The following is a 40,924-nucleotide window of genomic DNA, read 5'->3' on the forward strand; positions in this document are numbered from 1 at the left end:
TCGTGGTCTCGCTCGCCGGCGGGTTCGGGCACATCGTGCTGCCGTCGACCGTCTCGGGCAAGAACGTGGCGCCGCGCATCGCCGCCCTGCTCGACGTGATGGTGATCACCGACGTGACCGGCGTGGTCGATGCCGAGACCTTCGAGCGTCCGATCTATGCCGGCAACGCCATCCAGACGGTGAAGAGCGCCGACGCCACCAAGGTGATGACGATTCGCACCGCCGCCTTCGACGCGGCCCCGGCCGGCGGCTCCGCCCCGGTGGAGGCAGCCTCCGCCGCCGCGGACCCGGCCCTCTCCGAATGGGTCGAGGACAAGGTGCAGGCCTCCGACCGGCCCGAGCTCACCTCCGCGAAGATCGTGGTCTCCGGCGGGCGCGGCATCGGCTCGGCCGAGAACTTCTCGATCATCGAGAAGGTGGCCGACAAGCTCGGCGCCGCCGTGGGCGCCTCCCGCGCCGCGGTCGACTCGGGCTATGCCCCGAACGACTGGCAGGTGGGCCAGACCGGCAAGGTCGTCGCACCCGAGCTCTACATCGCCGTGGGCATCTCCGGCGCCATCCAGCACCTCGCCGGCATGAAGGACAGCAAGGTGATCGTGGCGATCAACAAGGACGAGGAAGCCCCGATCTTCCAGATCGCCGACTACGGGCTGGTGGCCGACCTGTTCACCGCCGTCCCGGAGCTCGAAAAAGCCCTCGGCTGACGCCCCGCCCCGGCGGCGGCGGCGGCCCGCCTCAGCCCTCGCGTGCGACGATGATCGGCGCGGGCCGGGGGCGGGAAACCTCCCCCACTTGCTCGAAGTAGCACCCCACCTGCGGGTGGGCCGCCGCCTCCGCCGGAGTGAGCACGGGGCAGACACAAGCATCCACCCCCTCGAAGGCGTCGATCCAGGCCGCGCGGCTGCGGGAGCGGAAACGTTCCGCCAGGAGGCCGATCTGTTCGGGCCAGCTCTCACGCTGCCACTGTTGCGCGAGCAGCTCCGGGCTCAGCTCCAGCGCGGCCAGGGCGGCGCGCCAGAACTGCGGCTCCACCGCCGCCACCGACATCCACCCCCCGTCGGCACAGTCGTAGACCCGGTAGAAGGGCGCGCCGCCGTCCAGCGCGTTGGCCTCGCGCTCCGGGGCCCAGCCGCCTGCCGCGAGGCGGCCGTGCACGAAGGTGGCGAGGTGGTTGGTGCCATGAACCATCGCCGCGTCGATCACCGCACCGCGGCCGGTGGCCCGCGCGCCATGCAGCGCGCAGAGCAGCCCGAAGGCGAGGTACATGCCGCCGCCGCCGAAATCCGACACGAGGTTGAGCGGCGGCGCCGGCGGCCGGTCGCGGTAGCCCATGAGCGAGAGCATGCCGCTCATGGCCAGGAAGTTGAGGTCGTGCCCGGCCAGGCCCGCCATGGGGCCCTCTTGACCCCAGCCGGTCATCCGCCCGTAGACCAGCCGGGGGTTTGCCGCGAAGGCCGCCTCGGGCCCGAGCCCCAGGGCCTCCATCCGCCCGGGGCGGAACCCCTCGATCAAGAGGTCCGCCGTGCCGATCAGCTCCAGCGCGCGCGCCCGCCCCGCGTCGGACTTCAGATCCAGCGCCAGCCGCTCCCGCCCCCGGTCCAGCCAGGGTGAGGGCGGCCCGGGCTGCTCCCGCGCGATCTGGATCACCCGCGCGCCCATGTCCGACAGGCACATGGCCGCGAAGGGCGCCGGGCCCAGGCCACGGAACTCCACGATGGTCACGTCTTGCAGTGGTGCGGGCATCTCGGCCTCCCTATTGATCTAATGGTCAGTCCATTATATTCATTCGACAGATGACGCAAACAATGGATTCGACCTTGGACCGCCCGCTCCCCGTCACCACGCTCGAAACCGAGCCCTTCTGGGAGGGCGCCCGCGCCGGACGCCTGGTGCTGATGCGCTGCGCGGAATGCGGGCGGCTGGCGCCGCCGCTGGCGCCGCGCTGCCCGGCCTGCCTGTCGGCCGCGCGGGCGCCGCAGACCTGTTCGGGCCGGGTGAGCCTGCGCGGGCGCACGGTGCTGCACCTGCCGGCCCTGCCGGGGCATCCGCCGCCGCTGGTGGTGGTGGAATGCGCGGTGGCAGAGGAGCCCGCGGTGATGCTCGTGGCGCTCGACCCCGAGGGCATCAGCGAGAGGCTCCCGCCGGGTGCTGCGCTGCGCCTGGGCTTCGCGACGGAGGCGAACGGCCAGGCCTATGCCGTGGTGGCGGGGGCCGGGGCATGAGCGGCGGCATCGTCATCGCCGGTTTCGGATGCTCCGGGATCACCCGCCGCAGCCGGCGCGGCATCGCCGCCTTCGCGCTCGACGCGGCCCTCGCCGCGCTGCAGGACGCGCGACTGGACCGCGCGGAGATCGACGGCTACGTCGGCGCGCCCTTCGCCACCAACGCCGGCTCCCCCCACGCAGAATGCGGCGACGAGATCTCGCTGAAATCGGTGGCGGGGATGATGGGGCTGCGCCTGGCCTGGGGGGCCGATCTCTACCGCCGCTACCCCACCGACATGGTGGCCGCCGCGGCGCATGCGCTCGCCGCGGGCACCTGCCGCCACGTGCTGGGCCTGCGGGCGATGTACGTGGCGCCGGGGCTCGACTACGCGACCGGCAACGGCGCCGCGCAGGCCTTCGGCGCCGACCAGATGACCAAACCTTATGCCTACACCATCGCCGGCGCGCGCTTCGCCGCCCGGGCCTGGGCCTACATGGCCCGGCACGGCGCGGGGCGCGAGGAGCTCTTCGCCGTGGTCGACCTCGCCCGTCGCAACGCCGCGCGCAACCCCGACGCCATCTGGCGCGACCGCCCGCTGGACCGCGAGAGCTACCTGCAGGCCCGCCCGGTGGCCGAGCCGCACGGGCTGTTCGACTGCGACATGCCGGTTTGCGGCGCGCAGGCCTTCGTGATGTGCCGCGCGGCGGACCTACCGGCCGGGGCCAGCCCGGCCTGGCTCACCGGCTGGAGCGGTTTCGGCCGCCCGGAAGCACTGTGGCAGATGAGCGGCCGCAGCCCGGCCGACCTCGCCTCGGCCCAGCTCTACGACGGGTTTTCCTCGATGGTCTGGGAGTGGCTGGACGGCTTCGGCATCACCCCCCCGGGCGGCGCGCCGGCCTTCATCCGCGACGGCTGCGCCGAGCCGGACGGCCGGCTGCCGCTCAACACCTTCGGCGGCGCGCTGGGGGAGGGGCGGCTGCACGGCATGGGCCACCTGCGCGAAGCCTACCTGCAGGCCACCGGCCGGGCCGGCCCGCGCCAGGTCCGGCCCGGCCCGGCGCTGGTCCAGGTCGGGCCCTACGACGATTCCTCCTTCGTGCTGCTGGAGCCGGACGCGCCTCGCGGCACCGCCCGTCGCACCGCCCGCAGCACCGGATGAGAACGGAGACCGCGATGAACGTCAGAGACTACCTGTCCATCCCCTACATCCTGCAGGCCCGGCCCGTGGAGCGCGACGGCCGCTGGACCCGCCGGCTGCGCTACCCCGAGCTGGGCGCGTTCGCGGCCGAGCACGAGGACGTGGAGCAGGCCCTGCTCGAGCTCGAGCGGCTGCGCATCGGCGAGGTGATGCGCCGGCTGCGCGCCGGCGACCCGCCGCCGGTGCCCCGCCCGCCGCTGGCCACCACCGACCAGGGCTGGTGGGCGCGCCATCTCGGCCTGGGCGCGCTGGTCGAGGGCCAGCTCGACCGCCCGGCGGAGGAGCTCGCGGGAGAGCAGTGAACACTCCGGGCCCCTGGGGGCCCGCCGGGAAAGTTCCGGGCCCCGGGGGCCCGATGGCAGAGTTTTGCGAAGGAGACATGCGATGTTGCCTCAGAAGGACAACGAGACGCTGGTGCGGGTCGGCCCCGGCACCACGATGGGCGGCCTGATGCGCCTGTACTGGATCCCGTTCATGGCCTCGGTGGACCTGGAGAAGGATGGCCAGCCCCAGACCGTGCGCCTGCTGGGCGAGACCCTCATCGCCTTTCGCGACAGCGCGGGGCGGGTCGGGCTGGTCGACCACATCTGCCCGCACCGCGGCGCCCCGCTCGCCTTCGGGCGCAACGAGGATTGCGGGCTGCGCTGCGTCTACCACGGCTGGAAATTCGACGTGGACGGCAACGTGGCCGACATGCCGGCCGAGCCGGTGCGCTCGCGCCTGAAGGACCGGGTCAAGATCAAGTCCTACCCCTGCCAGGAACGCAACGGCGTGGTCTGGACCTACATGGGCGACGCACCGGAGGACAGCCGCCCGCCGCTGCCGAACCTGGAATGGAACCTCGTGCCCGAGGAGAACGTGGTGCTCACCTTCCGGGTGCAGGAATGCAACTGGCTGCAGGCGCTGGAGGGCGAGATCGACAGCGCCCATGCCCCGATCCTGCACGGGCGCATCGATTCCGGCGGCTCGATCGACCAGTGGGTGGCCAAGCGCGACCTGCGCCCGACCTTCGAATGCATGCGCCAGGATTTCGGCATGTCCATCGCCTCGCGCCGGGTGCTGGACGACGACACGCTGTACTGGCGGGTGAACCAGTATGTGATGCCCTTCTACTCGATGGTGCCGCCGCAGTCGAACTACCCGGAGCTCTCGGGCCATGCCTGGGTGCCGATCGACGACGAGAACACCCTGTGCATCATGTTCTCGTACCACCCCTCGGAGCCGATGTACGAGAAGAGCCGCGAGATCTTCCTGAACGGCCACAGGGGCCGCGAGACCGGGCACGCCAGCGTGAACGCCTACGAGGACAAGGGCGCCCTGGTGCCCTACGGCCGCTACATCACCCGCTACCGCCGGGACACCGGCTACCACTTCGACCATGACCTGCAGCAGACCACCTGGTTTTCCGGCCTGCCCGGGCTCTGGGTTCAGGACGCGGCCTGCCAGTCCGGGGTGATGCGGGTCTACGACCGCTCGCGCGAGCACCTGTGCACCTCCGACACCGGCATCGCCATGACCCGGCGCGTGCTGCTGGAAGTGGCGCATGCCTACGAGGAGAGCGGCGTGAAGCCCGAGCGCTTCGCCGACCCCGACCTCTACATGGTCCGCGCCATCTCGATGAAGCTCCCCAGGGAGGAGGCCTGGGCGGATGCCGGCAAGCTGCCGATGACCGCACGGCTGGGCGAAGGCTTCGGGTACGAGCTGTGAGCGCGCAGCCCAGGGCCCTGGAGGGCATCCGCGTGCTGGAGATCTCCGCCCTCGCCGGGGCGGTGGCCGGGCGGGTGCTGGCCGACCTCGGCGCCGAGGTGGTCAAGATCGAGCCGGAGGGCGGCGAGCCCTTCCGCCGCGCCCTTCCGCGCGTGCCCACGCATGACGGGGAGGAGAGCGCCGCCTGGCTCGCCTTCAACCACGGCAAGCGCAGCGTCACGCTCGACCTCGCGCGCCCGGAGGGCCGCGACGGCTTCGCCCGGCTGAGCGCCACCGCCGATATCGTGGTCTGCGACTGGGAGCGGCTCGACCTCGACACGATGGACGCGCTCGCCGGCCTGGCACGCGCCGCGAACCCGGGCCTCGTCTGGACCGAGATCCTGCCCTTCGGGCGCGGCGGCCCCTTCGAGCGCTATGCCGCCACCGACACCACGCTGCAGGCGCTTGGCGGGCATCTCTACCTCAACGGCGACGTGGATCGCGCCCCGGTCCGCATCAGCCTGCCCGTGGGGTTGATCCAGGGCGGGGCGGAGGCGGCCTCGGCCGCGCTGATGGCGCTCTGGCACCGGATGCGCGGCGGCGAGGGCCAGCGCGTGGATGTCTCGGTGCAGGAGTGCATCATCTGGACGCTGCTCAACTCCACCATGGCCTGGCAGATCCTCGGCCTCAACGAGATGCGCGGCGGCGCCATCCGCAAGGAGCGGGCAAACCGCTTCTTCACCCGGCTGGTCTGGGAGACGCGCGACGGCTACATCTTCTTCGGCCCGGTGGGCGGAGGGGGCGGGGCCGCGCGGCTCAAGTCCTACGAGGCCCTGCTCGCCTGGATGGCCGAGGACGGCATCACCGACGACATCCTCACCCGGCACGACTGGAACGGCGACGGCCAGTTCTTCATCCCGCAGGCGGATTACGACACGGTCACCGCCGTCATCATGCGCTTCATCGCAACGAAGAGCACGGAGGCGCTGATGGAGCGCGCGGTGCGCGAGCGCATCCTGCTCGCGCCGATCTCCTCGGTGAGCGGGGTGTTCACGAACCCGCAGTTCCGCGCCCGCGGCCTGTTCGTGCCGCTGCACGACCCCGGGCGCGGGCTGGAGGTGGAGCTGCCCGGCCGCTGGGCGCATCTCTCGGCCACGCCGCTGCGCCGGCCCGCGCCCGCGCCCCGCCCCGGAGCCGACAGCGCCGCCCTCCTCGAACGACTTACCGAAAGGAACACCGCATGAGCCCCGATACGTCGCGGGCCGCGCCTGCCGGCCTTTTCGACGGCCTGAAGGTGGCCGATTTCACCTGGGCGGCCGCCGGCCCGATCGTCACCAAGCAGCTCGCCGACAACGGCGCCACCGTGGTGAAGGTGGAAAGCTTCCGCCACCCGGATTCCATCCGCCTCGGCGGCCCGTTCATCGACGACAAGCCCGGTATCAACCGCTCCGGCTTCTTCGCCGACTTCCACTCCTCCAAGCTCGGCATGGCGGTGGACATGAGCCACCCCGGCGCGCTGGAGATCATCCGGCCGCTCATCGAATGGGCGGATGTGGTGGCCGAGAGCTTCCGCCCCGGCGTGATGGCTAAATGGGGGCTGGACTATGACAGCCTGCGCGCCATCAACCCGGGCATCGTGATGCTCTCCTCCTCGCTCTACGGCGCGGACGGCCCCTGGGCCCGCCACCCCGGCTACGGCGCGCAGGGCCAGGCCCTGGCCGGGCTGCACGCCATGACCGGCTGGCCCGACCGCCCGCCCGCCATGCCCAAGGGCGCCTATTCGGACAGCGTCTCGCCGCGCTACGCGCTCGCCGCGCTGGTCGCGGCGCTGATCCACCGCGAACGCACCGGCGAGGGTCAGCACGTGGAGCTCAGCCAGATCGAAGCCACCACGCAATTGCTCGCCCCCGAACTGCTGCTGTTTCAGGCGACCGGTGAGGAAGCGACGCGCAGCGGCAACCGAAAGCCCGGCACCATCGTTCACGGCGTCTATCCTTGCGCGGGTGAGGAGCGCTGGATCGCGCTTGAAGCGGGATCGGAGGCCGAATGGGACGGGCTGTGCGCCGTGCTGGAGGCGGAAGAGCTGCTCGCTGCCGCCCGCGCCGCCGGCGAAGACGCGCTCGACGCCGCCCTGGCCGGGCTGACCGCCCCGCGCGAGCCCTTCGCCCTGATGACCGCCTGCCGCGCGGCCGGAGTGCCGGCCGGCGTGGCCAACAAGGCCTCCGACCTGCTGGAGGACGACGTTCTGGCCGCACGCGAACATTTCTGGCCACTGCATCACGAGGAGATGGGCACGCTGAGCTACAACGGCCCGGCCTACCGCTTCGAGAAAACACCGAGCCGGCTGCGCACGGCCTCTCCCCGGCTGGGCGAGCACACCGGGCAGGTGATGACCGAAATCCTGGGCTTCGCAGAGGCGGATATTGCCCGCTTCCGCGCGGAGGGGCTGCTGCAATGACCGACACCGAAATTCCCGTGCGCGTGAAGCAGATGCGCCATGAGGCGGACACCGTCGTCTCGGTGGAGTTCGAGACCCTCGACGGCTCCGACCTGCCACAGGCCGCTCCCGGCGCGCACGTCGACGTTGTCCTGAACGACGGCCTGCGCCGCAGCTACAGCCTCACGCGTGAGATCACCGGCGGCGCGCGCTGCACCGTCGCCGTGCACCGCGCGCCCGACAGCAAGGGCGGGTCGGCCCATGTGCACGACATCCTGCGGGTGGGAGACCGGATCGCGTTGTCGCGGCCGCGCAACAACTTCCCCCTCGCCGGGGGGGCCGAAGCCTCGGTCTTCGTGGCCGGCGGCATCGGCATCACCCCGATCCTTGCGATGCTGCGCCATCTCACCCGGAACGGTCGGCCCTGGGAGCTGCATTACGCCGCCCGTCGGCGCGGTGCGGCCGCCTTCCGGGCCGAGATCACCGATCTTGCCGCAGCCGCCGGCGGTAATGCCACCGTCACCTGGCATTTCGACGACGAGCAGGGCGGCGCGCTCATCAACATCCCGGCCATCCTCGCGGCGCATCCGGGGGCGCATGTCTACTGTTGCGGCCCCGAGCCGATGCTGGTCGCGTTCGAGGACGCCACCGCCGGGCTGCCCCGCGACCGGGTGCATGTGGAGCGCTTCTCCGCCGCCGAGGAGGCAGCACGCGACGGCGGGTTCGAGCTGGTGCTGCAGCGCTCCGGCAAGACCCTGCAGGTGGAGCCGGGCCAGACCATCCTCGACGTGCTGATCGCCAACAAGGTGCCGGTGTCCTTCTCCTGCATGGAGGGCGCCTGCGGCACCTGCGAGACCCGGGTCATCGAGGGTCGGCCGGACCACCGCGACGCCATCCTCACCGAGGAGGAGCGTGCCCGCAACGACACCATGATGGTGTGCTGCTCAGGCTCACGCAGCGATCGGCTGGTGCTCGACCTCTGAGCGCGCGGGCCATGCGCGGGCTGTGGCACAGAGTGCATCACATCGGCAGACCAGGCCCGGAGTGCACTGCGGGAAGCCCGTTCGATCGCAGGCTCGCCGGGGCTGCGGCAGAGCGCACCCGGGGGAGCCTCCTTCAAGACCAGGCAAGCTCCCCCTGTCCTGCCGGGTCAGGCACGATCACGGCCCGGAGGCGGGCGGGTGCCTGCCAGCGGCGGGTTCAGGCTCAGGGCCTCGTCCACCGGCAGGCGCGCCGAGCGGCAGAGTTTCAGCCGCTCCGGAAGCCAGCCGAAGCCGATAAGCACGATGACGAGATGCTGGTCTCCCAGCCCGATCTCGGCGCGCAGGGCAGCGTCGGTGCGCCGGTCCACCGACCAGTTCAGCATGCAGGTGCCCAGGCCCTCGGCATGCAGCCCGTGCAGCAGCGACATGGCGAAGAGCCCGCCATCCACCCGGGCCTGCGCGTGCTCGCCGGAATGCTCCCAGTGTCGCAGGTCGCTGGCCACCACCGCGATGCCGGCCAGCTCGTGGCCGAAGGTGCGGTTTCCGGACTGGTGGCGCCGCACCCGGCTCACCATCCCGGGATCGGTCCAGACCAGCGCGCGGCAGGTCTGGCGGTTGCAGCTCGACGGCGCGTGCTGCGCCGCGGCGACCGCGCGGCGGATCACCGCCTCCGGCACCTCTCCCGGCGCAAAGCTGCGCACCGAGCGGCGTGACCGCGCGAAACGCAGGTAATCGATGGCGGACCCCTGCCGGATCGCCTGCCCCGTGGTCTCCTCCACGCCGCCCTCCGCGCCCGGGTCGGGTGAGCCGGCCTCCAGCGCCGCCGACACCTCGCCCGGCAGCGCCGTCGCGGCGTTGAACCCGGCCCAGGCCTGCAGCGTGCGCAGGCCGATGCCGGCCACCTCCGCCGGCGCGTCGCCCGTGCGCAGGTCCTGCGCCAGCCGCGCCGCCCGGGCGATGCCGAAGCCCGGCCGGGCCCGGCTCAGCGCCATGCCGTATTCCAGGAAATGCGCGTCCGCCAGCATGCGTGCCGTGCGGCTCGGGCCGGAGGCGACCCCGTGCATCCAGGCATGGCGGCGGAAGCGCAGCGCATCGTGCAGCACATTGTCCCAGAAGCGGAGCTCCGATGTCAGCCGGCCGGCCAGCCTGCGCAGCGGCCCGGCAGGGCGAGCGACCGCCCGGCCGGCCTCCGCACCCGGGGCCGGCGCGCGCGCCATGCTTCCCCCGCTCATTCCGCGGCCGGGCGCAGGGGTCCGAGCATCTCCGCCGTGGCCTCGCCCAGCTCCGGGATCCGCCGGCGGACATGCGCCGCGGTGAGCGACATGCGAAACGGCGGGTTCGGGGCCTCGAAGCTGCCGGCGGCATCCTCCACCTGCCCCATGATCCCGCGCGCCCGCGCCGCCGGGTCTGCCAGCGCCTCGGCCACGGTGCGGTAGCGCGAGCAGGGCACGCCCGCCTCCAGGAACAGCCGCTCGCACTCCTCCGCGCTGCGCAGCGCGGTCCACTCCTCCATCCGGGCCATGATCTCGGCCCAGTTCGCCTCCCGCCCGGCGGGCGTGCGGAAGCGCGGGTCCGCGCCCCAGTCGGGGGTGCCGAGCAGCGTCACCATCGCGGCGAAGTTCTTCGCCGAGAGCGGCACCACCATCACGAAGCCGTCGGCCGCCCTGAGCGGCGTGTAGACATGCCGCTTGCGGGCCTGGGGGAACTGCGCCTCCTGACATTCGTAGACCATCATCGAGACCAAGCTGTCGACCAGCGCCACGTCCACGAGCTGCCCCCGCCCCTGCCGCTCGCGCTCCAGCAGCGCTGTCTGGATCGCGCCCCAGGCATAGACCCCTGCCAGCACGTCGGCATAGAACATGCCGGTGGGCGCCGGCCTGTCTGCCCCGGGCTGGAAGGCCATCAGCGCCAGGTCCAGCCCGGAGGCTGCGTGGATCATCGGGGCATAGGCCGGGCGCCCGGCCGCCTCCCCCTCCTGGCCGAAGCCGGAGATGGCGCAGTAGATCAGCCGGTCGTTCGCCGCAGAGAGCGCCTCCCAGCCGAGCCCGAGCCGGGCCATCACCCCGGGGCGGAAATTCTCCACCACCACGTCGGCCCGGGCGGCCAGCGCGAAGGCATCGCGCCGGCCGGCCTCGGTCTTGAGGTCCAGCACCACGCTGCGCTTGCCGGCGTTGAGGGTGCCGAAATAGGTGGAGCAACCGTCGCGCAGCGGCGGGCGGCCGCGCATCGCGTCGCCCTCCGGTGCCTCCACCTTGATCACCTCCGCGCCCGTGTCGGCCAGCAGGCGGGTGCAGAACGGCCCCGCCATCACCTGGCTGAAATCGACGACACGGACCGGCGCTTCCCCCGCCCCGGTCATTGCTTCAGCAGGGCCCGGGCGATGATCAGGCGCTGGATCTGGTTGGTGCCCTCGTAGATCTGGCACACTTTCGCGTCGCGCATCATCCGCTCCACCGGGTGGTCCTGCAGGTAGCCCGCGCCGCCGAACACCTGCACCGCGTCCGTGGTCACCTTCATCGCCATGTCGGAGGCGAAGGTCTTGACCATCGAGGCCATGGCCGGCACCCGCGGATCGTCGGGCCGGCTGTCGATGAGGGCGGTCACGTTGTAAAGCAGGGCGCGGGCGGCCTCGATCTGGATCGCCATGTCGGCGAGCATCGCCTGAACGAGCTGGAACTGGCCGATCGGCTTGCCGAACTGGGTGCGCTCCTTCGCATAGGCGAGCGAGGCGTCGAGCGCGCCCTGCGCGAGCCCCACGGAAGCGGCGGCCACGGTGGGGCGGTTCATGTTCAGAACCCCCATGGCATTGCGGAACCCCTGCCCCTCGGCGCCCACCATGTTCCCGGCCGGCACGCGCACGTCCTCGAAGAACAGGTCGCAGTTGCGGATGCCGCGCAGGCCCATCTTCTTCGGGCTGCCGCCGATCTTCAGGCCGGGGCTGTCCATCGGCACGATGAAGGAGGAGATGCCGTCATGGCCCCGGCCCTCCGAGGTGCGGGCGAAGAGCAGGATGTACTTCGCCTGGTCGGCCTTGGTGATGAACACCTTCTGGCCGTTGATCACGTAATCGTCGCCCTCGCGCCGCGCGGAGGTGCGGATGTCGGAGACATCGGAGCCGGTGTGCGGCTCGGTGAGCCCGATGCAGGTCAGCGTGCGGCCCTCGGCGATCTCGGGCAGGTAGCGGGCGCGCTGCTCCTCGGTGCCGTAATGCACCAGCGGCAGCGCCATCGCGATCGAGGTGGCCCCCACGAGATGCGACACCGCAAAGGAGGCGCGCGAGACCTCCTCCTTGGCGATGCAGGCCATGGTCGTGGTGCCGCCCGGCCCGCCATAGGCCTCCGGCACCATGATCTGGATGAGGCCCATGTCGCCGAAAACCGGCACCAGGGAATGGGGCATGTCATCGTCGCGGTCGATCCGGGCCGCGATGGGCGCGACCTCCTTCTCGACCATGCGCCGCACCATGTCCCGGAACATCACGAGATCTTCGTCGACAGTCGCTGCATCGAGCATGTCGGGGTCCTCCCATTTCCATGATTATGGAAATGGTTTATTGGACCTACCATTAAGAGTCAACTGTCGCGATCAGCGCCGCCAGAGGTGCTTGTGCACCCGGCGGAGATGCGCTCCGAGCTCGGCCTTCGCCTCTTCGAAGCGCCCGGCGGCCAAGTGGTCGAGAAACGCCCGGCGCGACTGGAGAAGCTGCTGCGCATCCATGTCCTGCACCCGGTAGCGCAGGAAAGTCTGCACCAGCCCGGTCTGCGCATCGACGGTGAACACCAGCGCGCTGTTGCCGGTGAGCGAGGCGACATCGTGGTAGAACTCCCGCGCCAGCTGCACCCGCCGCGGCGAATCGCCGGAGGTCACGGCAGCCTCCGTCTCGGCCAGGTTGTTGCGCAGCGCGCCGAGATCCGGCGCCGCCGGCAGATCGCGCACCACATCCAGCATCATGCCCAGCATCAGTTCGCGCGCTTTGAGCAGATCATCCAGGCTGATGGCGTTCAGCGTCAGCAGGTCGTTGAAGGCCTGGCTGATCAGCGCCGGGCTACCCTGCTCGATGAAGGCGCCGCCATGCGCGCCCTTGCGGGTGCTCAGCAATCCGGCGTTTTCCAGGATGCGCAACGCCTCGCGCACCACGTTGCGGCTCACGTTCAGGTGCTGGGCGAGGTCACGCTCGGCCGGCAGCTTGTCACCCGGGCCCAGCTCGCCGCTCGCCAGCTTGTCGCGGATCTGCTGCACCACGATCTCGAAGGTGCGCCCGCCGCGCACCGGGGTGAAGGCCACGGCCGGCCGGCCGGGGGATCTCTGTGTCATGACCTTTTCCGTTCCACCCGGTCCGGCCGCACGCCAAGCACACGCGTCATGGACATGATCCGCCGAATGGGTTTTGGTATCACCAATAGATTTTCGGAGGGCATGGCATGCCCCGTGACGGCATCATAGACACCCCGCCCCCGGAGGGCGACCTCCCATCTCGCGCCTCGGCGCTGGCGCTGCTGGGCGGCACGGCGCTGACCGTGATCGACCTGCTCACCGGCGCGCATGCCGCGGCGCTGGCCGCGCTGGGGCTTGTGCTGCTGCACGTGCTGCTGCGCTGGCGGATACTGCGCACGAACGCCCGCAGCATGCTGGGGCTGGCGGCGGTTCTGGCGACCGGCTTTGCCGCCACGGGCGGCACCCGGGAAGAGCTAGCGCTCGCCGCCAGCCGGGCGCTCTACCTGCCGGCCCTGCTGGCGGTGATGACCCTGCTGCGCGTCGCCGCCCGGCGCTCCGCACGCCTCGGCGTGGCGGCACGCTGCGTGACCGACCAGCCGCCGGGCCGCCGCTTCGCGCTGCTGGCGGCAGGGGCTCACCTGTTCGGCATCCTGCTCAACGTGGGCGGCTTCCAGCTCCTGCTGCGGACCGCGCTGGAGCAGCGCGCCGGGGGCGATGGGCCGGCGGCCCGGATCCGCAGCCGGCGGATCACCGCCGCGGTGATGTGCGGCTTCGGCGCTACGCTGATGTGGTCGCCGCTGGGGGTGGCCATGAACCTGCTGATCCCGGTGATGCCGGAACTGGACTGGCTGGACTTCGCGCCTTTCGGCCTGGCGATGGTGGCCGGTTTCGTCGGGCTGGGCTGGCTGTTCGACCGGGCCGGGCCACGGCCGCGCAGCCAGCCGCGGCAGGCACCGCCGCCGGGCGCCGCGGGGGCGCTCCTGTCGCTGGTGCTGCTGCTGCTGGCCATCACCGGCAGCGCTGCGCTGTGCGAGCGGTTGCTGGGCGTGCCCATCCGCGCCGCGGTGCTGCTGGTGATACCGCCCGCCGCCCTCGTTTGGGTGCTGATCACCGAGCCCGGCCCCGGGCGGCGAAACCTCGCCTCGGTGTCAGCCGCGGCCTTCCGGGCGCTGCCCGAGTCGGTCAACGAAATCTGCCTCATCGGCGCCACCGGCTTCCTGGGCCTGATCGTGGCCGCCGCGCTGCCGGCAGACGCGGTGCGGGGGGTGGTGAGCTGGCTCGGCCTCGGGCCCGGCCCGCTCAGCGCCCTGGTGGTGGCCGGCATGGTGCTGGCCTCGCTCGCCGGCCTCTCGCCGATGATCAGCGGCACGGCGCTGGCCGGAGCCATCGTCGGCGCCGGCATCGACATGCCCCAGCCGATGCTCATGGTCGCCACCCTCACCGGCTGGACCGGCGCGATGATGCTCTCCCCCGTAACCGCCACCGTGGCCATCGCCGCCGCGGCCACCGGGCAGAGCGCCGCCACCGTGGGGTTACGATGGAATGGCCGATTCACCTTCACCTATGTTGCGCTGCTGGTGCTGATCCTGCTGGCCTGGGGCACCCTCCTGCCCTGAGCGGGCGGCTGGCCCTCCGACGGAAACGGGCGGCCGCGAGAAATCGGCCGCCCGTCATGTCACGCGTCCGTGCCGCACGGTGTCAGAGATCGACCTTGCTGTAGATCTCCTCCCAGAGCACGCGGGCCAGTGCCTCCGGATCGCCCTTCACCTGTTCCTGCGAAATCACCTGCCAGCGCTTGAGGTTCTCCAGGTACGCCTTTGCGATTGCCTCCGGGTCGGTCGCGTTGCGGGCGGCGGCGGCCTCCACGATGCCGGGCAGCGCCTCGGCATTGATCGTGTCCAGCGCCTCGCGGATCTCGGGCACGGAGTCGTTGAACTTCACCTTGTCCTCGTACTGCGCGCGCACCTCGTTGTCGTCGGCCATGTAGCCCAGAATCGTGGCGCGGGCGACGATGCCCGGCATCTCCTTCAGCACCACCTGGCGGTCCTCCTCCGACAGCCCCTCCCAGGAATCGACGTTCCAGGTAACCAGGCCCAGCCCGCCCAGCACGCCCAGCGGCTCGCCCAGAACCGAGCCGATCACCTCGCCCAGCGAGTACTGGCGCAGCCAGGCAATGGGCCCGACGACGCAGTCGAGCTGCCCGCGCTCGAGCGCCTCGTACATGTCACCCGCGCTCATGTTCACCGGAGTGCCGCCGAGCGCCTCGGCGGTCCGCGCCATCGCGCCCGAGCCGCCGCGCATCCTGAGCCCGCGGAGGTCGGCCATGCTGGTTACGTCGTTGCGGCACAGCAGCCGGTAGGGTGTGGGCACGTGGCCCCCGAGAAACACCAGGTTATTGTCGGTGAAGTCCTTCTGGCACTGGGGGCAGTCCAGCAACTGGGTTTCCAGCGCCGCGCCGGCCACTGCCACCGGGTCGGCCCCGTAGGGCATCATGTCGGAGATCACCACCGAGTTGGGCAGCTCGGAGGGCGCGTAGACCGGGATCACGAAGCCCAGGTCCGCGATGCCGTCGCGCACGCCGGCCAGCATGTCGGCGCCGCCCAGGAGCTGGCCGCCGGCCAGCAGGTTGATCTCCACCTCGCCATCGGTCTCCTCGGCGATGCGATCGAAGGCGGGTTGCAGGGCTATCGTGTTGTTCGCGGCCTGGGGCGGCACGAAGGTGGCGTAATTGTAGCTGTCGGCGAAAGCAGGCAGGGCGCAGGCCAGCGCCCCGAGCAGGCATGTGCCTTTGAGAATGGCTTTCTTCATGGGTTCCTCCTCAGTTTCGGTCTTGTTCTTGCGGCGCCCGCCTCAATGCATGAGGCCGGGCAGGTAGAGCGCGATCTGCGGGAAAATCACCAGCAGCACCACGACAAGCAGCTCGCAGATCAGGAACCAGGTGATGCCGCGAAAGATGGACGTGAGCTGCACCTGGTCTCCCAGCACTGTCTTGATGGTGTAGACGGACAGGCCCACCGGGGGTGTGATGAGGCCGATCTCGACGAACTTGATGGTCAGGATGCCGAACCAGATCAGGTCGAAACCGCTGTGCTGGATCATCGGCAACAGCACCGGCAGCGCGATCAGCATCAGCCCGATCGGGTCCAGGAACATGCCCAGGAACAGGAATATCAGCCCGCAGAACAGCACCACGTAATAGCCTTCCAGCCCGGCGGCGCCGAAATAGTCGACGACGAAGTTCGGCAGACCGGACAGCGCGATGAACCGCGACAGCAGCACCGCCCCGATGGACACGAAGAAGATCACCGCCGTGCCGTGGATGGTGTCGACCAGGCTGTCGACGAACACCCGCCAGTTCAGCCGCCGGGTGAGCGCGGCGATGGCGAGGGCGAAGAAGGCGCCGAGCGCCCCCGCCTCCGTAGCGGTGACCAGCCCGCCGTAGAGCCCGCCGATCACCCCCAGGATCAGCAGCGGCATGGGCCAGACCTCGGCCAGCACCGCGAAGCGCTCGCGCCAGCTCGGGCGGATGTCCACCCGCGGCGCGAGCTCCGGGCTGGCGAGGCAACGCAGCCAGATCATCACCGCGTAGATGCCGGCCGTGAGGATGCCGGGCAGGATGCCGGCGATCATCAGCCGCCCGATGGAGGACTCGGAGAAGGTGCCGTAGAGGATCATCAGGATCGACGGCGGGATCAGCGAGCCCAGGGTGCCGGCGGCAGCCACCACGCCGGTGGCGAGGCCGGGGTCGTAGCGGTAGCGCAACATCTCCGGCACCGCGATCCGCCCCATGGCCGAGGCGGTGGCCACCGACGAGCCGGAGGCGGCGGCGAAGCCCGCGCAGGCGAAGTTCGAGGCGATGGCGAGCCCGCCCGGCAGCCGGCACAACCACAGCCGGGCCGCCGCGTAGAGCGAGCTCACGATGCCGGCGCGAAACGCCACCGCCCCCATCAGCAGGAACATCGGGATGGCGGTAAGCGACCAGTGCGCGGTGAACTGGTAGGGAATGGTGCGCAGCGACCCCAGCGCCGGGCGCTCGCCCAGCAGAGCCCATATCCCCACCACCGAGACGCTGGTGAGCGCGATGGCGATGGGCACCCGGAGCGCGAGCAGCACCAGGATACCGCCGAGGCCGGTCAGGCCGATCGCGACATCAGACATGAGCACCGCCCGCGTCGCCACCCTCGCCCGTGTCGCCCGCCAGGACTCTGCGCAAGGTGACGAAGGCCTGTACGCTGCAGATCAGCGTCATCGTGCCCATGGAAAAAGGCACGAGCCAGCGGGTGGGCCACACCGGGATCATGCCGGTGCCGGCCTCGACCATGGCCATGTTGCGGGTCTGGCGCAGCGCCTCCTCCACCGACACCCAGGTGAACACCACCAGCAGCGCGATGGAGAACAGAAGCACGCCGGTATCGAGAATGCGGCGGCGCCGAGGCGACAGGCCCGCGGTGAACAGTTCCACCTGTATGTGCCCGCCATGCGCCTGCGCCACCGGTATCGCGAGGAACACCGCCGCGACCATATACCAGTAGGAGACGATCTCCAGCGTGCCCGAGAACGGCGCGTGAAACACTTCCCGCATGACGATGTCGGCAACCACGTGCAGCAGCATCGCCAATATGGCGACACCAGAAATGAACATGTTAACCTTCGTCAGGGCGGCAACGACCTGCGTTGGCCCGTCATTGCGCATTTGCACTTCCTCCCCAGCAAAGCGATAGACAGGCCAATTAATGGCCTAACCATTACAATCGCGCAAGGGAGTCTCTGTTCACGGCCCTGTGGTGATGTCCTTTCGGGACAGCATGTAGGCATGCAGCCGGTCCATGTGCGCCACCATCTCGTCGATGGCCGCCACCGCATTGCGCTCACGCAGGTGCCGTACGACCAGGGTGCGGGAGGCGGCCACGTCCCAGCTCCGGTCCACACCGATCTTCTTGATGTAGAAGGCCAGAGGTTCCGTCACCGCGGCCATCAGGATTTCCATGGCCTTGTTCCTCGTGGCCCGGGAAAGCAGCAGGTAGAACTCCACCGTCAACGCTGTGCGGTCCTCGATCTGCTCGGGGTTGGTCATCTGCCGGGTCTGTTCGATATTGGCCTCGAGGGCGGCGAAATCCTCCTCCGTTCCGCGTGCACAGGCGAGTTGGATGACCTCCCGCTGCAGGCAGGTGCGCGCCTCGGTGTAGTCGTCGAGCGACAGGCCGCCGAGCGCGAGCAGGTCGGTGATCGTCTGGGTGATGGGGCGCGTGTCGCCGCGCATCACCACCGCACCGCCTTTCACGCCCTTCTGCAGCGTCAATACCCCACCGATCTCCAGCGTGCGAAAGGCTTCGCGGATCGTGGCCCGGCTCACGCGGAGCTGTTCGGCAAGCTCGCGCTCCGCCGGAAGCTTGTCCCCGGCGGACAGGCGCCCGGAGCGAATCTCTGCCCTGATTTGCTCGCATACCTCCTCGAAGGCCCGTTTCGTCCGCACGGGCTTGAAGCCAAGGCGCGTTTCCATACTGCACTCCAGAAATAGAAAGACCTGACCATTTACCTCGATTGTGAGGAAAAGGCCAAGGCTACGCGGATACGCCGTCCGGCATCTGTCCGCTGGACGCGGGAGGCGAGCTGCTTCACCCCCGAGACCCGGACCGTTTCAAGCAGGACGTTCGGTCACGTTTCCCTGTTTGGCGAGGAGCAGCATCGCACAAAGTCATCGACCGGAGGCGGATCTGAGAAGGCTGCTCACGCGGCACAGCGACGGTGGATTCCCGGGCGCTGAAGTCGGGCTTTTTCCCCCAATTTCCCGGTGGCGAAACCTCAGCTGTGTACGGCGGCAGCGGACCGCGGGCCCTGAAATCCCGAGGCCCCCGGGGTGCGCGGAGGTCTCCCGCGGCCAATCGGGGCATGTCGCTTCAACGCTGGCACCACCCTGCCCCGCTCCGATGGCCTGAACGGCTTCGCCGAAACAACAACAACAACCTCATCTTCAACCCCGGTGCGGGCCCGGATACTGCAGAGCACCGGGGCGCGAATAACCCCCGATGCCAAACCTCCCGGGAAGGACCCGGCGAGATCGGCCAGCCGGTCCCGGGTGTGCCCCGGGCGGGAAAGGGTCCCCCCCTTAAGGGGGAACCCTTTTCCCTCCTGCCGGCCGGGCCAGCATGCACCGGACGTCCCGTGCCGGGACAAGGTGACTTCATTGCGCTTTCCCTGCCGTTCCAACCGTTTACATATGGCCGGGATAAGCGGGACATACCGGGACACGCCCCCCTGCCCCGCCGGTCGGGACAGTCCGGGACATGGCGTGGCACTTGCCCCTGTCCCGCTCCTCACAGCCGCCAGACCGTGGTGTCGCGCACGCGGATCGCCTGCCTGCGCTCCAGTTCTTCGCGGCACCGGTTGAACGCGCGCTTGCGGGTGTCGCGCGTGGAGGAGGCGGACAGCACGCCTTCCTCCATGCAGGCGTCGCGCCAGGGCCCGAGGGCAGCCGCGCCGTCATCCCCGATCAGCCGGTCGAGGAGCGACAGGGCCTTTCGCGCCACTTCGCTCACGCCCGCGTGGCCCGCCTGTGCGGAAGCCACCGGGTCGACCCGGCAGGTTGTGACGACATCGCCGTCCTGGTCACGCCCCAGCTCGACCTGCCGGAGATGATAGCTGAAGCGCAGGCCGGTGGGCCCGTCGCGCTGCTTGGTCACCTCGGCGGTGATCTGCCCGGCCTCGTCCCGCGAGAGCTCGATCTCGGTGTCGATCGCCGCACGCAGGGCGCTGTGTCCCCGCGCGCCGCGCGCGACATCCTTGCCGCTGTGATGGACCAGCAGGACATGCGCGCCCGAGGCACGACGGATCAGGTCGAGGTTGTGCACCAGCTCGGCAATGTCCGGCGCGGCGTTCTCGTCGCCGCCGCCCATCACCCGCGCCATGGTGTCGATGACGATCAGGTCGATGCCGGCTCCGCCCACGGCGGCGAGATGCTCCAGCACCTCGGCCAGGGGGACCGCCGCACTCTCGGCCCCGGTGAGGCTCAGCTGAACCGGCAGGAGGAAGAGCTCGGGCGCCTCGAAGGCCGCGAGGCGGTTGGCAAAGCCGCCCCCGCCTTCCGCCGCGACATAGAGCACGCGGCCGTGCCGCACCCGGTTGCCGTCCCAGTCCTGCCCCTTTGAGACATGGTGCGCAAGGTCGAGCGCGAGGAAGGACTTGCCGCTGTTGGACGGCCCGTAGAGGACGGAGAGCGTTCCCCTGTCGAGCCATCCCTTCACCAGGTAGGGCCGCTCGAGGCAAGGCGCGAGATGGGCCGCCCAGACCGTCGCATCGAGCAGCGCACGGGCCCGGGGCTTCAGGCGGGCCGGATCTCCCCTGGCAGGCCGGGGCCGGTCATGGCCGGGCACATCGATGCGGGACAGGGTCATGCGGCCTCCCTGCGCTGCACATAGGCGAGGAAGGCGAGCTGGTCGGCGGCCGGCAGAGCCTCGAAGCTGGCCAGGCACCAGGCCTTCAGCTCGGGGCGCGAGGCCCATTCGGCCCACCAGCGCGCCTCGTCCATCGGCGCCTGGAGTGCGGGCAGCGGCATGCCCGCCCCGCCCAGTGCCGCCGAGACCACGCTCTCCACCCGGTCCGCCGGCAACATCCCCAGCGCGGCCCAGGCGATGGCCGCCCGCTCTTCAGTGCCCAGCCGGGCAGCGAGAATGAAGGACAGGCCCTTCCACCCCTCGAAACTCGACATCGACAGCGCGTATCCCAGTCCACGCTCCGCACTGCGGTGTGCCGGCCGGACCGGGTCCGGCGCGTGCGACAGCCCGGCCATCATTCCGTGCTCTCCCGGCACTCCGGTGCCGACCAGACTTCATTGCAAGCGAGGTGAAAGCTGCTGCGCAGCCAAGTTCGAAAGGCTTCGTGATCAGAGTGAGTGATTTTGTCCACTTCCCGTAACGGGAAGCGGGGATGGGCGAAGTCCATGGGGATTTCGTCTCCGGAGCATGTATGTGGATAACCCATCGTAATACATGTTTCAGAAAGGAGGGCAAGTGGTGTTTAAGAGTACTTGTTTCGTAGCAAAAGCAGACTGAAGCTACGGCTTCAGACCACCCTCAGCGCTCGAGCGCGAAGCTCAGCTCCAGCTCGAAGCCCTCCGGCGGGAAGCGGCTGGCCACCTGGCCGCCGGAGAGCGACATCACCTGGCCCTCGACGAGCACCATGCCGAAGCCGGTCTTCTCCGGCACGCTCACCTCCGGGCCGCCGCGCTCGACCCACTGCAGGCCCAGGACACCGTCCGTCTCCTGCCAGGACACCTTCACCCGCCCCGCGGATCTCGACAGCGCGCCGTATTTCGCCGCGTTCGTCGACAGCTCGTGCACGATCATGCTCAGCGACATCGCCTGCTGCGGCTTGAGCCACACCCCCGGCCCGCTCACCTCGAACCGCTCGGCGCCGAAGGCCTCCGCCTCGGCGCGCACCAGGTCGCTCACCGAGACCAGGCTCCACTCCGACTGCGAGAGCAGCGCGTAGGCCCGGGCCATGCCGTGCAGCCGGCCGATGAGCTTCTCGGAGAAGTCCTTCGGGTCGGAGGCGGTGCGCAGCGTGCTGTTGGTGGTGCTGATCACCACGGTGAGCATGTTCTTGACCCGGTGGTTGAGCTCGGCGATCAGCACCTCCTGCCGGCGCTCGGCCCGGGCCAGGCTGGTGATGTCGAGGATGGTCACCACCACGCCGCCGATCGCCTCGGTGCGGGTGCGGTAGGGCATCAGCCGCACCAGGTAATGCGCCTCGTCGTCGGCCGAGGAGATGCGGTGCTCGATGGTCTGCTGGTCGCGGATCACCGCCTGCGCCTGGCCTTCGAGCTCGGGATAGTCGAGCACGCCGGAAAGGTCGCTCAGCGGGCGGCCGATGTCGCTGCCGCGCAGGTTGAAGAAGCTCGCCGCCGCCGGGGTGAAGTTGCGGATCACCAGCGCGTGGTCGAGGAAGATGGTGGCGATGCGGGTGGCGGCGTAGAGGTTCTTGAGGTCGGTGTTGGCCTGGTCGAGCTCCTCCACGCTGCTCGCGAGCTCGGCGTTGATGGTCGAGAGCTCCTCGTTGAGCGACTGCGCCTCCTCGCGCGCGGCCTCCAGCGCCTCGTTGCTCGACTGCACCTCCTCGTTGACCGAGACCAGCTCCTCGTTGGCCGATTTCACCTCCTCGATGGCGGCCTCGTATTCCTCCACCGTCGCCTGCAGGCGGTCGCGCAGGTCGCGCAGCTCGCGCTCCATCGCCGCTTCCGCCTCGCCGCGCCCGGCGTCCTCGGCGCGCACGGCCCGGATCTCCTGCCACTCGCCCAGGGGGTGGAACAGCACGAGGAACAGCGCCTCCCCGGCCTCCCCGCCGGGGTCGAGCGGCTCCACGGTGAGGCGGGCCATCCGCCCCTGCTCGGTGCCCGGCTCGAGCATCAGCACCTCGCGCCCGGCCCGCCGCCCGGTCTCCAGCGCCTGGCGCAGGGCGGTGCGCAGCGAGGTGCGCAGGTCGCGGCGGGCAAGCTCGAGCAGCTGGCGGCTCGGCGCGCCGCGCGGCATCTCGAGATAGGGGCCCGTGCCGGTGGAGTAATGCAGGATCTCGCCCTCCTGGGACACCACCACATGGGCGGGGGCGTAGCGCTCGAGCACCTGCATCTCGGCGCGCTGGCGCAGGTGCACCCCGGCCGCCTCCAGCCGGTTGCGCGGGGCCGGCGCCTCCGCCCCGGCGCGCGGCCGGCCGGCGAGCCGGGCCATCGAGCGGGGCAGCCGGCGGAAGCCGCCCTCGGTGTCGCGGCTGCGGAAGATGCGGTGCTGGCGGTCCACCGGGGCGAACAGCTCGCCATAGCGGCTCACCCCCTCCGAGGTGCCCAGGAACAGGTAGCCGCCGGGCCGGAGCGCGTAGTGGAAGGTGGGGATCACCTGGTCCTGCAGGGCGCCGCCGAAATAGATCAGCAGGTTGCGGCACGAGACCAGGTCCATGCGCGAGAAGGGCGGATCGGCGATGATGCTGTGCGAGGAGAACACGCACATCTCGCGCACCTGCTTGACCACGACGTTCCCCGCGCCGTCGCGGCGGAAGAAGCGCTTCAGCCGCTCGGGCGTCACACCCTCCATCAGCGTGTCGGGATACTTGCCCGCCCGCGCGACGGAAAGCGCGTCCTCGTCGATGTCGGTGGCGAAGATCTGCACCTGCGGCGGCGCCGCGAGGCTCTCGACATGCTCGCACAGCAGGATGGCGAGGGAATAGACCTCCTCGCCCGTCGCACAGCCCGGCACCCACACGCGCACCGTGTCCCGGGCGCCCTTGCCCTCCAGCAGGGCCGGGATCACCTTCTCCCCCAGGGCGGCGAAGGCGTCGGCGTCGCGGAAGAAGTTGGTCACGTTGATCAGCAGGTCGCGGAACAGCGCCATCACCTCGCCCGCGTCCTCGCCCAGCCGGCGGGTGTACTCATCCACCGTGTCCACGTCCGTCACCTTCATCCGCCGGGCCACCCGGCGCATGAAGGTGCGGTTCTTGTAGCCGGAGAAATCATGGCCCGCGCGCTCGTGCAGCAGGCGCGCGATGTCGCCCTGCACCTGCAGCGCCCGGTCGCGGTTCTGCCGGTCCCTGTCGGTGGAGGCCAGCATGTCGAGCACGTCGATGCCGTCGCGCACCTGCAGCAGGTACCGGGGCATGCGCTCCACCGGCACGGCGAAGTCGATCAGCCCGCTGGCCTGGGCGCTGCGCGGCATCTCGGGGTTTCTCGGCCCGCTGCCCGCCTTTTCCCCGCCAGCCTTCTCCGCGCCCGTCTCGTCTCCCGGCTGCTCTTCCCCCGCCTACTCTTCCCCCACCTGATCTTCCACGGCCTGGGCCATGGTGATGCCGCCGTGCTCCTTCACGGCCTTCACCCCCAGCGTGCCGTCGCCGTCGCCGCCCGAGAGCACGATGGCCACCGCGTTCTCGCCCTGGTCCTCGGCGAGAGAGGCGAAGAACGTGTCGATGGGCCGGCGGGCCCGGCGCTCGCGCGGGGCCGGGCGCAGGCGGATGTGCCCGTCGCTCAGGGTCATCAGCCGGCCCTCGGGCATCACGTAGACATGGTCGGGCTCGAGCGCGGCACCCTCCTCGGCATTGAGCACCGGCACCGGGGCGAAGCGGCCGATCACCTCGTGCAGCAGGCTGGGGCGCTCGGGGGAGAGATGGGTCACCACCACCACGGCCATGCCGCTGTCGGCGGGAAAATCGCGAAAGAAGCCTTCCAGGGCGGGGATGCCACCGGCGGAGGCGCCGATGCCGACGACCAGGGGGGCTTGGGATGTCATCACGTGGGCTGCTCCCCGCAAGGATTGCACGGCTCGTCTGGTGGCGGGTCGGGCAGCGCGGGGCGCGACACCGGTGAAAGCGGGCCTCCCTCCGGCAGGGCGCTTCGCTGCGCAAGCAGTATCATGAAGTCGGACAACAACCGAGAGGCGAAAAGGTTCCCGCCCGGCGGGCCGCGAGGGCCCCTGCCCGGCTCAGAGGCCGGTTTCGTGCAGGTCTTCCATCACCAGCGCGCGGCCGCGGCTCACCCGGCTCTTCACCGTGCCCACCGCGCAGTGGCAGATGCGGGCGCTGTCCTCGTAGCTCTCGCCCTGCACCAGCACCAGCAGCACCATCTGCCGGTAGGGCTCGGGCAGGCGGGCGATCGCGCGCAGCGCCTCGTCGGCGCGCACGCGGATGTCCTGCACCGGCGCCACGGCGGCGCGCTGGTAGGTCGAGGCGCAGGCCTCGCTGCCCGGGGCCTCGCGCCGGCGCTTGTGCACCTGGTTGAGGAAGGTGTTGTGCATGATGGTGAACATCCAGGCCCGCAGGTTGGTGCCGGGGCTGAACTTCGCGGCATTGGCGATGGCGCGGGCCAGGGTTTCCTGCACCAGGTCGTCGGTCTCGTCATGCGATCGGGTGAGGGTCCAGGCGTAGCCGCGCAATCTGGGAATGAGGCCGATGACATCCGCGCGGAACGCGGGGCTGCGGCCTGCACCGGAGACCGGGTGCAGCATGGGATATCCTTCCGTGCGGGTGTTCCAGCTTGGAGACCAACGGGTGCATTCCCGTCACGGTTCCCGGCTTTCCGCCCTTCCCTGCCCTCCGGGCCCTGCCCCGGGCCGGGAGGCGGGGTGCATTTTCGAGCCGCCACAGCGGGTTATCCACAGGCGGGCCGGGCCGCCGTGAGTGTTAAATAGGTGTTAAATATGTGTTACGTGCGAAAAAACCCCGATTTCTCCTTTCATTTCAGTCACTTGCAAACCCGCCGGTAACTGATAACACGAATCTCGGTAACTGAAATCCCGGTTTCGGTAACTGAAAACACGAATCTTGACCGCGGTAACTGAAAACACGAACATGCGGCATGGTACCTGAAAACACGAATCCCCTGGCCCCCCTTCTCCCCGAGCGCCATCCGCAGCATGACCTGTTCATCTGCGACGTGGGCGACGCGGTTCTGAAGGACGTGATGCAGCACATGGAGCATCCGTTCTACTCGCTCTCGAAGAAGCCGGAGACCACGGTCAAGCGCTACCGCAACGGCGACAACTGGCTCGAGATCACCCCCAGCGTGAAGGGGCTGGCGACGATCTACGACAAGGACATCCTGATCTACTGCATCAGCCAGATCATGGCGAAGCTCAAGCGGGGGGAGGCGGTCTCGGCCCGGGTGCGCATCAACGCGCGCGAGCTGCTGATCTTCACCAACCGCGGCACCAGCGGGCGCGAGTACCTCTCGCTGCTCGACGCGCTCGACCGGCTGGAGGGCACCCGCATCCGCACCAACATCGTGAGCGGCGACGAGGAGCAGATCGAGGGGTTCGGCCTGGTCGACGCCTCCTCGATCCGGCGCAAGCACGGGCTCGACGGCCGTCTGCTGTGGTGCGAGGTGCGCCTGTCGGACTGGGTGTTCAACGCCATCCGCAACGAGGAGGTGCTCACCCTCCACCGCGACTATTTCCGCCTGCGCAAGCCCATCGAGCGGCGGGTCTACGAGATCGCGCGCAAGCATTGCGGCCAGCAGAGGAGCTGGCGCATCTCGCTCTCCAAGCTGCTGCTCAAGACCGGCTCGCAGAGCCCGGAGAAGCGCTTCCGCCAGATGGTCAAGCTGCTCACCCGCCACGACCACCTGCCCGACTACCACGTCGCCTTCGAGGAGGAGCGCGACATGGTGATCTTCACCAACCGCGGCTCGATGGCCGGCCCCGCGCTGATCGACGCCGCCATCCCCGCCCTGCAGCCCGAGACCTTCGCGCGCGCCCGCCAGGCCGCCCCGGGCTGGGACGTCTACCACCTCGAGCAGGAATGGCGCGACTGGATCGTCGAGCCCCCGCGCGACCCCGACGGCGCCTTCGTCGGCTTCTGCCGCAAGTGGTACGAGCGCCGCGGCGCCCCCGGCTGACCGCGCGTCCCGGCCCTGCCGCGAGTTGACAGCTGTCAACTTTTTCCCCCTGCCGGGCGCGCCCCCGCTCCGCCAGCCTCCACCCTCCGGCCACCGGAAGCCGCCCCGCGCGGAGCCCGAGTTGACAGCTGTCAACTTTTCCGCCGGCGGGCACGGTTCGCGCGCAGGGGGCAGTTTTCGGGAGCGGCGTGGCGCCCGGGTGAGGCCGTCGCCGCCGAGTTGACAGCTGTCAACTTTCCCGGGTCGGGCGAGCGCCTCGCGGAGCAGGAGGACAGGTCATCCGCCGAAGCCCCTGCCCGGCATGGCCATGACTGTCCCCGCAGGTGGCCGGGCGAAGTCTCCCCGCCCGGAACATCCCTGCCGCGAGTTGACAGCTGTCAACTTTTCACTCTGGCGGGGGGCGGTTTCGAGGCAGGCCCGAAACGGGATGCCGGAGCGCGCCCGGCCCGCGGAGCCGCGTCCTCCGGCGCTGTTGACAGCTGTCAACTTTCCGCAGCGGCGAAGGGCCGGCCCGCCCTGCCCGCTCCGAAACCGCGGAGATCTCCGACGGTCCGGAGGCCGTGGTCGGGTGACGGGCCGCCCCCGGAGTTGACAGCTGTCAACTTTTCGCCCCTGCCGACCGGGGGCGGAGAGGCCGCCACCCTCCCCCGCACCAGCGCTCCCGGCGCCCGGCAGCACCTCCGCGCCGAGTTGACAGCTGTCAACTTTCCCGGGTCGGACGAGCGCCTCGCGGAGCAGGAGGACAGGTCATCCTCCGAAGCCCCTGCCCGGCATGGCCATGACTGTCCCCGCAGGTGGCCGGGCGAAGTCTTCCCGCCCGGAACATCCCTGCCGCGAGTTGACAGCTGTCAACTTTTCACCCCGGCAGGCACGGTTCGCGCGGGGGCGACGGCCGGGGGTGGCGTGCGCCGGGGGTGGCCCCGGAGGCCGGCGCCGAGTTGACAGCTGTCAACTTTCCGGCGGCCGGGGAGGAGCTCCGGCGGAGTTGACAGCTGTCAACTTTCGCCGCCGGCGGGCGGCTCCTGGGCGCGCCAGCGGGCGTGCAGCTCGGCGAGGTGCTCGACGAGCCAGTCGTCGAAGCCGCCGGGAGCGAGGGTGAGGGAGAGGCCGCGCGCGCTCCGGCGGGCCCGGGCGAGCGGGGTGCCGTCGGCGGCGCGGATCTCCAGCGGGGGCTCGGCAGGCGCCGGGTCCCGTGCGGCCTGCCCGTGCCGGCGCAGGGCGGTCATCAGGCCCTCGAACCGGTCGGTGGAGGTGGGGCCGGGGGCGCTTACCGCCGCGAGGTCGGCGGCGTCCTGCGCCGCGAGGCCGGCGGCCTGCAGCAGGGTGGCGAGCTCCTGCCAGCGCGGGCGGCCGATGCCATGCGCGGCGCCGATGGCGCGCAGCACCGGGTCGGGGATCTGCTCCATCAGCGCGATCATCCGCGAGACGACGGTCTTGTCGACCGTGAGCGCGGCGCAGATCACCTGGCGGGTGTAGCCGGCCGCCTCCATCGCCCGGGCGAAATGCGCCTTCTCGATGAAGCTCAGGTCGCGCCGGGCGCTGTTCTCCTGGCCCTGGGCGAGCACGAGGGCCTCGTCGTCGAGCGCGCGGACCAGCGCCTTCACCTTCACCCCGAGGTCGCGCGCGGCGAGCACCCGGCGGCGGCCGTAGACGATCTGCCAGGCGCCCTCCTCGCGAGGGTGGGGGCGCACCAGCACCGGCACCTGCTGGCCGTGCTCGGCCATGGAGCGGCGCAGGGCGGCATCGTCCTCGGCCAGGTCCTCGATGCGGTCCTCGAGCCCGCCGGGGCGGATGGCATGCGGGTCGAGCTCGACCACCGCATTCGCCCGCAGCGCCGAGACCGCCGAGGAGATGGCCCCGACGGCGCCGCGCCGGGGGGCGGCGGGGCCGGGCTCGGGGGAGGCGGGGGCAGGGGCAGGGGTGGGGGTGGCGGACGGGGCCATCAGCCCCTGCAGCATGGTCTTGCGGTCCTTGCGTGCCATCTCAGCGCCCCCAGGCCTGCTGGACGAGACCGGTGATCTCGCCGTTCACCGCATTGAGGCTCTCCATCGCGCGCTCGTAGGTGGCGCGGGTGAAGCTGCCCTTCTCGATCTCGTAGAGGGTCTGCTTGGTGATGCCGGCGTCCGAGATGGCGGTGCTCTTGAGCACCTCGTTGGCCAGCACGTGCTCGCCGAAGAGCGCGCGCATGAAGCCCACCATCTGGCTCTGCGGCCCGTCGCCGGGCTCGTAGCGGGTGACGAGGTAGCGCAGCCAGTCGTAGGACATGTTGCCCCCCGCCCCGGCCACCACGCCCAGCAGCTCCGAGGTCATCAGCAGGAACTGGCACATCGACATCATGTCGAGCATCTGCGGGTGGATGGTCACCAGCACCGCCGTGGCGGCCGAGAGCGCCGACATGGTGAGGAAGCCGAGCTGCGGCGGGCAGTCGATGATCACGAGGTCGTAGTCGGCCTCGACGCTCGCCAGCGCCTCGCCGATGCGGGTGAAGAACGGCGTGCTGCCCGCCCCGCCCGCGGCCAGAACCCGCGGCGTGTCATGCTCGAACTCCATCAGGTCGAGATTGCCGGGGATGAGGTCGAGCCCGGTCACGTAGGTGGGGCGGATGACCTGCGCGAGGGGCAGGGGGTCGTCGTAGCGGATGGCGTCGTAGAGCGTGCCGCCCTCGGTGAGGTCGAACTCCGGCTGGAAGCCGTGCAGGGCGGAGAGCGAGGCCTGGGGGTCGAGGTCGATCGCCAGCACCCGGTAGCCGTCGAGGGCGCATTTCTGCGCGAGATGCGCGGCGGTGGTGGTCTTGGCCGAGCCGCCCTTGAAGTTGATCACCGAGATCACCTGCAGGTGGTCACCCGCGCGGCGGCCGGGCAGGTAGGTGCCGGGCTGCTTGGCGCCGGGCTCGAGCAGGGCGCGCAGGGCGCGGATGTCCTCGGTGGTGTAGGAGCGCCGGCCGCCGGGGCCCACCTGCGGCTCCGGCCCCCGGCCCTCGAGATGCAGCTTGCGCAGGTAGGCGTCGTTCACGCCCAGCAGCTTCGCCACCTCGCCGGAGGAGAAGCGGCGCATCTGCTTCATCGCGTCCGGGGGGAAGAGCTGTTCGCGATGCGCCTTCAGCCGGGCCGAGAGCGCATGCGCATGCTCGGCCACCAGCGCGTCGATACGGATCTGTTGCATGGAGCTGCCTCGATGATGTGTTGTTACGGCCCGGGCCTTTTGTTACGGAAAAAACCGTAACCCGGCGGGGGAGTTCTGTCGAGCCTCAAGCAGGCCCTGCGCCCGGGGCCGCTTCTGCCGCCCGGGCCGGCGGGGGTACTTCTCTTCCGCCCGGTCCGCGGGCGAGGGCTCACCCCCCGGGCAGGCTGCGGGCGAGGGCGAGGAAGGCGCGGAAGGCGGCCGAGTGGGTGCGCCGGCCGGGGTAGTAGAGCGCGAGCCGGGCCAGCGGCGGGGTCCAGTCCTCCAGCACGCGGACCAGCCGGCCGGCGGCGATGTCCTCGGCCACGTCCGCTTCCATGAAGAAGCCGATGCCCGTGCCCGCCAGCACCGCGATGCGCGCGAGGCTGGTCTCGTCGAGGGTGACGGGGCCCTGCACGTCGATGTGCAGCGGCCGGCCGTCGCGCTCGAAATGCCAGCGGTAGAGGGCGCCGTCGGGCAGCCGCACCCGGATGCAGGCATGGCCGGGCAGGTCGGGCGGCACCAGCGGTGGCGGGCGGTCGCGGAAGTAGCCCGGGCTGGCCACCACCGCGAAGCGCCGCGGCGGGCCGATCGGCAGGGCGATCATGTCGGAGGGCACCAGGTCTGCGCTGCGCAGCCCCATGTCGAACCCCTCGGCGACGATGTCGACCAGCCTGCCCTCGGTGACCAGGTCCACGTGCACCTGCGGGTGGCGGCGCAGGAACTCCAGCACCAGCGGCGCCAGGATCTCGCGCGCCGCACTGGCGAAGGCGTTGATGCGCAGCGTGCCGGAGGGGGTTTCCTGCTGGGCGCGGGCGAGGTCCATCGCGGCGTGGATGTCCTGCAGCGCCGGGCCCACCCGGGCCACGAAGCCCTGCCCGGCATCGGTGAGCGACACGCTGCGCGTGGTGCGGTTGAACAGCCGCACGCCCAGCCCGCGCTCCAGCCGCGCCACCGCGGCGCTGAGCGCCGTGGTCGACATGCCGAGCTCGCGCGCCGCCGCCCGGAAGGAGCCGCGCCGGGCGATGGCGAGCACCGCGTCGAGATCTGTCAGGCCGTGGCGGGGCATTGTCCTGCTTTCCGGGATGTCACATCCCGCTTTATCCCGATTATCATTGCACAGGTCCATCCCCAGATTGACGTGCAGGGGCAGGGGCCCCTCGCGTGGCCCGGGGAAGCGGCCCGGGGCCGCGCGGCACCCTCACACCGGGAAAGGAGACCGGGAATGGCCATCGAGCTGCCGAAACCCATCGCCGACTACTTCGCCACCGACAGCATGGAGGGCCCCGACGCGGTGGCCGCCTGCTTCACCGCCGACGCGGTGGTGGTGGACGAGGGCAACACCTACACCGGCCGCACCGCCATCCGCGACTGGAAGGCCGGCGCGGGCACGAAATACACCTACACGGTCGAGCCCTACGCCATCGACGCCGAGGGCGGGCGCACCGTGGTCACCAGCCGGCTGGAGGGGAATTTCCCCGGCAGCCCGGTGGACCTGCGCTATGCCTTCGCCCTGGAGGGCGACCGGATCGCCGGGCTGGAGATCGCCCCGTGAGCGGAGAGGGCACACCCTTCCTCACGCTCTCGGGCCGGCGGGCGCTGATCACCTCCGGCACGCGGGGGGCGGGGGCGGCCACGGTGGCGCTGTTCCGCGAGCTCGGCGCGCAGGTGATCACCACCGCGCGCAGCCGGCCCGAGGGCATGGACGACGTGCCCTTCGTGGCCGCCGACCTCACCGGGCCGGAGGGCTGTGCGGCGCTGGCCGAGGCGGTGCGCGCGCAGCTGGGCGGGGTGGACATCATCGTGCACATGCTCGGCGGCTCCTCGGCCCCCGCGGGGGGCTACGCCGCCCTCACGGATGACGAATGGCGCCGGGAGCTGGACCTCAACCTGATGCCCGCCGTGCGGCTCGACCGGGCGCTGCTGCCGGGGATGGAGGCGCAGGGGCGCGGGGTGATCATCCACGTGAGCTCGATCCAGCGCCTGATGCCGCTGCCCGAGGCCACCACGGCCTACGCGGCGGCCAAGGCGGCGCTCTCGGCCTACAGCAAGAGCCTCTCCAAGCAGGTGGCGCCGAAGGGCGTGCGGGTGCTGCGCGTCTCCCCGGGCTGGATCGAGACCGAGGCCTCGGTCGAGCTCGCGCAGCGCCTGGCGGCGGAGCAGGGCGTGGACGTGGAAGAGGGCAAGCGGATGATCATGGCCTCGCTGGGCGGCATCCCGCTGGGCCGGCCGGCGCGCCCCGACGAGGTGGCGAGCCTGATCGCCTTCCTCGCCTCCGACCGCGCCGGCGCCATCACCGGCACCGAGCACCTGATCGACGGCGGCACGGTGCCGACCGTGTGACGGCCCCCTCGTGTGAAGGCCCGGGGCCGAAAGGCCCCTCGTGTGAAGGCCCGGCCGAAAGGCCCCCCTGAACGGATCCTTCCGAAAGCCCCCGAGCCGCGCAGCCCGCCTGCGCGGCTTTTTCCATGGCGCCGGGTGGTTTTTGTAGATACAGAAACCATATTGGTGGTAAGGAATGCGGGCATGATGATCGTCTGGGACGAGCCGAAGCGGCGGACAAACCTGGCCCGGCACGGGCTCGACTTCGCCGACCTGGACGAGATGTTCTTCCTCTCCTCGCTGGTGGTGCCGGCGAAGGAGAACCGCCACATGGCGATCGGCCGGCTCGCGGACGGCACGATCGCGGTCGTCTTCGCCGTGCTGGGAACCGAGGGCGTCTCGGTTATCTCGATGCACCCGGCCAGCCGCAGGGAAAGGGACTTGCTGTGACCAGGAAACCGATCAGCGAAACCCGGGTGCAGGCGATGATCGCCTCCGACCCGGACGCCCCCGAGGCCACCGAGGCGGATCTCGCCCGGGCGGTGCCCTTCACCGAGGCCTTCCCGGCGCTCGCGGAGAAGATGCGCCGCAACATCGGCGGCCGCCCGAAGGCCGAGCACCCGAAGGTGGCGGTGTCGCTGCGGCTCGACCCCGAGGTGGTCTCGCGCTTCAAGGCCGGGGGCCCCGGCTGGCAGACCCGCATGAACGAGGCGCTGCGCCGGGCCGCGGGGCTGGGCTGAGCACAGGGGGCTGAGCACAGGGGGCAGGCGGCTGGGCGGCCTGTCTTGAGTGTTTGGCCTGAGTGCAGGGCCTGAGCGCCCGGGGGCGGGCCAGAGGCCCCGTGCCGCCCGGCCACTGGCCGCGGCGAGGGGGCCGCGCCCGGAAGCAGTATTCCCCTTCGTGCCCCCCCATGAACCCCGGCCGCGGCGCGGGTGGTCTTTCCGGCGCGCCCGGTCCCCCTCCGGCAGCAGGGAGGCGCCGGAGGGGGGGCTGGGGCGGCATACCCGTGAGGGGTGGGGAAGAAGAGGGCATGCCGCCCGCAGGGCAGGGGCCGCGGGCGGTGTCCCGCCCGGGGCCAATGGCCGCTCAGAGGCCGTGGCGGGCGCGGATCAGGCGGGCGGCGCGCTCGCCGATCACCGCGCAGGGGGCCTGGGTGTTGCCGGTGGTCACCCGGGGCAGCACCGAGCCGTCGGCCACGCGCAGGCCCTCGATGCCGCGCACGCACAGTTCCGCGTCGACCACCGCCATGTCGTCGCGCCCCATGCGCGCCGTGCCGCACTGGTGCCAGTAGGTCACCGCCGCGTCGCGCAGGAAGGCGTCGTCGGCCGGCCGGCCCTCGCCGGGGATCGCCTCGCGCGTCACGAAGGGGCGGAAGGCCGCCGCGGCGCCGAGCTCGCGGCACAGGCGCACGCAGGCCCGCGCCGTCTCCAGGTCCTCCGGGTGCGAGAGCATGTTGGCGTCCACGATCGGGGCCACGTGCGGGTCGGCGGCGCGCAGCCGCACCTCGCCCCGGCTCCGCGGGCGGGCGAGGCCGCCGAACATCGTCCAGCCGTGCTCGGGCACGCCGCGCGCCGCGGTGCGCTCGCTGGGCACCGGGAACTCGACCTGGCAGAACAGCAGGTCGGGCGATTCCAGCTCCGGGCGGCTCTTCCAGTACAGCGTCGCCTCGCTGCCGCTGTTGCGCGGGGGCAGGGGGCTCGCGAGCTCCCAGATGCAGCAGAAGGCCACGTGGTCCTGCAGGTTGCGCCCCACGCCGGGGATGTGGCCGAGGACCGGGATGCCGTGGCGGTCGAGCTGGCCGCGCTCGCCCAGGCCCGAGAGCATCAGCAGCCGCGGCGTGCTGATGGCGCCGGTGGAGACGATGACTTCCGCATGCGCGGCGATGCGGCTCATCACGCCGTCACGCTCGATCTCCACGCCGCGGGCCCGCCGCCCCTCGATCAGCACCCGCCGCACCAGGGTGCCGGTGAGCACGGTGAGGTTGGGCCGGTCGGTGAAGGGCCGGGCGTAGGCGCGGTAGAGCGAGTGGCGCCGGCCGTCGCGCACCAGCATGTCGGTGATGGCGGCGCCGCCCCCGGTCTCGGTCATCCGGCCGTTGGGGCTGTCGTGGCGCGGGATGCCCAGCTCGCCCGCCGCCTCCAGCATGGCGCCGGCAAGCGGGCTGGGGTCCTGCGCCGGCTGCACCCAGACCGGGCCGCCCGTGCCGCGATACTCCGGGTCGGGCGCGCCCTGCCAGTTCTCCATCTCGCGGTAGAGGCCGCGCACCGCGTCATGGCCCCAGCCGGCGTCGCCGGTCTCGGCGGCGTAATGGTCCCAGTCGCTGCGGTGGCCGCGCGCCCAGACCATCACGTTCACGCTCGAGCCGCCGCCCAGCCCCTTGCCCATCGACATCGGCAGGGCGCGGCCGTCGAGATGCGGGTTCGGCTCGGCGAGGAAGCCCCAGTCGCGCTCGCTGCCCAGGTTGGCGGGCCAGCGCGCCGGGTCGAGCACGGTCTCGGCCTCGTCGCTGCCGCCGGCCTCGACGAGCAGCACGCTGCAATCGGGGTTCTCGGCCAGGCGCCGGGCGATCACCGAGCCGGAGGCGCCGGCGCCGCAGATGATGAAGTCGTAGGCCGGGCGCAGCGCGGCGGTGAGCCGGGCCTGGTTCTCGCGCGCGCGGCGCTCGAAATCCGCGGTCTCGGCGGGGGAGGGGGGCGTGGTCATGAGGACAGCCTTTCGCTGAAGGGGGTGGGGCTGGCCGGCGCGCGTGCGACGGCGCGCGCCGGAGGGCACGGGCAGGGGGCCGCGAGGCCCCCCGGCAGGTGTCGGGGCCGGTGGTCCGGGCCGGGGTGAGGGTCAGGGTCTGGCGGGTCAGGGTCGGGGCGGGCGCCGGGGCGCGCCGCCCCGGGCCCGGGGCCCCTGCCTCAGGTTGCCGGGCTTGGGGACGGGCTTGGGATCGGGCCTCGGGACGGGCCTCGGATCAGCGGGCCTCGGCCGTCTCTTCGGCGGCGGAGGCCTGGCGCGCGGCCTCCTCGATCACGTCGGCCACGGCCTCGGCCTGCGAGATGAACAGCGCGTGGCTGGCGCCGGGCAGCTCGGTGACCTGCGCGCCGATCCGCTCGGCCATGGCATGGAGCATGCGCTGGTCGAAGGCCTTGTCGGCGGTGCCGAACACCGCCCGGCTCGGCCGGTCGCGCCAGGCGGCGTGCTGCAGCGGCGTGGCGAAGACCGACATGTTGATCGGCACCTGCGAGGCGGCGAGGAAGGCGGCATCCGCCTCCGGCAGGTCGGCCGCGAAGGCGGCGCGGAACTGGTCACGGGGCACGAAGCCGAACCCGTCGGCGCCGGTCTCGATCACGAACTCGGGCGGCGTGGTGAAGCCCGCGTATTGCTGGGCCGTGGTCTCGCCCGCGTCGGGCGCCAGCGCGGCGACATAGACCAGCGCGCGCACCGCGGGGTGAATACCCGCCTCGGTGATCACGCTGCCGCCCCAGCTGTGGCCGACCAGAACCGCCGGGCCGTCCTGGCGGTCGAGCACGCGCCGGGTGGCGGCGACATCCTCGGCCAGCGAGGTGAGCGGGTTCTGCACTTCGCTCACGTGGTAGCCGCGCGCGGTGAGGATGTCATGCACCCCGCGCCAGCCCGAGGCGTCGGCGAAGGCGCCGTGCACGAGGACGATGTTCCTCACCGGGGTCTCTTCGGCCCGGGCGGCGAGGGGCGCGGCCAGCGCGGCGATGGCGGCGGCGGCCAGCATGGCATTGCGAAGCATGGTGATCATCGGGGCATCCTCCTCGGGAGCTTGGAGCGGGAATCTGATTGCGATAATTGTTATCGCGATAAGTGAGATAGTGACTCGCGCCGCCCTTGTCCAGCGGAAATGTATCGCGATATATGTTTTCGTGATCTGACACCCGGGCCCGGCTCCTCCCGACGGCCCGCCCCCCTGATCCGGGCCGTCCGGCCCGGGCCCCGAGAAAGGAGCGCCGCATGCCCGATGATGCCGCCGTACCCGGCCCCGTACCCGGCCCCGTGCCGCTCGAGGACCAGCTCTGCTACGCGATCTACTCGGCTGGGATCGCGATCCAGCGGGCCTACAAGCCGCTTCTGGACGCGCTCGGGCTCACCTATCCGCAATACCTGGTGCTGAACGTGCTGTGGCGCGAGGACGGGCAGACCGTGGGCCGGCTGGCCGAGAGCCTGGCGCTCGAGTCGAGCACGCTCACGCCGCTGCTCAAGCGCCTGGAGGCGGCCGGGCTGCTGCGCCGCACCCGCAACCCCGCCAACGAGCGCCAGGTTCTGGTGGCGCTGACCGAGGCGGGCCAGGCACTGCGCGCGCGCGCCGGCTGCCTGGGCGAGGCGCTGCTGGAGGCCTCGGGCCAGACCCCGGCCGCGCTCGCCGCCCTGAACCGCGACCTCATCCGCCTGCGCGAGGCGGTGAGCGCCCATTCCGGCCCCCAGGCCCGCACCGCGGGCTGAGCGGGCGGCGGGCAGGCCCCCCCGGGGGGATTTCGCCTTGTGCCCGGCACGCTCGCCCGCGTGCCGGGATTTTTCATGGGATCCGGGGGGTTGCGCCGCTGCCGCGCGTTCCGGGGGCGCTCTGCCCGGCACCGGGCGGGGGCGCGGGGCGGGGGGATGGCTCCCGGTAATATGCCATTATCGGGAGGATAGTTTCCAGAAAGGCCGACGCCGCAACCCCGCGCCGCCTTGGGGCTCAGAAATCCCAGTCGGCGTCTTCGGTGGCGACGGCGCGGCCGATGACATAGGAGGAGCCGGAGCCGGAGAAGAAGTCGTGGTTCTCGCTGTCGGGAGACAGGGCCGCGAGAATGGCGGGGTTCACCTCGCAGGCCTCGGCCGGGAACAGCGCCTCGAAGCCCAGGTTCTGCAGCGCCTTGTTGGCGTTGTAGTGCAGGAAGCTCTTCACCTCCTCGGTGAGGCCCAGATCGTCGTAGAGCGCCTCGGTGTATTTCGCCTCGATCTCGTAGAGCTCGAAGAGCAGGCTGAAGGTGTACTCCTTCAGCTCTGCGCGCCGGGCCGCGTCCTGCCGCTCCAGCGCGCGCTGGAACTTGTATCCGATGTAATAGCCGTGCACCGCCTCGTCGCGGATGATCAGCCGGATCAGGTCGGCGGTGTTGGTGAGCTTCGCGCGGCTCGACCAGTACATCGGCAGGTAGAAGCCCGAGTAGAACAGGAAGCTCTCGAGGAACACGCTCGCCACCTTGCGCTTCAGCGGGTCGGCGCCGGGGGCGTAGGTCTCCAGCACGGCGCGGGCCTTGGCCTGCAGCTGCGGGTTCTCCTCCGACCAGCGGAAGGCCTCGTCCACCTCCCGGGTGGAGCACAGGGTGGAGAAGATCGAGGAGTAGCTGCGCGCGTGCACCGCCTCCATGAAGGCGATGTTGGTGAGCACCGCCTCCTCGTGCGGGGTGAGGGCGTCGGGCATCATCGCCGGCGCGCCCACGGCGTTCTGGATGGTGTCGAGCAGGGTGAGGCCGGTGAACACGCGGATGGTGAGCTGCTGCTCGGCCGCGCTGAGCGTGGCCCAGCTCTGCACGTCGTTGGAGAGCGGCACCTTCTCGGGCAGCCAGAAATTCACCGTGAGCCGGTTCCAGACCTCGAGGTCCTTGTCGTCCTGCAGGCGGTTCCAGTTGATGGCGCGGGGAACGGCGATGCGCCCGGCATGGTCCTTCGTCACGTCTCGTCCTTCAGGTTTTGCGGCGCCTGACGCCGCGGGAAATCTTGCGGCGCGTGGCCCGGTGGGAAGTCATGCGGCGCGCCGCGAGAGTGGGGGGAGGACCCGGGCGCCGCGGCAGGAGGGCGGGGTGTCAGAGCGTGCAGCTCACGCAGCCCTCGACCTCGGTGCCCTCGAGCGCGGTCTGGCGCAGGCGGACGTAGTAGAGCGTCTTGATGCCCTTGCGCCAGGCGAGGATCTGGGCACGGTTGATGTCGCGCGTCGTGGCCTCGGCGGGGAAGAACAGCGTCAGAGACAGGCCCTGGTCCACGTGTTCGGTGGCCGCGGCGTAGGTCTCGATCAGCGCCTCGGGCCCGACCTCGTAGGCATCGCGGTAATACTCGAGATTGTCGTTGGTCATGAAGGGCGCGGGGTAGTAGACGCGGCCGATCCTGCCCTCCTTGCGGATCTCGATCTTCGAGACGATCGGGTGGATCGAGGAGGTGGAGTTGTTGATGTAGGAGATGCTGCCCGTGGGCGGCACGGCCTGCAGGTTGCGGTTGTAGAGCCCGTGGGCCATCACCTCGGCCTTCAACGCCGCCCAGTCCGTGCGGCCGGGCAGGGCGATGCCCGCGAAGAGCTGCGCCACCGTCCCGCTCTGCGGCAGCCAGTCCCGGTCGGTGTATTTGTCGAAGAAGCCGCCGGAGGCATAGCTGCTCTGCTCGAATCCGCGGAAGCGCTCCCCCGTCTCGCGGGCCAGCGCGCAGGAGGCGCGGATGGCATGGAAGGCCACGGCGGCGAAGTAGACGGAGGTGAACTCCACCCCCTCGGGGCTGCCGTAATGCACCCGCTCGCGGGCGAGGTAGCCGTGCAGGTTCATCTGCCCGAGCCCGATGGCATGGCTCTCGTCATTGCCGCGGCGCACCGAGGGCACGCTGTCGATGGCCGACATCTCCGACACGGCGGTGAGCGCGCGCACCGCCCGCTCCACCGTGGCGCCGAGGTCGGCGCCGTCCATGGTCTTCGCGATGTTCAGCGAGCCGAGGTTGCAGGAGATGTCGGTGCCCAGGTGTGCATAGCTCAGGTCCTCTTTGTAGGTCGAGGCCTCGTTCACCTGCAGGATCTCCGAGCAGAGGTTGGACATGGTGATGCGCCCGGCCACCGGGTTCGCGCGGTTCACCGTGTCCTCGAACATGATGTAGGGATAGCCGCTCTCGAACTGGATCTCGGCGAGGGTCTGGAAGAAGGCGCGGGCGCCGATCTTCTTCTTGGCGATGCGCTTGTCTGCGACCATCTCGGCGTATTTCTCGGTTACGGAGATCTCCGAGAAAGGCACGCCGTAGACCTTCTCCACGTCATGCGGCGAGAAGAGGTACATCTCGGCATTGCGCCTGGCGAGCTCGAAGGTCACGTCGGGGATGACCACGCCGAGCGAGAGGGTCTTGATGCGGATCTTCTCGTCGGCGTTCTCGCGCTTGGTGTCGAGAAAGCGCAGGATGTCGGGATGATGGGCGTTGAGATAGACCGCCCCCGCCCCCTGCCGCGCGCCGAGCTGGTTGGCGTAGCTGAAGCTGTCCTCCAGCAGTTTCATGATCGGGATCACCCCGGAGGACTGGTTCTCGATGCCCTTGATCGGGGCGCCGTGCTCACGGATGTTGGTGAGCATCAGCGCCACGCCGCCGCCGCGCCGCGAGAGCTGCAGCGCCGAGTTGATGCTGCGCCCGATCGATTCCATGTTGTCTTCCATGCGCAGCAGGAAGCAGGAGATGAGCTCTCCGCGGCTCTTCTTGCCGGCGTTGAGGAAGGTGGGCGTGGCGGGCTGGAACCGGCCCGAGAGGATCTCCTCCATGAAGGCCATCGCCAGCGCCTCGTCGCCGCGCGCCAGCGTGAGGGCACACATCACCACCCGGTCCTCGTAGCGCTCGAGGAAGCGTTTCCCGTCACGGGTCCTGAGCGTGTAGGAGGTGTAGTACTTGAAAGCGCCGAGGAAGGTGGGGAAGCGGAACTTCTTCGCGAAGGCCGCGTCCCAGATCCGGTGCAGGAAGGCGCGCGGATAGGCGGCGAGCACTTCGGCCTCGTAGTAGCCCTCGTCCACCAGGTAGTCGAGCTTCTCGTCCAGCGAGTGGAAGAACACCGTGTTCTGGTTCACGTGCCGCAGGAAGTATTGCCGCGCGGCCATGCGGTCCGCGTCGAAGCGGATGCGGCCCTCGGCATCGTAGAGGTTCAGCATCGCGTTCAGCGCGTGGAAGTCCAGCGTGTCGCTCACATGGTCGAGCATGGGGTCCCCCGGAATGTGTCCAGCCCGGCGGCGACCCGGGCAATGTCGGTCTCGCTGCCGGCCAGCTCGAACTTGCAGAGCACGGGCACGGAGCATTTTGCGGCGATGACATCGGCGGCCAACCCGTAGGTGGCGCCGAAATTGCGGTTCCCGCCGCCGATGACGCCCCGGATCAGGGCCCGGCGCGCGGGGTCGTTGAGGAAGCGGATCACCGGCTTTGGCACCGCGCCCCGCCCCGCGCCGTCAGCGAAGGTCGGGCAGATCAGCACGTAGGGCCGGTCGGGGGCAGGCATGTCTTCCCCGTGCAGCGGGATACGCGCCGCCGCGCGGCCGAGCCGGGCGACGAAGCGCGCCGTGTTGCCGCTGCGCGAGGAGAAGTAGACGAGCCCGGTCATCCCCGCGCGGGCTCAGGCCAGCCGGCCGATCATGTCCGGGCGGAAGCCCGACCAGTGCGCGTCCCCGGCGATCACCACCGGCGCCTGCCGGTAGCCAAGGGCGGTGACCCGGGCGAGGGCGCCGTCATCCGCGGTGAGGTCGACCAGCTCGTAGGCGATGCCCTTCGCGTCGAGCGCCCGGGTGGTGGCGGTGCACTGCACGCAGGCGGGCTTGGAGAAGACGGTGATCGTCATGGCGCATCCTCTGCTCGGTGGCGGGGGGGGGGGACGCATGCGCCGGGGGCGGTCCGGGACCGCCCATTCAGCAGACACGCCCCGAACCCTCCGTTCGTGGTCAAATCCTGATGCTCCGGGCAGGTCTCCTGACTTTGCGGCCTCCGGCCCTGCTAGCCTTCCCGGGGGCAATCCCAGTGGCATCCAGACAGGACATTCCGCGCATCAGCGCGCGCCGCTTACAGTTGCGGGGGCAGCGCCGGAGTTTCACCGGCTTCCCTTTTCACCGCGAAGCTTGCACTCCGCGACACCTGAAGCGTCTACATGTTGATCAGGTTTATCAGAAAACGTCAACATGGTGCGTTTCAAAGCATCTCCGGTCACTCCGTCCTGCGGCAGCGGTCACCCGAACCGGCATCTTGGAGGGCGGCAGGATGGTCTTCAGGCCCCGTGCTTAACGCTCTCTGCTGGAGCCATGCTCGACGGAAGTTCTTCGAGCTTGTGGAGTGTTGATTTCCACCCGGAACTGACCCGGGTTTTCCATCGAGAGGTGACCCTCCTTGGATTATGCTGAGCGGATCATGTTTGCATCAAAACATGCAGTTCCTTCCGGGATTCTTGGCATCGCACATTTGGTACTACCATTAATCCAATACAGCTGGCATCAAGTGTATTGGTCAGATCCTCCTGTTCGGGCGGCTGGCTTCAAGCGTTTCAACACCGAAAGGAACAGTCGCATATGAAAATCCTCGTGCCGGTCAAACGCGTGATCGACTACAACGTGAAGGTCCGCGTGAAGGCGGATGGCAGCGGTGTCGATCTC

Annotated in this window: 38 protein-coding genes, 1 pseudogene and 1 riboswitch; of the genes and pseudogenes, 16 read left to right on the forward strand and 23 right to left on the reverse strand. The window is 70.5% G+C overall.

Annotation, left to right across the window (positions count from 1 at the left end; genetic code table 11):
- On the forward strand, positions 1–704 hold a 704-nt coding region (locus D3P35_RS23230), incomplete at its 5' end, for an electron transfer flavoprotein subunit alpha/FixB family protein (RefSeq protein ID WP_118138321.1).
- 31 nt (positions 705–735) lie between these two features.
- Here D3P35_RS23230 and D3P35_RS23235 read toward each other — a convergent pair.
- Positions 736–1,743, reverse strand: a complete 1,008-nt coding sequence (locus D3P35_RS23235; protein ID WP_118138322.1) for a CaiB/BaiF CoA-transferase family protein — start codon at positions 1,741–1,743, stop codon at positions 736–738.
- Between the two features lie 62 nt (positions 1,744–1,805).
- Here D3P35_RS23235 and D3P35_RS23240 point away from each other — a divergent pair, with 62 nt between their 5' ends.
- The 7 genes from D3P35_RS23240 to D3P35_RS23270 all read left to right on the forward strand — a co-directional run bounded on the left by D3P35_RS23240 (position 1,806) and on the right by D3P35_RS23270 (position 8,509).
- A complete protein-coding gene (locus D3P35_RS23240; RefSeq protein ID WP_198670774.1) occupies positions 1,806–2,222 on the forward strand; it encodes a Zn-ribbon domain-containing OB-fold protein in 417 nt (138 codons plus the stop codon).
- Positions 2,219–3,364 carry a hypothetical protein gene (locus tag D3P35_RS23245; protein ID WP_118138324.1) on the forward strand — a complete coding sequence of 382 codons (1,146 nt, stop codon included), beginning with the start codon at positions 2,219–2,221 and terminating at the stop codon, positions 3,362–3,364. Before D3P35_RS23240 ends, D3P35_RS23245 begins: the two co-directional genes overlap by 4 nt.
- 14 nt (positions 3,365–3,378) lie before the next feature.
- Positions 3,379–3,705 carry a hypothetical protein gene (locus D3P35_RS23250; protein WP_118138325.1) on the forward strand — a complete coding sequence of 109 codons (327 nt, stop codon included), beginning with the start codon at positions 3,379–3,381 and terminating at the stop codon, positions 3,703–3,705.
- An 82-nt stretch (positions 3,706–3,787) separates the two neighbouring features.
- Entirely contained in the window at positions 3,788–5,110 is a 1,323-nt protein-coding gene (locus D3P35_RS23255) for a Rieske 2Fe-2S domain-containing protein (protein ID WP_118138326.1), read from the forward strand.
- Positions 5,107–6,333: a CaiB/BaiF CoA-transferase family protein gene (locus tag D3P35_RS23260; RefSeq protein WP_157982281.1), complete on the forward strand. Its 1,227-nt coding sequence runs from the start codon at positions 5,107–5,109 to the stop codon at positions 6,331–6,333. The genes D3P35_RS23255 and D3P35_RS23260 overlap by 4 nt, the downstream gene beginning before the upstream one ends.
- On the forward strand, positions 6,330–7,547 hold the full coding sequence (locus D3P35_RS23265) for a CaiB/BaiF CoA-transferase family protein (protein WP_118138328.1): 1,218 nt from the start codon (positions 6,330–6,332) through the stop codon (positions 7,545–7,547). The genes D3P35_RS23260 and D3P35_RS23265 overlap by 4 nt, the downstream gene beginning before the upstream one ends.
- A complete protein-coding gene (locus D3P35_RS23270) occupies positions 7,544–8,509 on the forward strand; it encodes a PDR/VanB family oxidoreductase (protein ID WP_118138329.1) in 966 nt (321 codons plus the stop codon). Before D3P35_RS23265 ends, D3P35_RS23270 begins: the two co-directional genes overlap by 4 nt.
- Before the next feature lie 167 nt (positions 8,510–8,676).
- Here D3P35_RS23270 and D3P35_RS23275 read toward each other — a convergent pair whose 3' ends face one another.
- The 4 genes from D3P35_RS23275 to D3P35_RS23290 all read right to left on the reverse strand — a co-directional run bounded on the left by D3P35_RS23275 (position 8,677) and on the right by D3P35_RS23290 (position 12,823).
- Entirely contained in the window at positions 8,677–9,726 is a 1,050-nt protein-coding gene (locus tag D3P35_RS23275) for a nitroreductase family protein (RefSeq protein WP_118138330.1), read from the reverse strand.
- A gap of 11 nt (positions 9,727–9,737) precedes the next feature.
- Complete coding sequence (locus D3P35_RS23280; protein ID WP_118138331.1) at positions 9,738–10,868, reverse strand: CaiB/BaiF CoA-transferase family protein; 1,131 nt, start codon at positions 10,866–10,868, stop codon at positions 9,738–9,740.
- Complete coding sequence (locus D3P35_RS23285) at positions 10,865–12,022, reverse strand: acyl-CoA dehydrogenase family protein (protein ID WP_118138332.1); 1,158 nt, start codon at positions 12,020–12,022, stop codon at positions 10,865–10,867. Before D3P35_RS23285 ends, D3P35_RS23280 begins: the two co-directional genes overlap by 4 nt.
- 72 nt (positions 12,023–12,094) lie before the next feature.
- The gene (locus D3P35_RS23290; protein ID WP_118138333.1) at positions 12,095–12,823 is read right to left on the reverse strand and encodes a FadR/GntR family transcriptional regulator; all 729 of its coding nucleotides are present in this window, start codon (positions 12,821–12,823) and stop codon (positions 12,095–12,097) included.
- Positions 12,824–12,930: 107 nt separating this feature from the next.
- Here D3P35_RS23290 and D3P35_RS23295 point away from each other — a divergent pair, with 107 nt between their 5' ends.
- On the forward strand, positions 12,931–14,340 hold the full coding sequence (locus D3P35_RS23295) for a hypothetical protein (RefSeq protein WP_118138334.1): 1,410 nt from the start codon (positions 12,931–12,933) through the stop codon (positions 14,338–14,340).
- Between the two features lie 82 nt (positions 14,341–14,422).
- Here the strand turns inward: D3P35_RS23295 and D3P35_RS23300 are convergent, their stop codons facing one another.
- From D3P35_RS23300 to D3P35_RS23330, 9 genes are all read right to left on the reverse strand, one after another.
- Entirely contained in the window at positions 14,423–15,532 is a 1,110-nt protein-coding gene (locus D3P35_RS23300) for a C4-dicarboxylate TRAP transporter substrate-binding protein (protein WP_118138335.1), read from the reverse strand.
- A gap of 42 nt (positions 15,533–15,574) precedes the next feature.
- Complete coding sequence (locus D3P35_RS23305; RefSeq protein WP_118138354.1) at positions 15,575–16,882, reverse strand: TRAP transporter large permease; 1,308 nt, start codon at positions 16,880–16,882, stop codon at positions 15,575–15,577.
- On the reverse strand, positions 16,875–17,417 hold the full coding sequence (locus D3P35_RS23310) for a TRAP transporter small permease (RefSeq protein ID WP_118138336.1): 543 nt from the start codon (positions 17,415–17,417) through the stop codon (positions 16,875–16,877). The genes D3P35_RS23305 and D3P35_RS23310 overlap by 8 nt, the downstream gene beginning before the upstream one ends.
- Before the next feature lie 78 nt (positions 17,418–17,495).
- Entirely contained in the window at positions 17,496–18,224 is a 729-nt protein-coding gene (locus D3P35_RS23315) for a FadR/GntR family transcriptional regulator (protein WP_118138337.1), read from the reverse strand.
- Between the two features lie 814 nt (positions 18,225–19,038).
- Positions 19,039–20,115, reverse strand: coding sequence for a helicase RepA family protein (locus D3P35_RS23320; RefSeq protein ID WP_157982282.1), 1,077 nt, complete (start codon positions 20,113–20,115; stop codon positions 19,039–19,041).
- Positions 20,112–20,429, reverse strand: a complete 318-nt coding sequence (locus D3P35_RS26360; protein ID WP_157982283.1) for a hypothetical protein — start codon at positions 20,427–20,429, stop codon at positions 20,112–20,114. The genes D3P35_RS23320 and D3P35_RS26360 overlap by 4 nt, the downstream gene beginning before the upstream one ends.
- Before the next feature lie 364 nt (positions 20,430–20,793).
- Positions 20,794–23,421, reverse strand: a complete 2,628-nt coding sequence (locus tag D3P35_RS23325) for a CheR family methyltransferase (protein WP_198670775.1) — start codon at positions 23,419–23,421, stop codon at positions 20,794–20,796.
- Between the two features lie 84 nt (positions 23,422–23,505).
- Complete coding sequence (locus D3P35_RS26595; protein ID WP_198670776.1) at positions 23,506–23,988, reverse strand: chemotaxis protein CheB; 483 nt, start codon at positions 23,986–23,988, stop codon at positions 23,506–23,508.
- 192 nt (positions 23,989–24,180) lie between these two features.
- Positions 24,181–24,702, reverse strand: a complete 522-nt coding sequence (locus tag D3P35_RS23330; protein ID WP_118138339.1) for a sigma-70 family RNA polymerase sigma factor — start codon at positions 24,700–24,702, stop codon at positions 24,181–24,183.
- 350 nt (positions 24,703–25,052) lie between these two features.
- Between D3P35_RS23330 and D3P35_RS23335 the strand changes: the two genes are divergently transcribed.
- Positions 25,053–26,090 (forward strand): replication initiator protein A, encoded by a 1,038-nt coding sequence (locus tag D3P35_RS23335; RefSeq protein ID WP_118138340.1) that lies wholly within the window; start codon positions 25,053–25,055, stop codon positions 26,088–26,090.
- Between the two features lie 995 nt (positions 26,091–27,085).
- Here D3P35_RS23335 and repB read toward each other — a convergent pair.
- The 3 genes from repB to D3P35_RS23350 form a co-directional block, all read right to left on the reverse strand.
- The gene (gene repB, locus D3P35_RS23340; protein WP_118138341.1) at positions 27,086–28,072 is read right to left on the reverse strand and encodes a plasmid partitioning protein RepB; all 987 of its coding nucleotides are present in this window, start codon (positions 28,070–28,072) and stop codon (positions 27,086–27,088) included.
- 1 nt (position 28,073) lies between these two features.
- Positions 28,074–29,252 (reverse strand): plasmid partitioning protein RepA, encoded by a 1,179-nt coding sequence (repA, locus tag D3P35_RS23345; protein ID WP_118138342.1) that lies wholly within the window; start codon positions 29,250–29,252, stop codon positions 28,074–28,076.
- A 169-nt stretch (positions 29,253–29,421) separates the two neighbouring features.
- Positions 29,422–30,318: a LysR substrate-binding domain-containing protein gene (locus D3P35_RS23350; RefSeq protein WP_118138343.1), complete on the reverse strand. Its 897-nt coding sequence runs from the start codon at positions 30,316–30,318 to the stop codon at positions 29,422–29,424.
- Positions 30,319–30,474: 156 nt separating this feature from the next.
- On the opposite strand from D3P35_RS23350, the gene D3P35_RS23355 reads away from it, so the two are divergent.
- From D3P35_RS23355 to D3P35_RS23370, 4 genes are all read left to right on the forward strand, one after another.
- Positions 30,475–30,804 carry a nuclear transport factor 2 family protein gene (locus D3P35_RS23355; protein ID WP_118138344.1) on the forward strand — a complete coding sequence of 110 codons (330 nt, stop codon included), beginning with the start codon at positions 30,475–30,477 and terminating at the stop codon, positions 30,802–30,804.
- Positions 30,801–31,592, forward strand: a complete 792-nt coding sequence (locus D3P35_RS23360; protein WP_118138345.1) for an SDR family oxidoreductase — start codon at positions 30,801–30,803, stop codon at positions 31,590–31,592. Before D3P35_RS23355 ends, D3P35_RS23360 begins: the two co-directional genes overlap by 4 nt.
- Before the next feature lie 183 nt (positions 31,593–31,775).
- Positions 31,776–32,021, forward strand: a complete 246-nt coding sequence (locus D3P35_RS23365) for a BrnT family toxin (protein ID WP_118138346.1) — start codon at positions 31,776–31,778, stop codon at positions 32,019–32,021.
- A gap of 35 nt (positions 32,022–32,056) precedes the next feature.
- A complete protein-coding gene (locus D3P35_RS23370) occupies positions 32,057–32,311 on the forward strand; it encodes a BrnA antitoxin family protein (protein ID WP_118138347.1) in 255 nt (84 codons plus the stop codon).
- Positions 32,312–32,657: 346 nt separating this feature from the next.
- On the opposite strand, the gene D3P35_RS23375 is transcribed toward D3P35_RS23370, so the two are convergent.
- Both D3P35_RS23375 and D3P35_RS23380 read right to left on the reverse strand, forming a co-directional pair.
- Positions 32,658–34,274 carry a GMC family oxidoreductase gene (locus D3P35_RS23375; RefSeq protein WP_118138348.1) on the reverse strand — a complete coding sequence of 539 codons (1,617 nt, stop codon included), beginning with the start codon at positions 34,272–34,274 and terminating at the stop codon, positions 32,658–32,660.
- Between the two features lie 256 nt (positions 34,275–34,530).
- Complete coding sequence (locus D3P35_RS23380; protein ID WP_118138349.1) at positions 34,531–35,328, reverse strand: alpha/beta fold hydrolase; 798 nt, start codon at positions 35,326–35,328, stop codon at positions 34,531–34,533.
- A 209-nt stretch (positions 35,329–35,537) separates the two neighbouring features.
- Here D3P35_RS23380 and D3P35_RS23385 point away from each other — a divergent pair, with 209 nt between their 5' ends.
- Entirely contained in the window at positions 35,538–36,026 is a 489-nt protein-coding gene (locus D3P35_RS23385; RefSeq protein WP_118138350.1) for a MarR family winged helix-turn-helix transcriptional regulator, read from the forward strand.
- Positions 36,027–36,261: 235 nt separating this feature from the next.
- Here the strand turns inward: D3P35_RS23385 and nrdF are convergent, their stop codons facing one another.
- The 4 genes from nrdF to nrdH form a co-directional block, all read right to left on the reverse strand.
- Positions 36,262–37,239, reverse strand: coding sequence for a class 1b ribonucleoside-diphosphate reductase subunit beta (gene nrdF, locus D3P35_RS23390; protein ID WP_198670777.1), 978 nt, complete (start codon positions 37,237–37,239; stop codon positions 36,262–36,264).
- A gap of 130 nt (positions 37,240–37,369) precedes the next feature.
- Positions 37,370–39,493, reverse strand: coding sequence for a class 1b ribonucleoside-diphosphate reductase subunit alpha (gene nrdE, locus D3P35_RS23395; protein WP_118138351.1), 2,124 nt, complete (start codon positions 39,491–39,493; stop codon positions 37,370–37,372).
- Entirely contained in the window at positions 39,478–39,888 is a 411-nt protein-coding gene (gene nrdI, locus D3P35_RS23400) for a class Ib ribonucleoside-diphosphate reductase assembly flavoprotein NrdI (RefSeq protein ID WP_118138352.1), read from the reverse strand. The genes nrdE and nrdI overlap by 16 nt, the downstream gene beginning before the upstream one ends.
- Positions 39,889–39,900: 12 nt before the next feature.
- The gene (nrdH, locus tag D3P35_RS23405; RefSeq protein ID WP_118138353.1) at positions 39,901–40,122 is read right to left on the reverse strand and encodes a glutaredoxin-like protein NrdH; all 222 of its coding nucleotides are present in this window, start codon (positions 40,120–40,122) and stop codon (positions 39,901–39,903) included.
- Between the two features lie 100 nt (positions 40,123–40,222).
- Positions 40,223–40,431: riboswitch (cobalamin riboswitch) on the reverse strand.
- A gap of 409 nt (positions 40,432–40,840) precedes the next feature.
- Between nrdH and D3P35_RS23410 the strand changes: the two are divergent.
- Positions 40,841–40,924 (forward strand): annotated as a pseudogene (locus D3P35_RS23410) (electron transfer flavoprotein subunit beta/FixA family protein); the annotation flags it as partial.

Source organism: Oceanicella sp. SM1341, from assembly GCF_003448965.1.
Classification (GTDB): Bacteria; Pseudomonadota; Alphaproteobacteria; order Rhodobacterales; family Rhodobacteraceae; genus Paroceanicella.

What these genes read in the sequence shown, in the direction of transcription:
- D3P35_RS23235 (WP_118138322.1), bottom strand. Translation starts at nt 1,743, where the DNA reads ATGCCCGCACCACTGCAAGACGTGACCATCGTGGAGTTCCGTGGCCTG.
- D3P35_RS23240 (WP_198670774.1), top strand. Translation starts at nt 1,806, where the DNA reads ATGGATTCGACCTTGGACCGCCCGCTCCCCGTCACCACGCTCGAAACC.
- D3P35_RS23245 (WP_118138324.1), top strand. Translation starts at nt 2,219, where the DNA reads ATGAGCGGCGGCATCGTCATCGCCGGTTTCGGATGCTCCGGGATCACC.
- D3P35_RS23250 (WP_118138325.1), top strand. Translation starts at nt 3,379, where the DNA reads ATGAACGTCAGAGACTACCTGTCCATCCCCTACATCCTGCAGGCCCGG.
- D3P35_RS23255 (WP_118138326.1), top strand. Translation starts at nt 3,788, where the DNA reads ATGTTGCCTCAGAAGGACAACGAGACGCTGGTGCGGGTCGGCCCCGGC.
- D3P35_RS23265 (WP_118138328.1), top strand. Translation starts at nt 6,330, where the DNA reads ATGAGCCCCGATACGTCGCGGGCCGCGCCTGCCGGCCTTTTCGACGGC.
- D3P35_RS23270 (WP_118138329.1), top strand. Translation starts at nt 7,544, where the DNA reads ATGACCGACACCGAAATTCCCGTGCGCGTGAAGCAGATGCGCCATGAG.
- D3P35_RS23275 (WP_118138330.1), bottom strand. Translation starts at nt 9,726, where the DNA reads ATGGCGCGCGCGCCGGCCCCGGGTGCGGAGGCCGGCCGGGCGGTCGCT.
- D3P35_RS23280 (WP_118138331.1), bottom strand. Translation starts at nt 10,868, where the DNA reads ATGACCGGGGCGGGGGAAGCGCCGGTCCGTGTCGTCGATTTCAGCCAG.
- D3P35_RS23285 (WP_118138332.1), bottom strand. Translation starts at nt 12,022, where the DNA reads ATGCTCGATGCAGCGACTGTCGACGAAGATCTCGTGATGTTCCGGGAC.
- D3P35_RS23290 (WP_118138333.1), bottom strand. Translation starts at nt 12,823, where the DNA reads ATGACACAGAGATCCCCCGGCCGGCCGGCCGTGGCCTTCACCCCGGTG.
- D3P35_RS23295 (WP_118138334.1), top strand. Translation starts at nt 12,931, where the DNA reads ATGCCCCGTGACGGCATCATAGACACCCCGCCCCCGGAGGGCGACCTC.
- D3P35_RS23300 (WP_118138335.1), bottom strand. Translation starts at nt 15,532, where the DNA reads ATGAAGAAAGCCATTCTCAAAGGCACATGCCTGCTCGGGGCGCTGGCC.
- D3P35_RS23305 (WP_118138354.1), bottom strand. Translation starts at nt 16,882, where the DNA reads ATGTCTGATGTCGCGATCGGCCTGACCGGCCTCGGCGGTATCCTGGTG.
- D3P35_RS23310 (WP_118138336.1), bottom strand. Translation starts at nt 17,417, where the DNA reads ATGCGCAATGACGGGCCAACGCAGGTCGTTGCCGCCCTGACGAAGGTT.
- D3P35_RS23315 (WP_118138337.1), bottom strand. Translation starts at nt 18,224, where the DNA reads ATGGAAACGCGCCTTGGCTTCAAGCCCGTGCGGACGAAACGGGCCTTC.
- D3P35_RS23320 (WP_157982282.1), bottom strand. Translation starts at nt 20,115, where the DNA reads ATGACCCTGTCCCGCATCGATGTGCCCGGCCATGACCGGCCCCGGCCT.
- D3P35_RS26360 (WP_157982283.1), bottom strand. Translation starts at nt 20,429, where the DNA reads ATGTCGAGTTTCGAGGGGTGGAAGGGCCTGTCCTTCATTCTCGCTGCC.
- D3P35_RS23325 (WP_198670775.1), bottom strand. Translation starts at nt 23,421, where the DNA reads ATGCCGCGCAGCGCCCAGGCCAGCGGGCTGATCGACTTCGCCGTGCCG.
- D3P35_RS26595 (WP_198670776.1), bottom strand. Translation starts at nt 23,988, where the DNA reads ATGACATCCCAAGCCCCCCTGGTCGTCGGCATCGGCGCCTCCGCCGGT.
- D3P35_RS23330 (WP_118138339.1), bottom strand. Translation starts at nt 24,702, where the DNA reads ATGCTGCACCCGGTCTCCGGTGCAGGCCGCAGCCCCGCGTTCCGCGCG.
- D3P35_RS23335 (WP_118138340.1), top strand. Translation starts at nt 25,053, where the DNA reads ATGGTACCTGAAAACACGAATCCCCTGGCCCCCCTTCTCCCCGAGCGC.
- repB (WP_118138341.1), bottom strand. Translation starts at nt 28,072, where the DNA reads ATGGCACGCAAGGACCGCAAGACCATGCTGCAGGGGCTGATGGCCCCG.
- repA (WP_118138342.1), bottom strand. Translation starts at nt 29,252, where the DNA reads ATGCAACAGATCCGTATCGACGCGCTGGTGGCCGAGCATGCGCATGCG.
- D3P35_RS23350 (WP_118138343.1), bottom strand. Translation starts at nt 30,318, where the DNA reads ATGCCCCGCCACGGCCTGACAGATCTCGACGCGGTGCTCGCCATCGCC.
- D3P35_RS23355 (WP_118138344.1), top strand. Translation starts at nt 30,475, where the DNA reads ATGGCCATCGAGCTGCCGAAACCCATCGCCGACTACTTCGCCACCGAC.
- D3P35_RS23365 (WP_118138346.1), top strand. Translation starts at nt 31,776, where the DNA reads ATGATGATCGTCTGGGACGAGCCGAAGCGGCGGACAAACCTGGCCCGG.
- D3P35_RS23370 (WP_118138347.1), top strand. Translation starts at nt 32,057, where the DNA reads ATGATCGCCTCCGACCCGGACGCCCCCGAGGCCACCGAGGCGGATCTC.
- D3P35_RS23375 (WP_118138348.1), bottom strand. Translation starts at nt 34,274, where the DNA reads ATGACCACGCCCCCCTCCCCCGCCGAGACCGCGGATTTCGAGCGCCGC.
- D3P35_RS23380 (WP_118138349.1), bottom strand. Translation starts at nt 35,328, where the DNA reads ATGATCACCATGCTTCGCAATGCCATGCTGGCCGCCGCCGCCATCGCC.
- D3P35_RS23385 (WP_118138350.1), top strand. Translation starts at nt 35,538, where the DNA reads ATGCCCGATGATGCCGCCGTACCCGGCCCCGTACCCGGCCCCGTGCCG.
- nrdE (WP_118138351.1), bottom strand. Translation starts at nt 39,493, where the DNA reads ATGCTCGACCATGTGAGCGACACGCTGGACTTCCACGCGCTGAACGCG.
- nrdI (WP_118138352.1), bottom strand. Translation starts at nt 39,888, where the DNA reads ATGACCGGGCTCGTCTACTTCTCCTCGCGCAGCGGCAACACGGCGCGC.
- nrdH (WP_118138353.1), bottom strand. Translation starts at nt 40,122, where the DNA reads ATGACGATCACCGTCTTCTCCAAGCCCGCCTGCGTGCAGTGCACCGCC.